Below are 56064 nucleotides of genomic sequence, written 5' to 3' on the forward strand. Positions count from 1 at the left end.
CTGTGGGTACGCGAGCCACCCTGTGCGGTGGAGCAGCCGGCGGTGGAGCCCGACCTGCTGCCGACCGGTGAGCCGGGCACCGACCCGAATCCGCAGGAGTCGGAGGAGCCGGCGGCCGAGGGCTGCACCGGTTCGGTGGTGACGGTCAAGGTACGTAACGCGATCGCCGACGAGCGCACCGGACCGCAGCCGAGCACCGATCCGTCGCTCACCGGCGAGGACCCGGACCCGATCTTCACCGACGATCCACTTCTGGACCTGACACCCTCCCCGTCGTGAGGCCGGGAGCCGTCACGGACGGTAGGGTCTGCACGTTGGCGCAGAGAGGGCGTCGGCGCACCGGACCCTCCGTCCGGTAGCGACACCCCCGACAGTGGACGGCACGGCGCGCCGACGATCACGCTTCGGTTGAGGAGGACACGCGTGGACGGTGGACAGATCGCGGCTTTGATCGCGGCCGGGGCGTTTCTGATGCTCGTACTGGTGCTCGCGGTGCCGATCCTTCGGCTGCGGCACACGGTCGACGCGGCCACCCGGACGATCAACGATCTCAACGAGCGCACCGCGCCGCTGCTGGGCAACGTCAACAGCACGGTGGAGAACGTCAACGTCGCGCTGACGCAGGTGCACACCTCGCTGGACGGGGTGAACATCCAGCTCGCCAAGATCGACACGATGACCGGGCACGCCCAGAACGTCACCGCGAACGTCGCCAACCTGGCCACCGTGGTCTCGGCCGCGGCGGCCAACCCGCTGGTCAAGGTCGCCGCGTTCGGATACGGGGTACGCAAGGCGGCCTCCGCCCGGCGGCAGGCCGACGAGGATCGCGAGGTCCGCGCCACCCTGAAGCAGCAGCGGCGGGCCGCCAAGCGCGGCAACCGCTGATCCCGCCGCACCCCACGGCTCGGCACGAGGAAGGAAGAGGCAATGAAACGGTTGCTGTGGTTGGGCGTCGGGCTCGCCGTGGGGGCGGTGGTGGTCCACAAGCTGACCCGCAAGGCACACTCCTACACCCCCGGCGGCATCGCCGAGTCGCTGTCGGAATCCGCTGGCGGTCTCGTCGCGTCGCTGCGTAGCTTCGTGGACGACGTACGCGAGGGCATGGCCGAGCGTGAGCTGGAGATCCACCAGGCGTTCGCCGACGGCGTGCTCTACGAGGACGAGTTCGCCGACCTGCGCGACGACGAGCGGATCGGCGACCGGCACATATTCCCGGAGGAAGGCAAGCGATGAAGACGGCGGAGATCAAGCGGCGGTTCCTCGCGCATTTCGAGGCGAACGGGCATGCCGTGGTGCCGTCGGCTCCGTTGCCGGCGATCGATGATCCGAACCTGTTGTTCATCAACGCCGGGATGGTGCAGTTCGTACCGTTCTTCCTCGGGCAGCGGTCGGCGCCGTACACGCGGGCCGCGAGCGTGCAGAAGTGCATCCGTACGCCCGACATCGACGAGGTCGGCAAGACCAGCCGGCACGGGACGTTCTTCCAGATGAACGGGAACTTCTCGTTCGGTGACTATTTCAAGGACGGCGCGATCCCGCTCGCCTGGGAGCTGTCCACGAAGCCGGTGGAGCAGGGCGGGTTCGGGCTGGACCCGGAACGGATCTGGGCGACGGTCTACCTCGACGACGACGAGGCGTACGAGATCTGGCGCCGGACCGGCGTGCCGACCGAGCGGATCGTGCGGCGCGGCAAGAAGGACAACTTCTGGTCGATGGGCATTCCCGGCCCGTGCGGCCCGTGTTCGGAGCTGTACTACGACCGGGGTCCCGCGTACGGGCCCGACGGCGGTCCGGAGGTCGACGAGGACCGGTTCCTGGAGTTCTGGAACCTGGTGTTCATGCAGTTCGAGCGGGGTCCGGGCACCGACAAGGAGAACTACCCGATCCTGGGCGACCTGCCGGCGAAGAACATCGACACCGGCATGGGCCTGGAGCGGATGGCGTCGATCCTGCAGGGGGTCGACAACCTGTACGAGATCGACGAGGTCCGGCCGATCCTGTCGCGGGCGGCGGAGCTGACCGGCACCGTCTACGGGGCGAGGTCCGGCACGGTGGCCAGCGAGTCGCATCCGGACGACGTACGGCTGCGGGTGATCGCCGACCACGTCCGGACGTCGCTGATGCTCATCTCCGACGGGGTGACCCCGTCGAACGAGGGCCGCGGCTACGTGCTGCGGCGGATCATGCGGCGGGCGATCCGGGCGATGCGGCTGCTCGGCTGGCAGGAGCGGGCGCTGCCCGAGCTGCTGCCGGTGGCGCGGGACTGCATGGCGCCGTCCTATCCGGAGGTCGCCGAGGAGTTCGACCGGATCTCGCAGTACGCGTACGCGGAGGAGGACGCCTTCCTGACCACGCTGCGGTCGGGGACGACGATCCTGGACACGGCGGTCACGGCGACGAAGGCGGCCGGCGGCGACACGTTGTCGGGCGAGAAGGCGTTCCAGCTCCACGACACGTACGGGTTCCCGATCGACCTGACCCTGGAGATCGCGGCGGAGCAGGGCCTGCGGGTCGACGCGGACGGCTTCCGGCGGCTGATGGCCGACCAGCGGGCCCGGGCGAAGGCCGACGCGCAGGCGCGCAAGACGGGGCACGTCGACCTGTCCGCCTACCGCACCGTCCTCGAGGACGGCGGGCCGGTGGAGTTCACCGGCTACAGCGAGGTCACCCGCGAGTCGCGGGTGCGCGCGCTGCTCGGTGGCGGCGGCCGGCGCGACGTGGCCGGCGAGGGCGAGACGGTCGAGCTGGTGCTGGACACCACCCCGTTCTACGCCGAGGGCGGTGGTCAGCAGCCCGACCTCGGCCTGATCACGGTCGGCGGCGGCCAGGTCGAGGTGCTCGACGTCCAGTCGCCGGTGCCCGGCCTGATCGTGCACAAGGTACGGGTGGTCCGCGGCGAGGTACGCGCCGGCGAGGCCGGCTACGCCGAGATCGACATCACCCGGCGCCGGGCGATCTCGCGGTCGCACACCGCGACCCACCTGGTGCACCAGACGATGCGCAACTTCCTCGGCGAGTCGGCGACCCAGGCGGGTTCGCTGAACGCGCCGGGCCGGCTGCGGTTCGACTTCAACACCCCGGGCGCGGTGTCGGCGAGCGTGCTGCACGATGTCGAGCAGCAGGTCAACGAGGTGCTGCTGCGTGACCTGGAGGTCAACGCGTTCATCACCTCTCAGGAGGAGGCGCGCCGGCTCGGTGCGATGGCGCTCTTCGGCGAGAAGTACGGCGACGAGGTGCGGGTCGTCGAGGTTGGCGACTACGCCCGCGAGCTGTGCGGTGGCACGCACGTGTCCCGGTCCGGGCAGCTCGGCCTGGTCAAGATCCTGTCCGAGTCGTCGATCGGTTCCGGCGTACGCCGGGTCGAGGCGCTCGTCGGTATCGACGCGTTCAGCTTCCTCGCCCGGGAACACCTGCTGGTGGCCCGGCTCGCCGAACTCTTCCGGGTGCCGGGCGACCAGGTCGCCGACCGGGTGCAGCAGACGGTGACGCAGTTGCGCGACGCCGAGCGGGAGCTGGAGAAGTTGCGCGCCCAGCTGGTGCTCGGCGGGGCGGCGGCGCTGGCGGGGCAGGCCAAGGACGTCCGGGGCATCGCCTACGTCGGCACCGAGGCGCCCGAGGGTGCGGCCGGCAACGACGTACGGACCCTGGCGCAGGAGATCCGTGGCAAGGTCGATCCGGCCCGGCCGGCGGTGGTCGCGGTCGCGGCCCGGTCCGGGGGCAAGGCGTCGCTGGTGGTGGCGGTCAACGCCGCCGCCAAGGGGCGGGGCGTGGCAGCGGTCGACCTGGTCAAGGGCGCGCTGTCCGGCCGGGGCGGCGGCAACGCCGACCTGGCGCAGGGTGGCGGTGTGCCGGCGGCCGAGGCGGCCAACCTGCTCGCCGCGGTCGAGCGGGCGGTGGCGGAGGTAGGCTGATCCGGTTTCCGACGTGCGGCCCCGGCGGCCGTACGGGTTTGTCTTGAGCAGTGTCGATCAAGGGCTCGCCTGCCCGATCCGGGACCCCCGGAGCGGACGGCGAGCCCTTGATCGCGTGAAAGGGTCTTGATGAGCGGCTTCCAGCGCGGGGTACGCCTCGGCGTCGATGTCGGGCAGGTGCGGGTCGGTGTCGCCATCTGCGACCCCGACGGCATCCTGGCCACGCCACTGGTCACTTTGCCCCGTGATGTCACCACAATTGATGGCATTCCAACCGATATTTCGGAACTTGCGCGACTGGTAGCGCTACACGAAACGCCCGAAGTGGTGGTCGGGCTGCCGGTGACACTCTCGGGTGGAAACGGACCGGCGGCAATCTCCGTCCGTGCCTACGCCGACAAACTGGCCGAAGTCATCGCGCCGGTGCCGGTACGCCTGGTGGACGAGAGGATGTCTACGGTCGTCGCAACCCGTAGGCTGTCCGAGCGTGGCGTCCGGGGGAGGCGGCAACGGGCGGTCGTCGACCAGGCGGCCGCGGTGGAGATCCTGCAGAGCTGGCTAGATGCGCAGCGGAGGCGGATGTGATGATCGACGAGTTGGATTCCGCGTTTGACGAACGCGACGAGGGCAGGGGGCGTCGCCGGCGCGGAACGCGGCGCCGCAAGAGCGGTCGGGGCAAGACCGCCGCGGCCTTCCTGGTCGTCGTCGTGCTTCTCGGCGGACTCGCGGGCGGTGCCTGGTACGGCTTCGACCGCATCTCCGGCTACCTCTCCACCCCGGACTACCCCGGCGGCGGCAGCGGCGAGATCGTCGTCGAGGTCATGTCCGGCCAGACGATCGCCGAGATCGGCAACACCCTGGTCACCGCCGGTGTGGTGAAGAGTTCGAAGGCGTTCGTCGAGGCGGCCGAGGCCAACTCGCGCAGCCAGAACATCCAGCCGGGGCACTACAAGGTGCGCAAGGAGATGAACGCGGCCTCCGCACTCAGCCTCCTGCTCGACCTGACCAACAAGATCTCCAACAAGGTCACCATCCCCGAGGGGCGGACCGCCAAGCAGATCTACAAGCTGCTGGCAGAGGCCACCGACATCCCGGCGGAGGAGTTCGAAGAGGCGGCCAAGGACCCGCTCAAGCTCAAGGTGCCCGACTGGTGGTTCACCCGCAACGACGGCAAAGAGGTCACCATGTCGTCGGAGGGCTTCCTGTTCCCCGACACCTACGACCTCGATCCCGACGTGACCGCGCCGGAGATCCTCCAGATGATGGTCAACCGGTTCCTCAGCGTCACCGGCGAGATGGACTTCGCCGACAAGGTCCAGGCCGAGCGGGGCGGCATCAGCCCTTACGAGGCACTGATCGTGGCATCGCTGGCCCAGGCCGAGGCCGGCAACGCCCAGGACCTCGGCAAGGTCGCCCGGGTCGCCTACAACCGGGTCTACAGCGGCACCTTCCCGTGCAGCTGCCTCCAGTTCGACGTCAGCGTCAACTACTACTGGGAGCTGACCGGCAAGCCGACAAAGGCGTCGAAGGACATGACGACGGCCGAGCTCCAGGACCCGAAGAACCCGTACAACGTGCACACCAAGGCCGGCCTGCCGCCCACCCCGATCAACAACCCGGGCAAGCTCGCCCTCGAGGGCGCGCTCAACCCGCCGGCCGGCAAGTGGCTGTTCTTCGTGGCGGTCGACAAGCAGGGCAACTCGGAGTTCGCCGAGACGAACGCCGAGCACGAGCGCAACATCCAGAAGGCCCGGGAGAACGGCGTACTGTGACGGTCTCCTCACGTCGCGCGGCGGTGCTGGGCAAGCCCATCGCCCACTCCCTCTCGCCGGTGATCCACAACGCCGGCTACGCGGCGGCCGGGCTGACCGACTGGTCCTACATCGCGATCGAGTGCGCCGAGGCCGAACTGCCCGACCGGCTGGCCGCCTGCGGCCCGGAGTGGGCCGGGTTCTCGGTGACCATGCCGTTGAAGGAGGCGGCGCTCGCCGTGGCCGGCGCCGCCTCCAAGGTCGCCGTCGCGGTCGGCGCCGCCAACACCCTCGTCCGCCGGCCCGACGGCTGGTACGCCGACAACACCGACGTGCCCGGCATGGTCGAGGTGCTGCGCGGCGCCCGGGTGGCGCCCGCGCCGGCCGTGACGGTGCTCGGCGCCGGCGGCACGGCCCGGGCGGCGCTGGCCGCCGCGGCCGAACTCGGCGCCCCGACGGTCACCGTCGTCGCCCGCCGGGCGGCGGCGGTCGACGAACTGCGGCCGGTCGCCGAGGCGCTCGGCATCGGACTGGCCACCGGCGCCTGGCCCGACGCGGCCGCCCACCTCGAATCCGACGTGGTCATCTCCACCGTGCCGAAGGGCGTCGCCGACCCGCTGGCGGCCCACGCGTCGTGGCGACCGGCGACCGTCCTGTTCGACGCGATCTACGACCCGTGGCCGACCCCGCTGGCAGAGTCGGCGGCCGCGGCCGGCTGCCCCGTGCTGTCCGGCCTCGACCTCCTGCTGGCCCAGGCGGTCGGCCAGTTCGAGCAGTTCACCGGGGTCACCGCACCGGTCGACGCGATGCGGGCGGCCCTGCGGGCCGCCCGCTGACCGTCCGGCGCGACGCTCCGTCTTCCGCGCACCGGTGGGTGCCCGGGGACGCCATCCCGGTCGGGGCCGGCGTCCCCGGGGAACCAGGGCGGCGCAACGGCCTCAGCAGCGCATCGTGCTGGTGCTGGAGGTCACGCTGACGTAGGACTCGTGCACCCAGCCCTGCTGGGAAGTGCCGACCCGCTGTACGTGCCACCACTGCGAGCTGCCGTTGACGAAGTCACCCGTCGCCCAGCAGTGGTGGGTGATGGAGACGTTCGACCACTGCCCGTACGCCGTGCAGCTCGTGTGCGGGCCGGTGCGGTAGTTGACGTTGGTTCCGGAGATCGTTCCGGTGAACCAACTCTTGTCGCTCCAGGACTGGGGACAACTCAGTAGCACGTCGGCCGACGCGGTTCCGGCCGTGACGCCGGACGTCCCCGCCACGAGCGCCAGCAGCACGAAGATGCGGGCCGCGGTGCGTGCGAGTCGCCGGGGGTGCTCTCGCTGTCGCTTCAAGGCGCCTCCAGACATCGAGATTCATGGATGTCAGTATCTTACGGGCTCGAGGGTGGTCCCGCCGCCCCGGCCGGAGACGGCGGGACCACGTCGCGACCTGCGATGCGGTCATCTGCGAGCCCTGACGCGGGGAGCCGTTGGTTGCGTGACAAACTGACCACCGTGTTGCGTTGGCTGACAGCAGGTGAATCGCACGGTCCCGCCCTCGTGGCGGTCCTCGAAGGGGTACCCGCCGGGATCGAGGTGACGACCGCCGACATCGGGCACGAACTGGCCCGCCGCCGGCTCGGCTACGGCCGCGGCGCGCGGATGTCGTTCGAGCGCGACGAGATCGAGATCATCGGCGGCGTACGGCACGGGGTGACCCTCGGCAGTCCGGTCGCGATCAGGGTCGGCAACTCCGAGTGGCCCAAGTGGCAGACCGTGATGGCCGCCGACCCGGTCGACCCCGACGAGTTGGCCGGACAGGCCCGCAACGCCCCGCTGACCCGGCCGCGGCCCGGCCACGCCGACCTGGCCGGCATGCAGAAGTACGGGCACACCGACGCCCGGCCGATCCTCGAGCGGGCGAGCGCCCGGGAGACCGCGGCCCGGGTCGCCGTCGGCACGGTCGCCAAGGCACTGGTCCGCCAGGCTCTCGGCATCGAGATCGTCTCGCACGTGGTCGAGCTGGGATCGGTGGCCGCCAAGACCGGCCTGGTGCCCCGTTCCGAGGACGCCGAACGCGTCGACGCCGACCCGCTGCGCTGCCTCGACCCGGAGGCGAGCGCCCGGATGGTCGCCGAGGTCGACGCCGCCAAGAAGGACGCCGACACGCTCGGCGGGATCGTCGAGGTGCTGGCGTACGGGCTGCCACCGGGACTGGGCAGCCACGTCCAGTGGGACCGCAAGCTCGACGCCCGCCTGGCCACCGCGCTGATGTCGATCCAGGCGATCAAGGGCGTCGAGATCGGTGACGCGTGGACCCAGGCCCGCTCGCGCGGCTCGGTCGCCCACGACGAGATCATCCCGACGGCGAACGGCGTCCGGCGGGTCACCGACCGCGCCGGTGGCCTCGAAGGTGGGATCACCACCGGCGAGCCGTTGCGGGTCCGGGCCGCGATGAAGCCGATCTCCTCGCTCAACCGGGCACTGTCGACCATCGACGTGAGCACGGGCGAGCCGGCGACCGCCATCAACCAGCGCTCCGACGTGTGCGCGGTGCCGGCGGCGGCGGTCGTCGCCGAGGCGATGGTCGCCCTCGTGCTCGCCGAGGCGGCGACGGAGAAGTTCGGCGGCGACTCGGTCACCGAGATCCGCCGCAACCTCGCCGGCTACCTGGACCACCTGGTGATCCGCTAGTGGCGCCGGTCTGCGTGCTCGTCGGTGCGATGGGCGCCGGCAAGTCCACCGTCGGGGAGGCGCTCGCCGACGCGCTCGGGGTCGGATTCCGCGACACCGACGCCGACGTCGAGGCGACCGCCGGCAAGCCGATCCCGGAGATCTTCTTCGACGACGGCGAGGAGCACTTCCGGGCCCTCGAACACGCCGCGGTGATCGCGGCACTGGAGTCGTTCGACGGCGTACTGGCGCTCGGCGGCGGGGCGATCCTGGCCGAGAAGACCCGGGCGGCGCTGGCCGGCCACACCGTGGTCTTCCTGTCGGTGGGGCTGTCCGAGGCGGTGAAGCGGGTCGGGTTCGGTGCCGGCCGGCCGCTGCTCGCCGTCAACCCCCGGGCCACGCTGCGGCACCTGCTCGAGCAGCGGCTGCCGCTCTACACCGAGGTCGCCACCCTGACCGTTCCGACCGACGACCGGACGCCGGAGGACGTCGTCACCGAGATCCGCACCCACCTCCGCCGCTGACTGTCGCCTGTCCGACCCGACGTATCTTGGCCGGCCGCCGCCCGTCTGCCTTACGCACCCCCGATGCGTGAGGAGAAAAGCGATGCAGCCGAAGCAGCCCGCCCTGGACAAGCGGATCGTCACCGACGACGACGAGATGTTCAAAGGCCTGACCGACAGCGTCCTGCTCGCCGAGCAGACGAAGATGAAGACGCCGAAGGTCCTGAAGGCCCGCCTGGCCGACGACCACAAGAGGTTCGGGCTGCGCGACGTCCGGGTCAACGGCGAAGGCCGGAAGTTCGACGACTGGGCCCGCGTCGAGGTGCTCGACGCCGTCATCACCGCCAAGACCCTCACAGTGCGGTTCGAGGTGTGGTGCAACCCGAAGCACATGTGCGCGCCGCACGACCTGGTACCGGTCTACCTGGAGAGCGCGACCAACCAGTACGTGTTCATGATCGCGCTGCTGGAGCCGACCGTGGACGAGAACGTCTACACCGTCGAGTTCACGTACCCGGTCACGGACCTCGCCCGCGCGCTCGGCGTCGAGGTCGGACCGAAGACGCTGGAATCGCTCAAGCGGGACTACCCGGAACTCGGGATCACCGCCCACTGGCTCGCCGACACCAAGGGCCAGGGCAACGACCCCAACCACGCCAGCGGCGGCGTGCTCGAGAAGGGTGGTTCCGGCAAGATCATCCTGCGCGAGCGGACCACGGACGACCTCGAGACGTCCGAGTCCGTACGCAACAGCGAGTGGAACATGGCCGAGCGGCTCTCCAAGGGCCGGCGCCGGCCGGTCTACGACGCCTTCGCCGGCATCCTGGCCGACGGCAAGGAGATGGCGACCACGCTGGAGGCCGAGTCGGAATACCAGGTCGACGACAAGGAGACGATCACCGCGATCGTCGAGGGCCTCGACGGGCTGGCGGACCGGGTCAAGACCGCCGGGGAGCTGATCGAGGAGTCCAGGACGGCACCGAAGAAGGACGTCGAGGTCCCGAAGCGGCCCTACCAGCTCGTCTCGGTGGAGAAGAGCGTCAAGACCTACACCGACCACTACTTCGACCTGGTCGGCGGGGACACCGCGTACCCGCTGCTGGCCAACAACATCGTGCTGCGCCGCCGGATGGTCGGCACCGACCCGGTCGGCACCTACCTGGTCGCGGTCAAGGGCCGTACGGTCGACAAGGGCGGCGAACGCATCCGGCTCGCCGCGCAGATCAACCTGATCGAGTCGGCCATGGAGACGGAGGAGGGCATGGTGGCCCTCGGCCGGCTGCTGTGCGACGGGGAGAACATCGACAACGCGTTCGCCCGGGTCCTGCACGACGTACTGGCCGCCCGTGGACTCACCGCCCTGCTGAAGCAGGACTGGAAGGTGCGGCACGTCCTCACCGTCGTCTCGCAGCGGTGGAAGTACGGGATGAAGTTCGACGACGCCACCGTGATCGACTTCAGCGCCGACGTCGCCACCGGCACGCTTCCCGGTGCGGAGGCCGAGGCGGTCGTGTACAGCTTCGAGTTCGGCGTGGGGCACCCCGGCCTGACCGCCGGTGGTACGCCGACCGCCCTGTCGATGGCGAAGCGGATCGGCCATTGGGACGCGCGGGACGGCATCGCACCGACCCCGGAGGGCGCCAAGAAGTTCACGGCGTCGGCGCGGCCGATCACGCGCCCGTACCACGTACCCGCCGACCTGGACTCGCCCCGGCTGTTCCAGAAGGCGGACTTCACCAAGTACAAGACGCTGCGGGACGCGCTGATCGCGGAGGTGTTCAAGCTGGACCAGGGCAAGCTCGCCGTCGGCGGCAACAAGGCGTCCGTCCTGGCCCGCGAGCTCAAGCTGACCTGAGCGTCGACCCGGTGGCCGGCATCCGCGACCCGCGGGGTGCCGGCCCCCGGTCGCCGGGATCGTGGGGGCGGCTAGGGTCGGGGGCGATGGACGAGATGACGCGGATCACCGTCGGGGGCGAGCGGCCGTACGACGTACTCGTCGGGCGGGACCTGCTCGACGAGTTGCCGCCGCTGCTGGCCGGCGCCGACCAGGTCGCGATCCTGTACGCCCCGCCGCTGAAGGCGCACGCGGACGCGGTCGGGCGGCGGCTGGCCGCCGCCGGCCGGCGCCCCCTGCCGATCGAGGTGCCCGACGCCGAGGCGGGTAAGGACATCGGGGTCGCCGACCGGTGCTGGGAGGCGCTGGGCGCGGCCGGCTTCACCCGTACCGACGCGGTCGTCGGGATCGGCGGTGGCGCCGTCACCGACCTGGCCGGCTTCGTCGCCGCCTGCTGGCTGCGCGGGGTGCGCTGGATACCGGTCTCCACCAGCCTGCTCGGCATGGTTGACGCCGCCGTCGGCGGCAAGACCGGGATCAACACCGGGGCCGGCAAGAACCTGGTCGGCGCGTTCCACCCGCCGGCCGGGGTGCTGTGCGACCTCTCGCTGCTGTCCACCCTGCCCGCCGTCGACCTGGTCGCCGGGCTGGCCGAGGTGGTCAAGTGCGGATTCATCGCCGACCCGGCGATCCTCGACCTGGTCGAGGCCGACCCGGCCCGGGCCGCCGACCCGGACGGGCCGGTGGTGCGGGAGCTAATCGAGCGGGCGGTCCGGGTCAAGGCCGACGTGGTCGCCGGTGACCTGCGCGAGGCCGGCCGCCGGGAGATCCTCAACTACGGGCACACCCTCGCCCACGCGATCGAGAAGGTCGAGGGCTACCGGTGGCGGCACGGCCACGCCGTCGCGGTCGGCCTGGTCTACGCCGCCGAGCTGGGCCGCCTTGCCGGCCGGCTGGACGCGGCGACCGCCGACCGGCACCGGGCCACGCTGACCGCGCTCGGCCTGCCGACCGGCTATCCGGCCGACGCCTGGCCGGGGCTGCTGGCCGCGATGCGGGTCGACAAGAAGGCGCGCGGGTCGCGGCTGCGCTTCGTCGTACTCGACGGGCCGGCCCGGCCGTCCATCCTGGACGGTCCGGACGACGACCTGCTGCGGGCGGCCTACGCGGCGGTGGCGCGGTGAAGACGTACGTCCTCAACGGCCCCAACCTGGGCCGGCTCGGCACCCGCCAGGTCGACGTGTACGGCGTGACCAGCTACGCCGACCTGGTCGCGCTGTGCCGGGAGACCGGCCGCGAGGTGGGCGTCGACGTCGAGGTGCGGCAGACCGACGCCGAGCACGAGATGCTGGGCTGGCTGCACGCCGCCGCCGACGAGCAGGCCGCCGTGGTGCTCAACCCGGGCGCCTGGTCGCACTACTCGTACGCGGTCCGGGACGCCTGCGCGATGCTGCGCGGGCCCCTGATCGAGGTGCACATCTCCAACATCCACGCCCGGGAGCAGTTCCGGCACCACTCGGTGGTCTCGGCGGTGGCGACCGGGGTGATCTGCGGGCTCGGGGTCGACGGATACCGGCTGGCGCTGGCCCACGTCGCCCGGCTGGCCGCCGCCTCGGGGTGACCGGCCGGCCGGATCGCGCCGGTGCCGCGTAGCCGGTGCCCGCTACGACCGCGCGACCAGTAGACTTGTCAGGTCCTTCCGCAAGTCGAATCCTTCCGCAAGTCGAAGCACCCCGGCAGCACCGAATCGCCAGTACCAGAATCGCCAGCACCAAAATCATCAGCACCGAATCGTCAGCACTGAATCGTCGACACAGAATCAAGGCAGGCAATGGCTTCCACGAACGACCTCAAGAACGGCCTGGTCCTCAACCTCGATGGCGAGTTGTGGTCCGTCGTTGAGTTCCAGCACGTCAAGCCCGGCAAGGGTGGAGCGTTCGTGCGCACCACGCTGAAGAACGTGCTCTCCGGCAAGGTCGTCGACAAGACCTTCAACGCGGGCACCAAGGTCGAGACCGCCACGGTCGACAAGCGCACCATGCAATACCTCTACGCCGACGGCGACGACTACGTCTTCATGGACCTGGAGACCTACGACCAGATCCCGGTGCCCGGCGGCACGGTCGGCGAGGCGTCCAACTACCTGCTGCCCGAGGCGGAGGTCGTGGTCGCCACCCACGAGGGGGTGCCGCTCTACATCGAGCTGCCGACCAGCGTGGTTCTCGAGGTGACGTACACCGAGCCGGGCCTGCAGGGCGACCGGTCGACCGGCGGCAACAAGCCGGCGACGGTCGAGACCGGTGCGACGGTGCAGGTGCCGCTGTTCATCACCACCGGCGAGAAGATCAAGGTCGACACCCGCGACGGTCGTTACCTCGGCCGGGCCTGATGGCCGAGGGCCCCAAGACCCAGATGCCCGCGCGCCGCAAGGCGCGCAAGCGGGCCCTGGACGTGCTCTACGAGGCCGATCTGCGTGACCTGCCACCGGCACAGGTGCTGACGACCTACCTGGCCCGGCTGGACCGGCCGCTGCCGGAGCACATCGGCTACACCACCAGCCTGGTCGAGGGGGTGGCCGCCAACCTCGACCGGATCGACGAGTTGATCGCGAGCTACGCCGAGGGCTGGACCATCGACCGGATGCCGACCGTCGACCGCAACCTGGCCCGGATCGCGGTCCAGGAGATGCTCTACGTCGACGAGATCGACGACGCGGTGGCGATCACCGAGGCGGTCGAGTTGGCCAAGCAGATGTCGACCGACGACTCGCCGAGGTTCCTCAACGGCGTCCTCGGCCGGATCGCCGAATACGCGACCCGCTGACCCGGCCGCGCCGGGCGGCGGCGGCGCGCGAAGCAGATGCGAACGGCGACGGCTCCCGACCGGGAGCCGTCGCCGTTTCCGTTGCCCGAATGCGTCGAGGGGTCCCCGGCGGCGGCCGGGAACCCCTCGACGGGTGGTTCAGGAGGCGAAGAACGCCCGCGGGTCGGCGACGAGCACGCCGTGCTCGTTGAGCCGCTCGATCAGACCCGACGGCGACGAGTCGTAGACGATCGCGAGCGAACGCAGGTCGTCGGCGCGGATCGACAGCACCCGGCCGTTGTAGTCGCCCCGCTGCTGCTGGATGGCGCGGGCGTAGCGGGCGACGTAGGCGAGTTCCTCGGATGCCTCGTCGTAGAGCCGCTCGAGGTCGAGAACGATCTTGTTGGTGGGCTCGTGCCGGACCCCGCTGCCGTCCGGCAGCAGCTCCGACACGGGTACCCGGTAGAAGTCGGCGAGTTCGGCGAGCCGCGAGACGGTGACGGCGCGGTCGCCGCGCTCGTACGAACCGACGACGACGGCCTTCCAGCGCCCGTTCGACTTCTCCTCCACCCCCTGCAGGGACAGGCCCTGCTGCTGACGGATGGAGCGCAGGCGGGCTCCCAACGACTTGGCGTATTCAGAGGGCATACGGACACTCCCAGTGCTGGCCCGGGGTTTTCCCCAGCGATCGCTACGGAGCGTGACGGTACGGGGATTGCGACTAGTGGTCAAGTGGCGATTACCGAAAGCCTTCGCCGCGACGTACCCGAATCCGGCGGCGGAGCCGCCCGTCAGGGTGCCCCCGCCCAGGTGGGCGGCCTGGTCGCTGGTAACGTAGCGTCAGCCCTGCGCCGATCGGGATCCGTTCCGGCCGGAGCAGGTTCCGACATCCTTTAACGACCCGTCCCGTGAGGCGGGGAAGGAGGTCCGACGTGGCCTACCCGCAGGCTGCCCAGCCACCGGTGGCGTCGCCACCGTCCGTGAAGGTCATCCTGAACAGCGCCGACCTGCACCGCGTGGTCGACCGGATCGCCCACCAGATCCTGGAAAAGACCCAGGGGGCCGCCGGCACCGTCCTGCTCGGCATCCCGACCCGGGGTGTGCCGCTGGCCCACCGGCTGGCCGCCCGGATCCGCACCTTCGAGGGGCTCGACGTACCCGTCGGTGTGTTGGACATCACCCTCTACCGCGATGATCTTCGTCTCAAGGCGACCCGGGCCATCGGCCCGACCGAGGTGCCGCCGGGCGGCATCGACGGTCGCCGGGTCATCCTCGTCGACGACGTGCTCTTCTCCGGCCGCACCGTCCGGGCCGCGCTCGACGCGCTGGCCGACATCGGCCGGCCGCGCAGCGTGCAGCTGGCCGTCCTGGTCGACCGGGGGCACCGCGAGCTGCCGATCCGCGCCGACTACGTCGGCAAGAACATCCCGACCGCGCTCAGCGAGAGCGTCAAGGTCACCCTCGCCGAGTGCGACGGGGAGGACGAGGTAAGGCTCTTCGGGGGGAGTAGCCAGTGAGCGCGAGGAGTGCAGCGGAGCGCAGCCCCGCAGTCGCGAACGAAAGGCCGGCACAGCGATGATCAAGCACCTGCTGTCCGGTGCGGATCCGGACGCGACCACCGCGACCCTGATCCTGGACACCGCCGCCGAGATGGCCGCCCTGGCCGGCCGCGAGGTCAAGAAACTGCCGACGCTGCGTGGCCGGACCGTCGTCAACCTCTTCTACGAGGACTCCACCCGGACCCGGATCTCGTTCGAGGCGGCGGCCAAGCGCCTCTCCGCCGATGTGATCAACTTCTCGGCCAAGGGATCGAGCGTGTCGAAGGGCGAGAGCCTGAAGGACACCGCGCTCACCCTCCAGGCGATGGGCGCCGACGCGGTCGTGATCCGGCACCCCGCCTCCGGCGCGCCGCACCGGCTGGCCAACTGGATCGACGGCTCGGTCGTCAACGCCGGCGACGGCACCCACGAGCACCCGACCCAGGCGCTGCTCGACGCGTACACGATGCGGGCCCGGCTGGGCCGGCTCGCCGGCCTGCACGTCGCCGTCGTCGGCGACGTGCTGCACAGCCGGGTGGCCCGCTCCAACGTGCTGCTGCTGTCGACGCTGGGCGCCAAGGTCACCCTGGTCGGCCCGCCGACCCTGATCCCGGTGCACATCGGCACCGCGCTCGCCCCGGGCGTGGAGGTCTCGTACGACCTCGACGCCGTGCTGCCCACCGCCGACGTGGTGATGATGCTGCGGGTGCAGCGCGAGCGGATGGCCGACTCCTACTTCCCGTCGGCCCGCGAGTATGCCCGCCGCTACGGGCTGGACGGGCCGCGGATGTGCCGGCTGCCCGGGCACGCGATCGTCATGCACCCCGGACCGATGAACCGGGGCATGGAGATCGCGCCCGAGGTGGCCGACTCGCCGCGTTCCACGATCGTCGAACAGGTCGCCAACGGCGTGTCCGTACGGATGGCGGTCCTCTACCTACTGCTTGGGGGCAAGTGATGTCGTCGTACCTGATCCGGGGGGTCCGGGTGGTCGGTGCCGAGCCGACCGACCTGCTGGTGCGCGACGGCCTGGTGGTCGAGGCCGGCCGGGGGCTGGCCGCGACCGGCGCCGAGGTGCTCGAGGCGGACGGCCTGGTGGCCCTGCCGGGCCTGGTCGACCTGCACACCCACCTGCGTGAGCCGGGCCGCGAGGACGCCGAGACGGTCGAGACCGGTTCGCGGGCGGCGGCGCTCGGCGGCTACACCGCGGTCTGCGCGATGGCGAACACCTCGCCGGTCGCCGACACCGCCGGGGTGGTCGAGCAGGTGTGGCGGCTGGGCCGGGAGGCCGGGCTGGTCGACGTGCAGCCGATCGGCGCGGTCACGGTCGGGCTGGCCGGCGAGCGGCTGGCCGAACTCGGCGCGATGGCGACCAGCGCCGCGAACGTGCGGATCTTCTCCGACGACGGGCACTGCGTCGCCGACCCGCGCCTGATGCGCCGGGCGCTGGAGTACGTGAAGGCGTTCGACGGTGTCATCGCCCAGCACGCCGAGGAGCCCCGGCTGACCCAGGGCGCGCAGATGCACGAGGGCGAGGTCTCGACCCGGCTGGGCCTGACCGGCTGGCCGGCGGTGGCCGAGGAGGCGATCATCGCCCGGGACGTGCTGCTGGCCGAGCACGTCGGCAGCCGCCTGCACATCTGCCACGTCTCCACCGCCGGCAGCGTCGAGGTGCTGCGGCACGCCAAGGAGCGCGGGGTCCGGGTCACCGCCGAGGTCACCCCGCACCACCTGCTGCTGACCGACGAGCGGGCGGCGACGTACGACCCGGTCTTCAAGGTCAACCCCCCGTTGCGTACGGCGGACGACGTGGCGGCGCTGCGCGCCGCGCTCGCCGACGGGATCATCGACATCGTCGCCACCGACCACGCGCCGCACGCGGTGGAGGACAAGGAGTGCGAGTGGGGCTACGCCCGGCCCGGCATGGTCGGGCTGGAGACCGCGCTGTCGGTGGTGCTCGACGTGCTCGGTGAGCGCTGGGACCTGATCGCCGACCGGATGTCGCGCACGCCGGCCCGGATCGCCGGGCTGACCGAGCACGGGCACGACCCGGTGCCCGGTGCCCCGGCGACCTTCACCCTGGTCGACCCGAAGGCGCGGCGGACGGTCGACCCGATGGACTCGGCCAGCCGCAGCCGCAACAACCCGTACGCCGGCCTGGTGCTGCCCGGGCGGATCGTCGCGACGTTCCTGCGCGGCGTGCCGACGGTGCTGGACGGCAAGGCGGTCCGGTGAGCGTGCGTGACGACGAGAGGCAGATCCGAATGACCAGGCACAAGCCGGCGATCCTCGTGCTCGAGGACGGCCGGACCTTTCGCGGCGAGGCGTACGGCGCGGTGGGGGAGACGTTCGGCGAGGCGGTCTTCACCACCGGCATGACCGGCTACCAGGAGACGCTGACCGACCCGTCCTACCACCGGCAGGTGGTGGTGCAGACCGCCCCGCACATCGGCAACACCGGCGTCAACGACGAGGACGACGAGTCGGACCGGATCTGGGTGGCCGGCTACGTGGTGCGTGACCCGGCCCGGGTCGGCTCCAACTGGCGGTCGCGCGGCGAACTCGGCGACCGGCTGGCCGCCGAGGGCATCGTCGGGATCAGCGGGGTCGACACCCGGGCGCTGACCCGGCACCTGCGCGAGCGCGGCGCCATGCGGGTCGGCGTGTCCAGTGTGGACGACGATCCGGCGGCGGTGCTGGAGCGGGTCCGCCAGGCCCCGTCGATGGTCGGCGCCGACCTGTCCGCGCAGGTCACCACGCCGCGGGCGTACACGGTGGCCGCCCAGGGCGAGCACCGGTTCACCGTCGCCGCCCTCGACCTCGGCATCAAGCGCAACGTGCCGCGCCGGCTCGCCGAGCGCGGCGTCACCACCCACGTCCTGCCGGCCACCTCGACGATCGACGAGCTGCTGGCCACCGGCGCCGACGCGGTGTTCTTCTCGCCCGGCCCCGGCGACCCGGCGACCGCCGACCACGCGGTCGGTCTGGCCCGCGAGGTGCTGGGCCGGAAGGTGCCGCTGTTCGGCATCTGCTTCGGCAGCCAGATCCTCGGCCGGGCGCTCGGCTTCGGCACCTACAAGCTCGGGTACGGCCACCGCGGCATCAACCAGCCGGTGATGGACCGGGTCACCGGCAAGGTGGAGGTGACCAGCCACAACCACGGCTTCGCCGTCGACGCCCCGCTGGACGGTGTCGTGGAGACCGAGTTCGGCGGGGTCGAAGTCAGTCACGTGTGCCTCAACGACAACGTGGTCGAAGGGCTGCGGGCCAGGGACGTGCCCGCGTTCACCGTCCAATACCACCCGGAGGCGGCGGCCGGCCCGCACGACGCGGACCACCTGTTCGACCGCTTCGCGGAACTCATCGGAGACGGGAAGGCCGCCTGATGCCGAAACGGACCGACCTGCGCCACGTCATGGTGATCGGCTCCGGCCCGATCGTCATCGGGCAGGCCTGCGAATTCGACTACTCCGGCACCCAGGCGTGCCGGGTACTGCGCGCCGAGGGGCTGCGGGTCAGCCTGGTCAACTCCAACCCGGCGACGATCATGACCGACCCGGAGTTCGCCGACGCGACGTACGTCGAGCCGATCACGCCGGAGTTCGTCGAGCTGGTCATCGCCAAGGAGCGCCCGGACGCGCTGCTGCCGACCCTGGGCGGCCAGACCGCGCTGAACACCGCGGTCGCGCTGCACGAGGCCGGCGTCCTGGAGAAGTACGGCGTCGAGCTGATCGGCGCCGACATCGAGGCGATCCGGCGCGGCGAGGACCGCCAGCTGTTCAAGGAGATCGTCGCCAAGGCCGGCGGCGAGACCCCGCGCAGCCGGGTCTGCCACTCGATGGACGAGGTACGCGCCACCGTCGCCGACCTCGGCCTGCCGGTGGTCATCCGGCCCAGCTTCACCATGGGCGGCCTCGGCTCCGGCATGGCGCACACCGACGAGGACCTGGAGCGGATCGCCGGCGCCGGCCTGGCCGCCAGCCCGGTGCACGAGGTCCTCATCGAGGAGAGCGTGCTCGGCTGGAAGGAGTACGAGCTGGAGCTGATGCGCGACCGGCACGACAACGTGGTGGTCGTCTGCTCCATCGAGAACGTCGACCCGATGGGTGTGCACACCGGCGACAGCGTCACCGTCGCCCCGGCGATGACGCTGACCGACCGGGAATACCAGCGGCTGCGCGACGTCGGCATCGCGGTGCTGCGCGAGGTCGGTGTCGACACCGGCGGCTGCAACATCCAGTTCGCGATCAACCCGGTCGACGGCCGGCTGGTCGTCATCGAGATGAACCCGCGGGTGTCCCGCTCGTCGGCGCTGGCGTCGAAGGCGACCGGCTTCCCGATCGCCAAGATCGCGGCGAAGCTGGCGATCGGCTACACCCTCGACGAGATCCCGAACGACATCACCCTGAAGACCCCGGCCGCGTTCGAGCCGGCCCTCGACTACGTGGTCGTGAAGATCCCGCGGTTCGCGTTCGAGAAGTTCCCCGGCGCCGACCCCGAGCTGACCACCACGATGAAGTCGGTCGGCGAGGCGATGAGCCTGGGCCGCAACTTCGGCGAGGCGCTCAACAAGGCGATGCGGTCGATGGAGACCAAGGCGGCCGGCTTCTGGACCCAGCCCGACCCGGACGGCGCCACCCTCGAATCGACCCTCGCCGCGCTGGGCACCCCGCACGACGGGCGGCTCTACACCGTCGAGCGCGCGCTGCGGCTCGGCGGCACGATCGAGCAGGTCGCGCAGGCGTCCGGCGGCATCGACCCGTGGTTCCTCGACCAGATCGCCGCGCTCATCGAGCTGCGGGCCGAGATCGTCGAGGCCGCCGAACTCGACGGGTTCCTGCTGCGCCGGGCCAAGCGGGCCGGTCTGTCCGACCGTCAGGTCGCCGCGCTGCGCCCCGAGGTCGGCGGCGAGGACGCCGTCCGCGCGCTGCGGCACCGGCTCGGTGTACGGCCGGTCTACAAGACCGTCGACACCTGCGCCGCCGAGTTCGAGGCGACCACGCCCTACCACTACTCGACGTACGAGGGGTGGGGCGACGACGCGGAGACCGAGGTCGCCCCGTCGGCCCGGCCCAAGGTGCTGATCCTCGGCTCCGGCCCGAACCGGATCGGTCAGGGCATCGAGTTCGACTACTCCTGCGTGCACGCGGTCATGGCGCTGCGGTCGGCGCCGGCCGGTGGGTCCGACGGTGCCGGCGGCTTCGAGACCGTCATGGTCAACTGCAATCCGGAGACCGTGTCGACCGACTACGACACCGCCGACCGGCTCTACTTCGAGCCGCTGACCTTCGAGGACGTGCTCGAGGCGTGGCACGCCGAGGACGCCTCCGGCAGGGCGGCCGGCGGCCCCGGCGTCGTCGGGGTGATCGTGCAGCTCGGCGGCCAGACCCCGCTCGGCCTCGCCCAGCGGCTCAAGGACGCCGGGGTGCCGATCGTCGGCACCAGCCCGGAGTCGATCCACCTGGCCGAGGACCGGGGCGCGTTCGGCGACGTACTGGCCCGGGCCGGGCTGCGCGCCCCCGCGCACGGCACCGCCACCTCGTACGACGAGGCCAAGGCGATCGCCGACGAGATCGGCTACCCGGTCCTGGTCCGCCCGTCGTACGTGCTCGGCGGGCGCGGCATGGAGATCGTGTACGACGACGCGACGCTGCGGGACTACATCGGCCGGGCCACCGACATCTCGCCCGACCACCCGGTCCTCGTCGACCGGTTCCTCGACGACGCCATCGAGATCGACGTCGACGCGCTCTGCGACGCCACCGGCGAGGTGTTCCTCGGTGGGGTGATGGAGCACATCGAGGAGGCCGGCATCCACTCCGGCGACTCGGCGTGCGCCCTGCCGCCGATCACGCTCGCCGGCCCGCACCTGACCGCCGTGCGCCGCTACACCGAGGCGATCGCCCGCGGGGTCGGCGTACGCGGCCTGCTCAACGTCCAGTACGCGCTGAAGGACGACACCCTCTACGTACTGGAGGCGAACCCGCGCGCGTCGCGGACCGTGCCGTTCGTGTCGAAGGCGACCGCGGTCCCGCTGGCCAAGGCGGCGGCCCGGATCATGCTCGGCGCGACCATCGCCGAGTTGCGGGCCGAGAAGCTGCTGCCGCCGGACGGTGACGGCGGCAGCCCGCCGGCCGGCGCCCCGATCGCGGTCAAGGAGGCGGTGCTGCCGTTCAAGCGGTTCCGTACCCCGGCCGGCCGGGGTGTCGACTCGCTGCTCGGGCCGGAGATGAAGTCGACCGGTGAGGTGATGGGCGTCGACGTGTCGTTCGGGCACGCGTTCGCCAAGTCGCAGGCGGCCGCGTACGGCTCGCTGCCGACCCAGGGAACGATCTTCGTCTCGGTCGCCAACCGCGACAAGCGGGGCATGATCTTCCCGGTGAAGCGGCTGGCCGACCTCGGCTTCCGGATCGTGGCGACCAGCGGCACCGGCGAGGTGCTGCGCCGCTACGGCATCGACTGCGAGGTGATCCGCAAGCACTGGGAGGACGACGGGGCCGGCCCGGACGCGGTGTCGCTGATCGCCGCCGGCGAGGTCGACCTGGTGATCAACACCCCGCAGGGGGCGGGGGCCAGTGCCCGCACCGACGGCTACGGCATCCGCAGCGCCGCCGTCGCCTCCGACATTCCGTGCGTCACCACGGTGCCCGGCGCCGCCGCCGCCGTCATGGGCATCGAGGCGCTGATCCGCGGCGACATGGCGGTCCGCCCGCTCCAGCAACTGCACGCCACACTCCGGGCCGGCGAGTGATCTTCGAGCGGCTGGTCCGGCCGGCACTGTTCCGGCTCGGGGGCGGGGACGCGGAAACCGCCCACGAGTGGACCCTGCACCGGCTCGCCGGCCTGTCCCGCAACCGGGTGGCGCTGGCCGCGCTGCGCGCCCGGTACGCGGTGGCCGCGCCGCGCACCGTCTTCGGCGTACGGTTCCCGAACCCGGTCGGGCTGGCCGCCGGCATGGACAAGGACGGGGCGGCGCTGCCCGCCTGGCCGGCGCTCGGCTTCGGCTTCGTCGAGGTCGGCACGGTCACCGCGCACGCCCAGCCGGGCAACCCCCGGCCACGGCTGTTCCGGCTGCCGGACAGCGGCGCGGTGATCAACCGGATGGGCTTCAACAACGCCGGCGCGGCGGCGCTGGCCGCGCGGCTCGACGCGCTGCCCCGGCCGTTGGGCGTACCGCTGGGGATCTCGCTCGGCAAGTCCAAGGTCACCGAACTGGACGCGGCGGTCGACGACTACCTGACCTCGTACAAGGCGCTGCGCGAGCACGGCGACTACTTCGCGGTCAACGTCTCCTCGCCCAACACCCCCGGGCTGCGGGCGTTGCAGGACCGCGAACACCTCGACGCGCTGCTCGGGGCGCTGGCCGGCGACAAGCCGGTGCTGGTGAAGATCGCACCCGACCTGACCGAGCCGGCGGTCGCCGAGGTGATCCAGGTCTGCCTCGAGCGGGGCGCCGCCGGGATCATCGCCACGAACACGACGCTGCGCCGCGACGGGCTGGCGGCCGCCGACGCCGACCGCGCCGCCGAGACGGGCGGGCTGTCCGGGCGGCCGCTGACCGGCCGGGCCCGCGACGTGGTCGCCTTCGTGCACCGGGAGACCGGCGGAAAGCTGCCGGTGATCGGGGTCGGCGGCATCGTCGACCCGGACGCCGCGGCCCGGATGTTCGACGCCGGGGCGAGCCTCGTGCAGCTCTACACCGGCTTCATCTACGGCGGCCCGGGGCTGGTCCGCGCGGTGGCCCGCCGCAGTCGTGCGTCCCGGGCAGATCATGCGTCTCGGGCACCTCGTGCGGCTCGTGCGTCGATCAAGGAGAAGTCGCCCCTGGAAGGGGACATCTCATCCACGATTTCCCCTCGATCAGCGCAACCGGGCGGCGCGGGTGGGAGCGGGGCGTGACACCCGAGGAGGTCGTCGCGATCGACCGCCGGCACGTCTGGCACCCGTACGCCCCGATGCCCGCGACCGGCGACGCCCTCGTCGTCGCCGGCGCCGAGGGCGTACGGTTGCGGCTGGCCGACGGCCGTGAACTGGTCGACGGCATGTCGTCGTGGTGGTCGGCCATCCACGGCTACCGCCATCCGGTGCTCGACGCGGCCGTCCAAGACCAGCTCGGCCGGATGAGTCACGTCATGTTCGGCGGGCTCACCCACGAGCCCGCCGTACGGCTCGCGGCGACCCTGGTCGAGATCACCCCGCCCGGCCTCGAACACGTCTTCCTGTGCGACTCCGGGTCGGTCAGCGTCGAAGTCTCGGTCAAGATGGCATTGCAATACCAGCTGGGTCGGGGCCGCCCCGGGCGGCACCGGCTGGCGACCTGGCGCGGCGGCTACCACGGCGACACGTTCCACCCGATGAGCGTGTGCGACCCCGAGGGCGGCATGCACCACCTGTGGCGCGACGTACTGCCCCGACAGGTCTTCGCCGACAACCCGCCGGACGGCTTCGACACCCCGGTCGACGACGCCTACGTCGCCGCGCTCACCGACGCGGTCGCCCGGCACGCCGACGAACTGGCCGCCGTGATCGTCGAACCGGTGGTGCAGGGCGCCGGCGGCATGCGCTTCCACAACCCCGGCTACCTGCGGGCGCTGCGTGAGGTGACCCGCGCGCACGACATCGTGCTCGTCTTCGACGAGATCGCCACCGGGTTCGGCCGCACCGGCGCGCTCTTCGCCGCCGAGCACGCCGGGGTGAGCCCGGACGTGCTGTGCCTGGGCAAGGCGCTCACCGGTGGCTACCTGACGCTGGCCGCCACCCTGTGCACCCCGGAGGTGGCCGCCGGGATCTCGGCGGGCGGGGTGCTCGCCCACGGCCCGACGTTCATGGGCAACCCGCTCGCCTGTGCCGTCGCAAACGCCTCCATCGGCCTGCTGCGGGGCCGAGACTGGCAATCCGACGTACGGCGCCTGGAACGGGGACTACGGGCCGGCCTGGAGCCGCTGGACGGCGTTGCCGGGGTGACCGACGTACGGGTCCTCGGCGCGATCGGCGTCGTGCAGCTCGACCGTCCGGTGGACGTGGCCGCGGCGACGGCCGCGGCGGTCGACCACGGCGTGTGGTTGCGACCGTTCCGCGACCTGATCTACACGATGCCGCCCTATCCGACATCCGACGAAGACCTGACCCGCATCACCACCGCCATCACCGCCGCCGCCAAGGCGGCCTAGCCCGGCCCGGTGCACACCGCCCGCCCCACCCGCCCGGTCCGTCCCACGCCGCCCGCCCCCGTTCCGTACGCCCCGGCTCCCGGCCGGGTTTGCGGGCGCCGACGGAGCCGGCCGGGAGCCGGGGCGCGACATGCCGCGCGCCCCGCCCGCGCGACCCGCCGCGTTGATCAAGGAGAAGTTACGCGACAAAGAGCGTGAAACGGGCACGGTTTCCCCTCGATCGGCGCGGCGCGGCGCGGCGCGGCGTGGGGCGGTGCGGCGCGGGGCGAGGCGAGGCGCAGTGCGCGGCGCGGGGCGAGGCGGTGCAGGGCGAGGCGGGGCCGGTGCGGCAGGCGCGTGTGGCGGGGGTGGGGTGAGGTGCGGCACGGCGGAGGCGGTCGGGCGGACTGTCCCACGTGGGCGGCTGGAGTGGTCCCGCGCGCGGGTGGGCGGAACGAGGGGTGGAGGCGAAGTGAGGTGGTCCGAGAAGTGACGACGAGAGGATCTTCCATGGAGAGTTTCGGGACCCGGCTGCGGCGGGCGACCAGCGAGCGTGGTCCGGTCTGCGTGGGCATCGACCCGCACGCCGCGCTGCTCGCCCGCTGGGGGCTGCCGGACGATGTCGACGGTCTTGCCAGCTTTGGTCAGACGGTTGTCGACGCGCTCGCGGACCGGGTTGCCATCTTCAAGCCACAATCCGCATTTTTCGAACGTTTCGGATCCCAGGGACTCGCCGTACTTGAGTCAATTATCCGACAGTTGCGGAATGCCGGGGCGCTCGTTCTCCTGGACGCGAAGCGTGGGGACGTCGGTTCCACGATGACCGCGTACGCGTCGGCCTACCTGGAGCCATCCAGTCCGATGTATGTCGACGCGATCACCGCGAGCCCTTTTCTCGGGGTCGGCGCGCTCGGTCCGATGTTCGACGCCGCGCGTCGCAACGGCGGCGGTGTGTTCGTGTTGGCGTTGACCTCGAATCCCGAGGGGCGGGCCGTCCAGCATGCCCGTGCGGCCGACGGGCGCACGGTCGCGCAGACGGTGATCGACGAGATTTCCCAGCTCAACATGGGTGTGGAGCCGCTCGGCAGCTTCGGGTTGGTGGTCGGGGCGACGATCGGCGAGACCGGACATGATCTGTCGCGGGTCAATGGCCCGCTGCTCGCGCCGGGGCTCGGCGCCCAGGGTGCGACCGCGGAGGACCTCCGCGCGGTCTTCGGGAAAGGGCTTTCCCTGGTCCTCCCGTCGTACTCCCGCGACGTCCTGGCGCAAGGTCCCTCGGTGTCCGGTTTGCGGGACGCGGTGGCCCGGGTGCAGGTCGAATGCCGTGATGCGCTCGGTGTCGGCTTTGAGTGATTGAGCGACGCCTGTGCGTGATCATGGCGCGGCGACGTTGCTGAAAACGTCATTCGCCGCTAGTTTTCCCGGCGCTGGGAACCACATGCCCCTTTGGTTCCCGGTCACACCACGTTTCACAGATGCGGTGGTGCGTCCCGCCCACCGCGATAGGGACCCGAGGAGAACTGGTGCCGCTCCCGTCACTGAGCCCCGAACAGCGTGCTGCCGCGCTGGTGAAGGCCGCGGAGATCCGCAAAGCCCGTGCTGAGCTGAAGGAGCAGCTCAAGCAGGGCAAGACCACCCTCGCCGCCGTGCTCGACCGCGCGGAAGGCGACGACGTCGTCGGAAAGTTGAAGGTTTCGGCCGTCCTCCAGGCGCTGCCTGGCATCGGCAAGATCCGAGCCACCCAGATCATGGAGAAGCTCAAGATTGCCGACAGCCGCCGCCTCCGCGGTCTCGGTGAGCAGCAGCGAAAGGCGCTGCTCGGGGAGTTCGCTGCGAACTAGTTCGCGGCACCGTGTAGAAACAAGCAGTGAGCATGGATGACGACGCGCGCCCGGCAGCTCGGCTCACCGTCCTGTCCGGCCCCTCCGGGGTCGGCAAGGACAGCGTGATCGAGTCCGTCCGGGCGCGCTCGCACTGGGTATGGCTGTCGGTGTCGGTGACGACCCGGAAGATGCGCGACAACGAGGTCGACGGGGTGCACTACTACTTCGTCGACCGGGTCGAGTTCGAGCGACTCAGAGCCAGCGGGCAACTGCTGGAGTGGGCCGAGTTCGCCGGCAACCTCTACGGCACGCCCCGCGCTGCGGTCGAGGCGCGGCTGCGCGAGGGCGTGCCGGTGCTGCTGAAGATCGACCTTCAGGGCGCCCGCCAGGTGCGGGCCGCGATGCCCGAGGCGCAGTTGGTGTTCCTGGCGCCGCCGAGCATCGAGGAGCTGAAACGCCGGCTGGTCGGGCGTGGCACCGAGGACGAGGAGACGATCCGGCGCCGGCTGGCGCACGCCGACGAGGAATTGGCGGCGGAGGCCGAGTTCGACCGGACGATCGTCAATGACGTCGTCGAGCGCGCCGCGGATGAGCTGGTAGGATTGCTCGGTTCGTCGTTTCTGACCCCGACTCAACTTGGTTCCACCCGTTTCGAAGCCACCGGCTTCGGGGCTGCCCGCTCTGAAGCCACCAACTTCGGAGCCACCCGCTCTGAGACCGCCAGCCTCGGAGCCGCCCACTTCGAGCCCACCCGGTTCGGAGCAGGTGGATTCGGGGCGAGCGAATTCGAGTCGGGCGAGTTCGAGGCGACGAACCCCGACCCGGGTCACCTGAACTCGCTTCATCGGTAGCCCGGGCACAATCCAGACCGGCCAGACCGGCCCCAGAACCAACCGCCGGCAGGTGGTTGAGAACTCAGAGGTTTGTTTCCGTGGGATCCATCGCGAATCCGGAAGGCATCACCAACCCCCCGATCGACGAGCTGCTCGACAAGACCACGTCGAAGTACGCCCTGGTCATCTTCGCCGCCAAGCGGGCCCGCCAGGTCAACGCCTACTACAGCCAGCTCGGCGAGGGCCTGCTGGAGTACGTCGGGCCGCTGGTGGAGACCACGCCGCAGGAGAAGCCGCTCTCCATCGCGATGCGCGAGATCAACGCGGGGCTGCTCACCGCAGAGCCGACCGACCAGCCGTAACCCGGCGACGTCCCGATGCCCCCACGGGTCGTACTCGGTGTAGGCGGCGGCATCGCCGCCTACAAGGCTTGCGAGCTGCTCCGGCTGTTCACCGAGTCGGGGCATGACGTCCGGGTGGTGCCGAGCGCGTCGGCACTGCGCTTCGTCGGGGCGCCGACCTGGGCGGCCCTGTCCGGCAATCCGGTCGCCGACGACGTGTGGTCGGACGTGCACGAGGTGCCGCACGTCCGGCTCGGCCAGTCCGCCGACCTCGTGGTGGTCGCCCCGGCGACCGCCGACCTGTTGGCGAAGGCCGCCCACGGGCTGGCCGACGACCTGCTCACCAACACCCTGCTGACCGCGCGGTGCCCGGTCGTGCTCGCCCCGGCGATGCACACCGAGATGTGGGAGCACCCGGCCACCGTCGACAACGTGGCCACCCTGCGCCGCCGGGGCGTACTCGTGATCGAGCCGGCCAGCGGCCGGCTGACCGGTGCCGACACCGGCAAGGGCCGATTGCCGGATCCGGCGGCCATCTTCGCGTACGCCCGGCGGGTCCTGCGCCACGGCGGCCCGGGCGCACGCGACCTGACCGGCCGGCACGTGGTCGTCACGGCTGGCGGCACCCGCGAACCACTCGATCCGGTGCGTTTCCTCGGCAACCGCTCGTCGGGCAAGCAGGGATACGCGTTCGCCGTCACGGCCGCGGCCCGGGGTGCCCGGGTGACGCTGGTCGCCGCGAACGTCACGCTGCCCGATCCGGCCGGGGTCGATGTCGTGCGGGTCGGCACGACCGAGGAGCTGCGGCGGGCGACGCTCGCCGCCGCCGAGGACGCCGACGTCGTGGTGATGGCGGCGGCACCCGCGGACTTCCGGCCCGCCACCTACGCCGACCAGAAGATCAAGAAGGCGGCGGACGGGGTGGCGCCCACGATCGAACTGGTCACCAACCCGGACATCGCCGCCGAGCTGGGCGAGCGTAAGCCGCCCGGCCAGATCCTGGTGGCCTTCGCCGCCGAGACCGGTGACGCGGTGGTCAACGCCCGGGCCAAACTGGTGCGCAAGAGGGCGGACCTGATCGTGGTCAACGAGGTCGGACCGGACAAGGTGTTCGGGGCGGAGACGAACGCGGCCACCGTGCTCGGAGCTGACGGATCAACGACAGAACTCCCGCAACAGGCCAAGGATGATCTGGCCGACGCGGTGTGGGAGCTGGTGGTCAGCCGGTTCACCGGCTCGTGACCTTCGCGTCGGTGCGAGGGCCTAGGCTCGGTCTTTGGGGCGGTAGGTCTCTACACTGCCGCGAGGACTTTCGATTGCGAAAGAGTTTCCTGACGTGAGGAGCACCGTGGCACGACGCCTGTTTACTTCCGAGTCCGTCACGGAAGGTCACCCCGACAAGATCGCCGACCAGATCAGCGACGGCATCCTGGACGCGCTCCTGTCACAGGACCCGCGCAGCCGGGTCGCGGTCGAAACCCTGATCACGACCGGCCAGGTCCACGTCGCCGGCGAGGTGACCACCCAGGCATACGCCGACATCCCGACGATCGTCCGCGAGACGATCCTGGGCATCGGCTACGACTCGTCGAAGAAGGGCTTCGACGGCGCGTCGTGCGGCGTCAGCGTCTCCATCGGCTCCCAGTCGCCCGACATCGCCCAGGGCGTCGACACCGCGATCGAGCTGCGGGCCGGCGAGGGCGGCAGCGACCTGCTCGACCAGCAGGGCGCCGGCGACCAGGGCATGATGTTCGGCTTCGCCTGCTCCGAGACGCCGGAGCTGATGCCGCTGCCGATCGCGCTGGCCCACCGGCTGGCCCGCCGGCTCTCCGCGGCCCGCAAGGACGGCACCATCCCCTACCTGCGGCCCGACGGCAAGACCCAGGTCACCATCGAATACGACGGGCTGCGCCCGGTGCGGCTCGACACCGTCGTCGTCTCCAGCCAGCACGCCGCCGACATCTCGCTCGAGTCGCTGCTGACCCCCGACGTCCGCGAGCACGTCATCGCCCCCGAGCTCGAGGGCCTGGGCCTGGACACCGAGGGCTACCGGCTGCTGGTCAACCCGACCGGCCGCTTCGAGATCGGCGGCCCGATGGGCGACGCAGGCCTCACCGGCCGCAAGATCATCGTCGACACCTACGGCGGCTACGCCCGGCACGGCGGCGGCGCCTTCTCCGGCAAGGACCCGTCGAAGGTCGACCGCTCCGCGGCGTACGCGACCCGCTGGGTCGCCAAGAACGTCGTCGCCGCCGGGCTCGCCGAGCGCTGCGAGGTGCAGGTCGCGTACGCGATCGGCAAGGCCCACCCGGTCAGCCTCTTCGTCGAGACGTTCGGCACCGAGACCGTCCCGGTCGACCGGATCGAGGCGGCGATCAAGGAGATCTTCGACCTGCGGCCCGCCGCGATCATCCGCGACCTCGACCTGCTGCGCCCGATCTACCGGCAGACCGCCGCCTACGGCCACTTCGGCCGTGAGCTGCCGGACCTGAGCTGGGAGAGCACCGAGCGGGCCGGCGACCTGAAGTCCGCCGTCGGCGCCTGAGCCGGCCGCGCCACGCCGCGGTTCCCGGCGGTCGGCAGCCGACCGCCGGACCCAGGCAGGATGGCGCGGTGACCACGACACGTAGCCGGAGCGACCGGCAGCCCGCCCAGCGGCTGCCGGTCGCCCGCGTCTGTGTCGACGTGCCGCTGGCCCACCTCGACCGGCCGTTCGACTACCTGGTCCCCGCCGACGTCGAGGAGACGGCACTGCCCGGCACCCGGGTCCGGGTGCGGTTCGCCGGGCAGCTCGTCGACGGCTGGCTGCTGGACCGGGTCGACTCGTCCGGCCACGACGGCAAGCTCGCCTTCCTCGAACGGCTGGTGTCACCCGAACGGGTACTGACCCCGGAGGTCGCCCGGCTCGCCCGGGCGGTCGCCGACCGCTACGCGGGCAATCTCGCCGACGTACTGCGACTGGCCGTCCCACCCCGCCACGCCCGCGCCGAACAGGCCACCCCGCCCCGCGATCTTGCGGATGTCGCCGCCCAGAACGGGACAGAAGGGGGAGACAACCGCAAGATCGCGGAGAGTTCGGCGGAGCGGGGGACGGAAAGGGCAGCGGAGCGGGGGACGGGGGACGGGGACGGCGGGTGGGGGGACTACCCGGCGGGGCCGGGGTTCCTGCGGGCGCTCGCCGAAGAGCGTCGGCCCCGGGCCGTCTGGTCGGCACTGCCCGGCACCGACTGGGCCGCCGCGTACGCGCACGCCATCGCCGCCACCGTCGGCACCGGCCGGGGCGCGGTCGCCGTCGTCGCCGACGCCCGCGACCTCGACCGGCTCGACACCGCGCTTTCCACCGTCCTCGGCCCGGGCCGGCACGTCGCACTGTCCGCCGCCCTCGGCCCGGCCAAGCGCTACCGGGCCTTCCTCGCCGCCAGCCGCGGGCAGGTACCCGTCGTGGTCGGCACCCGGGCCGCCATGTTCGCCCCGGTCGAGCGCCTCGGCCTGGTCGCCATCTGGGACGACGGCGACGACCTGCACGCCGAACCCCGGGCGCCGTACCCGCACGCCCGCGAGGTGCTGCTGACCCGTGCCCAGCTCGCCGACGCCGCCGTGCTGGTCGGCGGGTACGCCCGCACCGGGGAGGCGCAGCAGCTCGTCGAGACCGGCTGGGCCCGCGAGATCGTGGCGAGCCGGGCCACGCTGCGGGCGCGTACCCCGGCGGTGCGGCCGACCGGCGACGACCCGCAGCTGGCCCGCGACCCGGCCGCCGCGACCGCCCGGCTGCCCAGCCTCGCCTGGGACGCCGCCCGGGCCGCGTTGAAGGCCGACGCCCCGGTGCTGGTGCAGGTGCCCCGGCGCGGCTACCTGCCGGCCGTCGCCTGCGTCGACTGCCGTACCCCGGCCCGGTGCGCGCACTGTGCCGGCCCGCTCGCCCTGCGCTCGGCGAACGCCCCGCCCGCCTGCCGGTGGTGCGGCCGCGTCACCGCCGCGTACACCTGCCCGACCTGCGGCGGCCGGCGGCTGCGGGCCGCCGTCGTCGGCGCCCGCCGCACCGCCGAGGAACTCGGCCGGGCCTTCCCCGGCGCCCCGGTACGCACCTCCGGACGCGACGAGGTGCTGGCCGCCGTACCCGGCGGCGCCGCCCTCGTGGTCGCCACGCCCGGCGCCGAACCGGTCGCCGACGGCGGCTACGGCGCGGTGCTGCTGCTCGACACCTGGGCCATGCTGACCCGGGCCGACCTGCGGGCCGGCGAGGAGGCGCTGCGCCGCTGGATGGCGGCGGCGGCGCTGGCCCGCCCGGCGGCGGCCGGCGGCCGGGTCGTGGTCGTCGCCGACGGCGGGCTCACCCCGGTTCAGGCCCTGCTGCGCTGGGATCCCGGCTGGTTCGCCGGCCGGGAACTCGCCGAGCGCCGGGAACTCGGCTTCCCGCCGGCCGTACGGATGGCCAGCGTCACCGGCGTACCCGAGGCGGTCGCCGACCTGCTGGCCGCGGCCCGGCTGCCCGACGGCGCGGTCGTGTTGGGGCCGGTCCCGGCCGGCGACGGCCAGGAACGGATGCTCGTCCGGGTGGCCCGCTCCGGGGCGGCCGCGCTGGCCCGCGCCCTGCACGAGGCGGCCGGGATCCGGTCGGCCCGCAAGGCCGCCCGGCCGGTCCGCGTCCAGGTCGACCCGCACGACCTCTTCTGAGTACCCGGTGGTTGGCCTCCGCAGACGCGGGTAGACCACCGTGTCGCAGACGAGGGAGGACGTGATGTCGGGTAAACGGCCAGGCAGCAAGGGGTACGACATCAAGCGTGCCCGGCTGCGTAACGAGATCGAGAACACCGGGGTGGCCCCGGACGGCCGCGCCGACGAGCTGGCCAACCGGGTCCTGCGCGAGGACGAGCGGCGCACCGGAGTGCTGCGCGGCACACGCGGCCTGGGTCCCAAGGGCGAACGGGGACCGGGCGAGCCCAAGTGACCGGCCGGCGTCCGCCCGGCATGCCTGCGGCCCCCGCCGACGGCATGCCGGGCCCGACGCGGCCTGGGGACGGAGGGAAAGGATGAGCGCGGATCGGGTACGGGTCCGGGCACTGCTGGACCGGCACGGCCGCCTCTACGCCGAGGAGGCCGGCATCCGGCTCGCCGACGCGCCGGGCCCGCTGTACCAGCTACTGGTGCTCGCCACGTTGCTGAGCACCCGCATCCGGGCGGGGGTGGCGACCGCCGCCGCCCGGGAACTGTTCGCCGCCGGCCTGCGTACCCCGAAGGACATGGCCGCCGCCCGCCGCCCGGACCTGATCGCGGCGCTCGGCCGGGGCCACTACCGCCGGTACGACGAGCGGACCGCGACGATGCTCGCCGAAGAGGCGCGGTTGTGCCTGGACCGGTGGCGCGGCGACCTGCGGCGGCTGCACGCCGAGGCGGCCGGCGACCTGTCCCGGACCCGCAAGCTGCTGACCGAGTTTCCGGGCATCGGACCCACCGGCGCCGACATCTACCTGCGTGAGGCGCAGGCGGTGTGGGACGACGTCCGGCCGTACGCCGACCGGCGGGTCGCCGCCGGCGCCGACCGGGTGGGCCTGCCGTCCGCGCCGGACGCGCTGGCCGGGCTGGTGCCGGAGCGGGACTTCGCCCGGTTGACGGCGGCGCTGGTCCGGGTGGCGCTGGACCCGGATTCGGCCGGCGACGTGGTCGCCGCACGCTAGCCCCGGACGGCGGGAGTCATTTCTTGTCGCTGGCCGGCGGCTTGGTCACCGACCACACGATGAACGCGGCGATGGCGGCGAGCACGAAGATGGCGCCTGACGGCCGGCCCTCCTCGCTGCCACCGATGCCGAAGACCAGAACGGCGATCCCCGCCCCGAAGGACGCGATCGTCCGGAACCGACGGTTGTCCACGACTCGAAACCTAGAGTGATCGGTCAGTTGCTCCGCGTGCTTCGGGGCTCGGATGCCGGTCCTGCCGGGAGCGCCGCCGCTTCGGCCCGCGGCTCCCGTGTTTCGGCTTGTGTCGGTCCGTCCGATCCGCCCGGCCGCTTCGTCCGGGCTGCCCGGTCTGCCCGCCCGCCGGGCAGTCCACACCTCGCTGATCAAGGAGTAAACGTGGCTCTTTGGTCCGAATTGCCGCGCAACGAGTCCTTGATCAACGCGGTCACCGTTCGCGGCCATCGGGACGCCACCGACGCATCGGCATCGACGCGTTTGCCGGGGGTGGGGGCGGGAACGCTGGTCGATGAGCGGTGCGGATTCGCGAGCCGTGCCGCGGAAGGAGGCCGCATCATGACAGCCCAGCAGAACCCGCTGACGGGCCGATGGGTGGCGTTCCTGGCCGCCGATGGGGTCGAGGAGGTCGAGTACACCGAGCCGCGCAAGGCCGCCGAGGAGGCCGGCGCACAGGTCGAGCTGGTGTCGATCCGGCCGGGCCGGATCCAGGCGATGGAGAAGGACCTGAAGAAGGCCGGCAGCTACGAGGTCAGCCGGACCGTCGACGAGGCCAGCGCCGACGACTACGACGCGCTGGTGCTGCCCGGCGGCGCGGTCAACCCGGACCGCCTGCGGATGAACGAGGCCGCGATGCGTTTCGTCCGGTCGTTCTTCGAGCAGCACAAGCCGGTCGCCGCGATCTGCCACGGCCCGTGGAGCCTGGTCGAGGCCGACGTGGTCGGGGGGAGGACGGTGACGTCGTTCCCGAGCCTGCGCACCGACATCATGAACGCCGGCGGCATCTGGGTGGACAAGGAGGTCCAGGTGGATGCGGGGCTGGTCACCAGCCGACGGCCCGACGACATCCCGGCGTTCTGCGCGGCGATGGTCGAGGAGATAGCCACCGGGCGGCAGGCCGGCCAGATGGCGACGGTCTGATCCCTGAGCACCGGACCCGCGGCAGGCGGGTGTCCGGTGGACGGGGCCGTGGCCCGCGTCGGGAGGACCCACCCCCTCGGCGTGTGGGCCACGGCCCCCCGCCGTGCCGGGGCCGGGCGGCCCCCGGCCACGGCCGTAGACTGGACCGTCAGCACCGCCGCCGTACGTGAAGGAGCCATCCCGCGTGACCGTCCAGCCCATCCGCCTGTTCGGAGATCCGGTGCTGCGCACGCCGGCCGAGCCGGTGGTCGACTTCGACGCCGAGCTGCGCAAGCTCGTCGCCGACCTCACCGACACCATGCTGGACAGCAGCGGTGCCGGCCTCGCCGCCCCGCAGCTCGGTGTGGGCCTGCGGGTCTTCGCCTTCGACGTCGACGACGTCGTCGGTCACCTGATCAACCCGGTGCTCGACTTCCCCGACGAGGAGGAGCAGGACGGCCCCGAGGGGTGCCTGTCGATCCCGGGGCTCTACTTCGACACCAAACGGCGGATGAACGTGGTGGCCAAGGGCTTCAACTCGTACGGCGACCCGGTGCAGGTGGTCGGCACCGGCCTGATGGCCCGCTGCGTGCAGCACGAGACCGACCACCTCGACGGGGTGCTCTTCCTCGACCGGCTCGACGCGCAGGGCCGCAAGGAGGCGATGAAGGCGATCCGGCAGGCGGACTGGTACGACCGCGCCGCCCCGCCGGTGGTCAAGGTCAGCCCGCACGACGCGGGCAACCCGTTCGGGCTGGGCCGGTGACCCGCTTGCGCCTGGTATTCGCCGGTACGCCGGCCGTCGCCGTACCCGCCCTCGACGCGATCGCCGCCGCCGGCCACGAGCTGCTGGCCGTGGTGACCCGGCCCGACGCCCCGGCCGGCCGGGGCCGCCGGCTGGTCCGTTCACCCGTCGGTGCCTGGGCCGACGAGCGTGGCATCGAGGTACTCACCCCGGAGAAGCCGCGCGAGCCCGAGTTCCTGGACCGGCTGCGGAGTCTCGCGCCCGACGTGGTGCCGGTCGTCGCGTACGGCGCCCTGGTGCCGCAGGTGGCGCTGGACATTCCGGCGAAGGGCTGGATCAACCTGCACTTCTCGCTGCTGCCGGCCTGGCGCGGTGCGGCGCCGGTGCAGCACGCGGTGCTGCACGGCGACGAGCTGGCCGGCGCCAGCGTCTTCCAGCTGGAGGCCGGCCTGGACACCGGCCCGGTCTTCGGCACGCTCACCGACGAGATCCGGCCCGGCGACACCTCCGGCGACCTGCTGGAGCGGCTCGCCGTCTCCGGCGCCGGGCTGCTGGTCGCGGTGCTCGACGCGATCGCCTCCGGTGCGGCGCGGGCCGAGCCGCAGCCCGCCGACGGGGTCAGCCTGGCTCCGAAGCTGACCGCCGAGGACGCCCAGGTCCGCTGGACGGACCCGGCGTTCGCGGTCGACCGGCGTATCCGGGCCTGCACCCCGGCCCCCGGGGCCTGGACCACGTTCCGGTCCGACCGGGTCAAGCTCGGCCCGGTGCGCCCGGTCGCCAACGGTCCCGACCTCGCACCCGGCGAACTGCTTGTCGAGCGGAGCCAGGTGCTGGCCGGTACGGCCACCACACCCGTCGCGCTCGGCGAGGTCCGCGCCGCGGGCAAGAAGGCGATGCCGGCCACCGACTGGGCACGTGGCGTGCGCGTCACGGCGGGGGAGTGTTTCGAGTGACCGACACCAACCCGCACGAGGGCGGCCACCCGGCCACCCGCCCGGCACACCCGGCCCGCGACAGCCGGGGCCGCGACCCACGTGGTCAGGACCGCGACTTCCGGAGCCGGGACGCCCGGCCGGGGCGCGACGGCCGCCCGGCGCGGTCCGCCCGGTCCGTCGTGGACCGCGCACGGCAGGCGGCGTACGAGGCGATCGCCGCGGTCTACCGTGACGACGCGTACGCGAACCTGGTGCTGCCGGCGATCCTGCGCGACATGGGTCTGTACGGCCGGGACGCGGCGTTCGCCACCGAGCTGACGTACGGCACCCTGCGGGCGCAGGGCACCCTCGACCTGATCATCGCCGCGGCCGCCGAGCGGGACGTCGACCGGATCGACCCGCCGGCCCGTGACGCGCTGCGGTTGGGCGCCTACCAGATCCTGCACACCAGGGTGCCGGCACACGCCGCGGTGTCGTCGACGGTCGACCTGGTCCGCGCCGTCGCGCCCGGAGCGACCGGGTTCGTCAACGCCGTACTGCGCGGGATCACGGTGAAGGACGCCGACGGCTGGGTCGAGCAGCTCGCCCCGGCGTACGAGGCGGACCCGCTCGGGCACCTCGCCATCGCCCACCACCATCCACGGTGGATAGTGCGGGCGTTCTCCGAGGCGCTCGGCGGCGACCTCGGCGAGACGACCCGGCTGCTCATCGAGGACAACGAGCCCCCGCCGGTGCACCTGTGCGTACGCCCCGGCCGCGCCGACGCCGTCAAGATCGCCGACCAGGTCGGCGGGGCGCCGGGCGCCTTCTCCCCGTACGCCGTCTATCTGCCCGGCGGCGCGCCGGGCGACCTGAACGCGGTGCGCGACGGTCGGGCGCACGTGCAGGACGAGGGTTCCCAACTGGTCGCGCTCGCCCTCGCCGAAGCCCCGGTCGACGGCGACGACCGGCGCTGGCTCGACCTGTGCGCCGGGCCGGGCGGCAAGGCGGGCCTGCTCGGCGCGCTGGCCGCCCAGCGCGACGCCCACCTGACCGCGGTCGAGGTCGCCGAACACCGGGCCGCGCTGGTCGCCCAGGCGGTACGCGGCATGCCGGTCACCGTGCTGGCCACCGACGGGCGCACCGTCGGCCGCGACGAGCAACTCCCCGCCGGCGGCTTCGACCGGGTGCTGGTCGACGCCCCCTGCACCGGCCTCGGCTCGCTGCGCCGGCGCCCGGAGTCGCGGTGGCGCCGCCAGCCGTCCGACCTGCCGCCGCTGACCCGGCTGCAACGCGAGCTGCTGGGCGCCGCCCTGAACGCGGTCCGGCCGGGCGGTGTCGTCGCCTACGTCACCTGCTCGCCGCACACCGTCGAGACGCACGTGACGGTCACCGAGGCGGCCCGCCGGTCCGGGGTGTCGGTCGACTTCGTCGACGCCCGCCCGCTGCTGCCGGCCGGGATGCCGGGGCTGGGCGAGGGGCCGACGGTGCAGCTGTGGCCGCACCGGCACGGCACCGACGCGATGTTCCTGGCGGTGCTGCGCCGCACCGACTGACCGGGGTACGGGCGGGCGCGGGAACCGACCCCGCCCGCCCGTACCGTGTCACCGCCAGAGGCGGAGCCTCACCCCCAGAGGCGGAGCACGCCGGTTCCGGCGTCGCGCATCGACCGGTTGACCGGGAAGTCGTCGCCGAAGAAGAGCAGGCATTTGACGCCCCGGTCACCGGCACGCCACTCGGGCTCCTCAGGCGGCAGCACGATCGCGCGGACGCGGCGACGGACGTCGCCGACCGGCACGTCGGTGTACTTCGCGATCACCCGATAGCAGCCGTCCCGCATCCGGTCGTCACCGAATGCCTCTTCCCGGCTCTGGTCGGCCACCATGTGCACCCCGGCGAACTCGCTGTGGTGTGTCTCCTGGCAGGCGACCGGCTCCAGCTTGTCGGTCCACCGGCCCGGGCGCAGCCGGTGCCGGAAACAACCGAGCCGCAGTTCGGAATCGGTTTTCAGCGCACCCTGGAGGGAGCCCTCCCGGTTGACCGGCCGGGGATCGTCGAGGGCGATGCGTTCCACCACGTCACACCGGAACCAGCGGGCGCCGCCCTGCCAGGCCGGTGGGGTGGGCACGATCGCGCGCAGGTCGAGGCGGGCGGTGCGCCAGTCGGCGCCCAGCCACTCGCGGGCCTTTCCGTCGCACGTGGCGAACGCGGCCACCATGGCGGGGTCGCCGAGTTGCGGCGTCGCGGTGACCCCGGCGTCGAACTGTCCGACGTGGAGGGTTTCAGCCTGGTGCCGTGTCCCGCAGTCCACCGGGCGGTAGTCGGCGGCCGGCGCGTCCTGGCGCATCGCGTACGGATGGCACTCGCCGACCGCCGGCACGACGACGGCCGGTTCGGGCAGGGCCGCCCAGTCGTCGGTGAGCAGGCCGTCCACCCCGGCCGGGTTGCCGCAGCCGGTGACCGCCAGGGCCAGGCCGGCGGCCAGCGCCGCGAGCAGCCGGCGTGCGCGTTGGTGCCGCGTCGTCGTCCTCATTGGACCGGGAGGGCGTTGTCGCCGCCCCCGCGTACGGATCGGGTCAGCTGGTCCGGCATCCAGAGCAGGCATCGCACGCCGCGGTCGCCGGCCGTCCAGGCCGCCTCGTCCGGCTCGTAGAAGAGCGTGCCGGCACGGTACTCCAGGTCGCCGTCGACGGGCACCTTCGCGTAGGCGGCGACCAGCCGCAGGCAGGCCGTGTGGGTGGCCGCCTCGTCGTCCAGGAACGCCTCGTAGGTCACATGTTTCGTGGTGTGGATCCCGACGAACTCGCTCTCGTGCGGTCTGTCGCACGTCGTCCCCGGGATGGACGCGACGGTGTCGTCCGGCGCCAGGATGACCTTGAAGCACCCGTAGAGAAGCTCCGGTTGCGTCCTCAACGCGTCCTTCAGCGAGCCCTTACGCCCCACCCCGAGGGTGGCGTCCAGGGCCCGGACCTCGCTGAGATCACACCGGAACCACCGGGCACCGCCGCTCCAGGCCGTCTCGGTGGGCGTACGGACCGCCAGTTTCAGCCGCGCCGTCCGCCAGTCCCCGCCGACCCAGTCGCGGGCCTTCCGGTCGCACTCGGCGAACGCGGCCCGGATCGTCGGGCTGCCGTCCGGCGGGGCGGAGTCGGCGTCCTCGAACGTCCCGACGTGCACCGTCTCGGCGCGCTGGGTGATGTCGCAGTCGACGGGGCGGTGGTCGGCCATCGAGATCCTGGTGCTGCCCGAGACGGATTCGTGGCACAGGCCGACGACCGGTACGACCGCGACCGGCTCGGGCAGGGCCGCCCAGTCATCGGTGAGCAGGCCGTCGACGTCGGCCGGGTTGCCGCAGCTGGCCACCGCCAGGATCAGGCCGGCGGCCAGCGTCGCGAGCAGGGTACGGAGCGGTCGCCGCTCACGCATGTGGGTCCTCACCCGATCGGGAGGGCGCTGTTGCCGCCATTGCGTACGGACCGGCTGATGCCGCCCGACAACCAGGCCAGGCAGCGGATGCTACGGCTGCCCATCGTCCACTCGTCGAGGGTCGGGTAGTAGTAGATGCTGCCGGTGCGGTACTTGACGTTGCCGTCGTCGGGCACCTTCGCGAACTTCGCGATGACCTTCCGGCAGTTGCGGTGGATGTCCTCGTGGCTGCCTTCAGCGGTCAGCTTCTCCCAGCTCAGGTTCGTCTCGAAGCTGCCGGCGAACTCGGCCGTGTGCCGCCGGTTGCACGGGGCGGGAGTCGCCTTGTTCTCGTCCTCGTCGAAGTCGTAGCAGCCGTAGCGCGGCTCCGACCCGTTGGTCATCGCGTCCTTGAGCGACGCCGTGCCGGAACGGGGCCCGTCGTCCTCGATGGAGTTGCGCCGGCCGAGGTCGCAGCGGAACCAGCGGGCGCCGCCACGCCAGGCGTTCTGGCTGGGCGGTACGACGTTCAGCGTCAGCGCGGCCTCCCGCCAGTCGCCACCGAGCCAACCCCGGGACGCCTTGTCGCATTCGGCGTACGCGTCATGCAGCGGCTTGGTGCCGCCGTCGGGATACTCGGTCACCGCCGCCGGGAAGGTGCCGACCTGGATGGTCTCGGCCAGGTGCTTCTCGGTGCAGGCGACGGGACGGTAGTCGGTGGCCTTGCGGCGTACCCAGCCGGCGTACTCGTGGCAGACGTTCGCCTCCGGCACGAAGCCGACCGCCGCCGGCAACTCCGGCCAGTCGTCGGTCAGCATGCCGTCGACTCCGGCCGGGTTGCCGCAGCCGGTCGCCACGGCCAGCGTCACGGTCGCGGCCAGGGCCGCCATCCACCGTCGCATTGATCGTTCCATGCCTTTCGGGCTCATTGGATGGGCAGTGCTCTGGTGCCGCCGCCGCGTACGGAGCGGCTCAGGCCGTCCTCCAGCCACAGCAGGCACTGGACACCCCGGTCGCCGGCTGCCCACTCGTACTCGTCGGGCGGGTAGGCGATGGTCCCGGCGCGGTGTTCGAGGTTTCCGTCGACCGGAACCTTCGCGTACGCGGCGACCAGGCGCAGACAGGCACGGTGGGTTCCGTCGAGGTCCGCGGTGAGGGCGGCGTGGCTGCCGTGGGTGGCGGTGTGGACGCCGACGAACTCCCCCTGGTGCCGCTCGGTGCACGGCACCGGTTTCGTCGAATCGACGAATCCGTCGGAGGTGACGATCTCGAAGCATCGGTGCAGCAGGTCGGAGTCACCCGTCAGGGAGCCTTCGAGGGAACTGCGGCGGTCGAGCTTCACGTTGGAACCCAGATCGTCGGTTTGGCTGAGGTCGCAACGGAACCAGCGGGCCCCGCCCCGCCACGCGTTCTCGGTCGGCACCCGGACGTTGAGATCGAGGGCGGCGGCGCGCCAGTCGGCCCCGAGCCAGGACCGGGACTGTTCGTCGCACTCGTCGAACGCGGCGTGCATCGCCGGGCCGTCGGTCGCCGGCCGGGTGCCGGTGTTGGGAAACGTGCCGACGTACGAGGTCTCGTCCTGGTGGGTCATCGTGCACTCGATCGGCCGGAAGTCGTCACGGTGGACCTCGATGCTCGCGACCGACCGGTGGCACTGCCCGGCGCGGGGTGTGACGCGGGTGGGCGCGGCGAGTGCCGGCCAGTCGTCGGTCAGGTCCCGGTCCAGGTCGTCGGGGATGCCACAGCCGGATATCAGCAGTACGACACACGCGGCCAGTGCCGCCGGGTGCCGTCGCATCGATGACCCTCCGTGCATCGGGATGGAGCCGACCGTTTCCGAAGCCGGGTGCGGCTGGCCGACGGGCGTGGAGCCTACGGCACCCGGTGTGCGCGTGGGTCGGCCGTACGGCTGGAATTGATCACCCCACCGCCGCGCTGGAAAGCGGCCAACTCGCGGGGCCGACGTACGATGACGCCGATCCGTCCGCTTCGCCGCTGGAGTGCCGATATGAACCTCGCGGACACCGACACACTGATCACGTTCATCGCCGGGGTGGCGATCGTCGTCGGCATCCTCGGGGTGATCGTCCCGGTGCTGCCGGGACTGCCGCTGTGCTGGGGTGGCGTGCTGCTGTGGGCGATCTTCGCCGACGGCGGCTGGGTGAAGTGGGTGATCCTGGCCGTCGCCACCCTGATCGCGGTCGTCGGCGCCGTCGTCCAGTACGCCTGGCCGGGCCGCAACCTGAAACGTTCCGGCGTGCCCAACCGGACGCTGCTGCTCGGCGGCCTGCTCGGCCTCGTCGGGTTCTTCGTGGTGCCGGTGGTGGGCCTGATCCTCGGCTTCGTGCTCGGGGTGTGGCTGGCCGAGCGGATGCGGCTGGGCGACAACCAGGCCGCGTGGCCGTCGACGAAGAACGCGTTGAAGGCCGCCGGCCTGTCGATGCTGATCGAGCTCGGCGCCGCGCTGGGAATCGCCTTCGTCTGGGTCGTCGGCCTGATCGTCGTCTGACGGCAGGCCGGGACGGTCCGCCCGGTGGTCACCTCGCCGCCGGCGAACAGGCCGCCCGGCCGGGGCACCCCGGCCGGGCGGTCCGGGTGCCGGTCAGCGCAGCGTGGCGGCCTGGGCCGCGCCGACGATGCCGGCGGTGTTGCGCAGTTCGGCCGGCACCACCGGGGTGCGGATGTCGATCAGCGGCAGGAACTCGGCCGCCTTCTTGCTCACCCCGCCGCCGATGATCATCAGATCGGGGCGGAGCAGCATCTCCACCATCTCCAGGTATTCCTGGACCCGGCCGGCCCAGGTCGGCCAGTCCAGCCCGTCGAGCTGGCGGGCCCGGTCGGAGGCGTAGTCCTCGGCGTCGCCGCCGCGCAGCTCCAGGTGACCGAACTCGGTGTTCGGCACCAGCCTCCCGTCGAGGAACAGGGCGCTGCCGATGCCGGTGCCGAAGGTGAGCATCAGGGTCACGCCGGGCCGCCCGCGTCCGGCCCCGTACGTCATCTCGGCCACGCCCGCCGCGTCGGCGTCGTTGAGCACCACGACCGGCATCCCGATCCGGGCGGCGAACAGTTCGGCGGCCGGGGCGTCCAGCCAGGAGGCGTCCATGTTGGCCGCGGTGCGTACGACACCGTCGACGACGACGCCGGGGAAGGTGATCCCGACCCGGTCGGTCGCGTCGAAGCGGGACACCACCTCGGCGACGGTCTCCACCACGCTGGTCACGTCGGCCGGTGCCGGGGTCTCGATCCGCTGCCGGGGCTGGGCGAGTTCACCTGTCGCGAGGTCGACCGGTGCCCCCTTGATGCCCGAACCGCCGATGTCGACGCCCAACACGCTCATTGACCACTCACCGTCCGTTCCGCACCCGGGGATGCCACCCGCACCCGCCGGCTGCCGTGTCCACTGGAACAACGAACCTACGTGACCTTCGGCGGTGGCGCGTGTCCGGTGCCGGTCGATGATTCGTACACTGGCGCGGTGAACGCCCCAGCTCCGATCGTCGCGCCCAGCATCCTCGCCGCCGATTTCGCCAACCTGGCCGACGAGGCCCGGGCGGTGGAGGGGGCCGCGGACTGGCTGCACGTCGACGTGATGGACAACCACTTCGTGCCCAACCTGACGATCGGCCTGCCGGTCGTGCAGAGCCTGATCGCGGCCACGTCGCTGCCGTTCGACGTACACCTGATGATCGAGGATCCGCGGCGCTGGGCGCCCGGCTACGCCGACGCCGGTGCCTACAACGTCACCTTTCACGCCGAGGCGTCGGACAATCCGGTGGCGCTGGCCCGCGACCTGCGGGCGGCCGGTGCCAAGGCGGGTCTGGCGATCGACCGGGACACCCCGATCGAGCCCTACCTGGAACTGCTGCCCAGCTTCGACACCCTGCTGATCATGACGATCAAGGCCGGGTTCGGCGGGCAGCGGTTCATCCCCGAGCTGCTCGACAAGGTCCGCGCCGCCCGGCGGCACGTCGACGCCGGCCACCTGGAGCTGCGGATCGAGGTCGACGGCGGGATCGCCGCCGACACCATCGAGCAGGCCGCCGACGCCGGCGCCGACGCGTTCGTCGCCGGAACCGCTGTCTACGGGGCCGACGATCCGGCCGAGGCCGTACGGAAGCTGCGGCGGCTCGCCGAGCGCGCCGCGGCGCGGGCGTGAACGGGGCGGGCGGGATGCGCGGGAGCGCGGCGGTGGGCGGGCCGGTCCGGCCCCGCCGGTCCCGCCCCGCCGTCGCGGCGGACGGCAGGGGCCGGCGGTGAGCGTCGAGCCGGCCGATGCCCGTCCCGACCTGATCCTGGTCGTGGACGACGACGACGACATCGCCCGGTTCGTCGAGTTCAACCTTCGCCTGCACGGCTTCGAGGTGATCCGCGCCCGCGACGGCCTGGAGGCGCTGGCGATGGTCGAGCGGCACCGCCCCGACCTGGCCGTGGTCGACCTGATGATGCCGCAGATCGACGGCCTGGAGCTGACCCGCCGGCTGCGGGCCAACCCGCTGTCGGCCGCCCTGGCGATCATCATGCTGACCGCCAAGGGGCTCACGGTCGACAAGGTGGTCGGGCTCACCGCCGGCGCCGACGACTACCTGGTCAAGCCGTTCGACACCTCCGAGCTGGTGGCCCGGGTCGTCTCGACACTGCGCCGCAACCGGGAATACCGCGAGCTGTCGCCGCTGACCGGGCTGCCGGGCAACACCCGGATCCAGCGGGAGATCACCGACCGGGTACGCGGCGGCTTCGACTACGCCGTCTGCTACATCGACATCGACCGGTTCAAGAGCGTCAACGACTGCTACGGCTTCGGCCGCGGCGACGAGTTCATCAGCGCCCTGGCCCGCAGCCTGCACCGGGCGGTTCTCGGCGCGGGTCTGCCGCCGGCCTTCCTCGGCCATGTCGGCGGCGACGACTTCGTGATCGTCTGCGCCCCCGACCAGGTCCGGCCGCTGACCGAGCGGGCCGTCGTCGACTTCGAGAGCGCCGCCGACGAACTGTACGACCCGCGCGACGCCAAACGTGGCTTCGTCGAGGTCAAGGACCGGCGCGGCAACGTGCACAAGGCCCACCTGGTGACCCTGTCGGTCGGGGTGGCCCTGTCGACCCCGACGCGGCGGTTCACCGACCCGCGCGAGATCATCGCGGTCGCCAACGAGATGAAGTCGGTGGCGAAGAGTCAGCCCGGCTCGTTCATCGCCGCCGACCGCCGGCTCAACAGTCACTGACCTGGGCCGACGCCTGCGAAGAGGCGGCCAGGGAGCGGGCCGGCGAGTGTGACGTAGGTCGCCCCTGGCGCGCCTTGTGCGCGCGGACGTGTAAGACTCTGGGCAGTACCCACCACGCGCTGGCGGGACTCGGTGTAATTCCGAACCGGCGGTGATCCGGGGTTTCCGCCCCGGTCAGCCCGCGACCCGGTCGTAACCAACGGCCGGTTGACCTGGTGACGATTCCAGGGCCGACGGTTGGGGGCAGGTCGCCCGGCGGCCCGCGCCCAGACAGTCCGGATGGGAGACAGCGCGCGGGACGGACGGGTCCGTCGACGGCACCTTTCGTGTGCCGTTCCTCGGGCTTTTCCGGGGTCGGCTCCGCCGTCCCCGGGTTCGCCGCCGCTCATCCCCCTGCCCGCGCGCCGACCGGCACGCGAGGAAAGCAGGGGCAGCACCATGGCGAACGTCTCCACCGACGAGGCGATGCGCCGCGCGATCGCGCTGGCCGCCCGGGGGCTCGGTACCACCAGCCCCAACCCGGTGGTCGGCTGCGTGTTGCTCGACCCGTCCGGCGAGGTCGTCGGCGAGGGCTTCCACGCCTACACCGGCGGTCCGCACGCCGAGATCGTGGCGCTGGCGCAGGCCGGTGAGCGGGCCAAGGGCGGCACCGCCGTCATCACCCTGGAACCGTGCAACCACACTGGCCGCACCGGCCCGTGCGCGCAGGCGCTGATCCAGGCCGGCATCTCCCGGGTCGTGGTCGCGGTCAGCGACCCCAACCCGGTCGCCTCCGGGGGCGCGCACACGCTGCGCGAGGCCGGGATCGAGGTGGTCACCGGGGTTCGCGCCGCCGAGGCGGAGGCCGGCAACATCGCCTGGCTGACCTCGGTACGCCGCGGCTGGCCGTACGTGACCTGGAAATACGCCGCCACCCTCGACGGCCGGTCCGCCGCCGCCGACAACACCAGCATGTGGATCACCTCCGAGGCGGCCCGGATGGACGTGCACGCCCTGCGCGGCACCGTCGACGCCGTCCTGGTCGGCGTCGGCACCGTGCTCGCCGACGACCCCCGGCTCACCGCCCGCAACCTGCGTGACGGCAGCCTCGCCATCCGGCAGCCGCTGCGGGTCGTGGTCGACTCCTCGGGGCGTACCCCGGAACAGGCCCGGGTCCGCGACGGCGCCGCCCGGACCTGGGTCGCGACCGCCGACGAGGTCGGCACCGTCGACGGCGGGCGGGTCGACCTGCCGGCGCTGCTCGCGGCCCTGGACCGGCGCGGTGTCCGGTCGGTGCTGCTGGAGGGCGGGCCGACGCTCGCCGGGGCGTTCCTGGCCGCCGGCCTCGTCGACCGGGTGATCGGGTACGTCGCGCCGAAGCTGCTCGGCGCCGGCCCGGCCGCGCTCTCCGGGGCCGGCGTGACCACGATCGCCGAGATCATCGAGCTGGACTTCGTCGACATCACCCAGGTCGGCCCCGACCTGCGGTTCACCGCGGTTCCCCGCAAGAGGGAGGGCTAGGGCATGTTCACCGGCATCGTCGAGGAACTCGGCGAGATCATCCGGGTCACCGACACCGGCACCGACTCGGTGCTCGTCGCCGTACGCGGCCCGGTGGTCGCCCCGGACGCCCGGCACGGCGACTCGATCTCGGTCAACGGCGTCTGCCTGACCGTCGTCGACGTCGACGGTGACGTGTTCACCGCCGACGTGATGGGCGAGACGCTGCGCCGTTCGTCGCTCGGCGCGCTGGCCGAGGGCGACCGGGTGAACCTGGAGCGGGCGGCCACGCTCGCCACCCGGCTTGGCGGTCACCTGGTGCAGGGGCACGTCGACGGGGTGGCCACGATCACCGCCCGGGAACCCGCCGAGAAGTGGGAGACGGTGCGGTTCTCGCTCCCCGCCGACCTCGCCCGTTACGTGGTCGAGAAGGGCTCGATCACCGTCGACGGGGTGTCGCTGACCGTCGTCGACGTGGACGACGACTCGTTCTCGGTCGGTCTGATCCCGACCACCCTCACCCTGACCACCTTCGGCCGCAAGGGCGTCGGTGACCCGGTCAACCTGGAGGTCGACGTGATCGCCAAGTACGTGGAGAAGCTGCTGGGCGGGACCGGCGCCGCGTCGGCCGCGCCGCTTTCGGGGCGGTCGTGATGGGCACCTTCGGCACCATCGAGCAGGCCGTCGCCGACATCGCGGCCGGCCGCCCGGTCGTCGTCGTGGACGACGAGGACCGCGAGAACGAGGGCGACCTGATCTTCGCCGCCGAGCTGGCCACCCCGGAACTGCTGGCGTTCATGGTCCGCCACACCTCGGGCTACATCTGCGCGCCGCTGACCGAGGCCGACGCCGACCGGCTCGAACTGCCGCCGATGTACCACACCAACCAGGACCGGCGCGGCACCGCGTACACGGTCACCGTCGACGCCCGCGAGGGGGTCAGCACCGGCATCTCGGCCGCCGACCGGGCGCACACCATCCGGCTGCTCGCCGACGCGGCGACGTCGCCGGCCGACCTGGCCCGGCCCGGCCACGTGGTGCCGCTGCGGGCCAAGGCCGGCGGGGTGCTGCGCCGGCCCGGGCACACCGAGGCCGCCGTCGACCTGGCCGTGCTGGCCGGCCTGCGACCGGCGGCGGTGCTGTGCGAGCTGGTCAACGACGACGGCACCATGCAGCGGCTGCCGGACCTCGCGCGGTTCAGCGCCGAGCACGGACTGACGCTGATCACCATCGCCGACCTGATCGCCTACCGGCGGCGTACGGAGAAGCAGGTCGAGCGGGTCGCGGAGGCCCGCATCCCGACCGCGCACGGGGTGTTCCGGGCGGTCGGCTACCGCGCCGAGTACGACACCAACGAGCACATCGCCCTGGTCGCCGGCGACCTCGGCGACGGTGAGGACGTGCTGGTCCGGGTGCACTCGGAGTGCCTGACCGGGGACGTGTTCGGTTCGCTGCGCTGCGACTGCGGCCCGCAGCTCGACGCGGCGCTGGCCCGGGTGGCGCAGGAGGGGCGCGGCGTCGTGCTGTACGTGCGCGGCCACGAGGGGCGCGGCATCGGGCTGCTGCACAAGTTGCAGGCCTACCAGTTGCAGGACCTGGGGCGCGACACCGTCGACGCCAACCTGGAACTGGGCCTGCCGGCCGACGCCCGCGACTACGGCACCGGCGCCCAGATCCTCTACGACCTCGGCGTCCGGTCGATGCGGCTGATCACCAACAACCCGGCGAAGCGCGCCGGGCTGGAGGGCTACGGCCTCAAGATCGTCGGCGGGGTGCGGCTGCCGGTGCGCTCGCATCCGGAGAACGTGCGCTACCTGCGCACCAAGCGTGACCGGATGGGACACCTGCTCGACGAGCTGGACAACGAGACGGGCCGGCTCGACGCCGTCGCCGACGGTACGGCGTAGCGGTCCACCGGCCTTTCCACGGAACGGAGTCTGACGATGGCGGGATTCGGTGCCCCCGGGGTGTCCACGGTGGACGCGGGCGGGTTGACGCTCGGCGTGGTCGCCGCGCGCTGGCACGGGCAACTGGTCGACCACATGCTCGACCGGGCGGTCGCGGCCGGCAAGGCGTGCGGCGTACGCGAGGTGGTGGTCGCCCGGGTCGCCGGGTCGGTGGAGCTGCCGGTGGTGGCGCAGGCGCTGGCCCGCCGCTGCGACGCGGTGGTGGCGCTCGGCGTCGTCGTACGCGGCGCGACCGCGCACTTCGACTATGTCTGCCAGTCGGTGACCGAGGGGCTGACCCGGGTCGCGCTCGACGAGTCGACCCCGGTCGGCCACGGGGTGCTGACGGTCAACACGATCGAGCAGGCCCGCGACCGGGCCGGCCTGCCCGACTCGGCCGAGGACAAGGGCTGGGACAGCGCCGTCGCGGTGCTCGACGCCGCCCTGGCCATCCGCGCCCTCTGACCCCCGCGCCTCCCATCCCCGCGATCTTGCGGTTGTCTCCTCCCTTTGTCGGGTTTGCCCGGCGACAAGTGCAAGATCGCGGGGGTGTCAGAGGCGGCCGGCCTCGATGATGCGGCGCAGGAACTGCCTCGTACGCGGCTCGGTGGGGTCACCGAACACCCGCTCGGGCGGGCCCTGCTCGATCACCCGGCCGCCGTCGAGGAAGCAGACCCGGTCGGCGACCTGCCGGGCGAAGCTCATCTCGTGGGTGGCCAGCACCATCGTCATCCCGTCCGCCTTCAGGTCGCGGATCATGGTCAGCACCTCGCCGACCAGTTCCGGGTCCAGGGCCGAGGTGACCTCGTCGAGCAGCATCAGCCGCGGCGAGTTGACCAGTGCCCGGACGATCGCCACCCGCTGCTGCTGACCGCCGGAGAGCCGGTCGGGATAGGCGCCGGCCTTCTCCGCCAGCCCCACCCGGGCCAGCAGGTCGCGGGCCTGCGCCTCGGCGTCGGCCCGGTCCCGCCGGTGCACCCGGCGCGGGGCGAGGGTGATGTTGTCCAGCACCGTCAGGTGCGGGAACAGGTTGTACGCCTGGAACACGATCCCGATCCGCTGGCGTACCCGGTCGGCGTCGGTGCCGGGGGCGGTGATGTGGTCGCCGTCGAGGTGGATCGTGCCGTCGTCGATCTCCTCCAGCAGGTTGACGCAGCGCAGGAGCGTCGACTTGCCCGAGCCGGACGCCCCGATCAGCGCCACCACCTCGTGCTCGGCGACGTCGAGGTCCAGCCCGTCGAGTACGACGTTGCCGGCGAACACCTTGCGCAGGCCCCGGCAGGACAGCACCGCCATCTCATCCTCCTGCCTGGCGGCGGGCCGCCCGCAGCGTCACCCAGTCGGTGACCGCGATCAGCGGGATCGCCAGCAGCACGAAAAGCATCCCGGCCACGATGTACGGGGTGTAGTTGAACGTCTCGGCGGTCGCGATCTGCGCGGCGCGTACCGCGTCGATCGGACCGGCCAGCGACACCAGCCCGACGTCCTTCTGGAGCGCGACGGTGTCGTTGAGCAGCGGCGGCGCCACCCGGCGCACCGCCTGCGGCAGCACCACGTGCCGCATCGTCTGCCGGTACGTCAGCCCGAGCGAGCGGGCCGCCGCGAGCTGGCTCGGGTGCACCGACTCGATGCCGGCCCGGAACACCTCGGCCAGGTAGCCGCCGTACGTCAGTACCAGGGCGGCGCCGCCGAGCACCAGCACGCTCGGCATGCCCTGCAGCCGCAGCCCGGGCACGCCGAGGGTGAGCACGTACAGCACGATGATCAGCGGCAGGCCGCGGAACGTGTACGTGTAGCCGGTCGCCAGCGCCCGGACCGGGAAGAAGACCGCGCCGCGCAGGGTGCGCAGCAACGCGATCAGCAGGCCGAGGGCGAGTGCGCCGAGCGCGCAGAAGACCAGCAGCCGTACGTTGAGCCACAGTCCGGTGAGGACGGCCGGGAACGCGTCGCGGGCGATGTCGAGGTCGAGGAACGACGCGCGGACCCGCTCCCAGCCGGGCGCACCGGTGACCGCGACGACGAGCAGGGTGCCGAGCACCCCGGTCGACAGCGCGGCGACCAGCACCGAGCGGACCGTCTGCCGCCTGCGGTAGGCGGCCCGCTCGATCTGGTGTTTCGACGGGGTGTGCGGTGTCACGTGAGTTCGGGGGCGCCCGCCACCTGGGCGAGCCACTTCTTTTCCAGCTCGGCGAGCGTGCCGGCCCGGCTCAGGTCGTCGACGGCGGTGCTGACGCAGCCGGTCAGCGCCGACCCCTTGTCCAGGACCAGGCCGAACAGCTCCGGTACGCCGACCTGCGGCACCTGGCCGACGATCTTCGCGTCGGTGATCTCCGCGGCGGTGATGTAGAAGGCGGTCGGCAGGTCGACCACGAGACCGTCGATCTGGCCGTTCTGGAGGGCCTTCTTCGCGTCGTCGTTGCTGTTGTAGACCTGCGGCTGGCTGTTGGGCTGGACCAGTTCGGTGATCGCCGAGTAGCTGGTGGTGCCGACCTGGGCGCCGAGCTTGGCGTCCTTGAGGTCGGCGAGCGAGGTGGCGCCGGCGATCTTCGACGACTTCAGCGCGATGATCGTCTGCCGCACCTTGTAGTAGGGGGAGGAGAAGTCGACGGCCTGCTTGCGGGCGTCGGTGATGGAAAACTGGTTGATGTCGAAGTCGAACTCCTTCGGCCCCGGGGCGATCGCGTTGTCGAACCGGACCCGGGTCCAGACCACGTCCTCTTTGGCGTAGCCGAGCTTCTCGGCGATCGCGTACGCGACCGCGGATTCGAAGCCCTGCCCGTTGGCCGGGTCGTTGCCGCTGAACCACGGCTCGTACGCCGGGTCGTCGGTGCCGATGGTGAGCTTGCCCGCGGTCCTGGTCGGCAGCGACTCCTTCGTGCAGGCCGAACCGGCGGCGGGGGTGCCGGAGGTGGTGGGGGTGGGTTCCTCGGGGGCGCAGCCGGCGAGGGCGACCAGTAGGGCGCCGGTCGCGGCGAGGCGCGTGACGGTGGTGGATGGGCGTGCCATGGCTGGTGAGCATAGGGCGCGTGGCGGCAGGGATCGTCAGCCGTCACAGCATCGCGACTTCCCCGTGACCTGCCCCACGTACCGGCGCGGCCGGTCACCCCCGTCCCGGCTCCCGCGATCTTGCGATTATCTCCCCCTTTCGGGGCTTTTGTCGGGCGACAAGTGCAAGATCGACGGGGGTTGGCGTGGCGGCGGCGGGCCAGGGGATGGGAACGGGGAGGGGCCGGCGGCGGGGCCGGACCGGGGCGGCTGCGAGAATCCGTACCCGTGAAGACGTTCGAGGAGCTGTTCGCCGAACTCCAGGCCAAGGCCGCCGCCGGCACCCCGGGATCGGGGACGGTGGCCGCGCTGGAGCGCGGCGTGCACGCGATCGGCAAGAAGGTCGTCGAGGAGGCGGCCGAGGCGTGGATGGCGGCCGAGCACGAGGGCCCCGAACGCGCCGCGGAGGAGATCTCCCAACTGCTCTACCAGGCCCAGGTGCTGATGCTCGCCACCGGACTGGAGCTCAAGGACGTCTACCGACATCTGTGACGTGCCCGTCGCCCGACCGGAAACGTCACAAGGAGCACCAGATGCTGCGGATCGCCGTACCCAACAAAGGCACCCTCTCCCGTCCGGCCGCCGACATGCTGCGCGAGGCCGGCTACCGTCAACGCACCTCCGACCGTGACCTCGTCTGCCAGGACGAGGGCAACGACGTCGAGTTCTTCTACCTGCGCCCCCGCGACATCGCCACCTACGTCGGCTCCGGCGACCTGGACCTCGGCATCACCGGCCGCGACCTGCTCGTCGACTCCGACAGCCCGGCCACCGAGATCCTCGACCTGAACTTCGCCGCCGCCTCGTTCCGGTTCGCCGCCCGGCCGGGCACCCTCGGCCCCGACGGCGACGTCAGTGGCCGGCGGATCGCCACCTCGTTCCCCGGTGTCGTCGCCCGCCACCTCGCCGAGCACGGCCGCGAGGCCGAGGTCATCCGGCTCGACGGCGCGGTCGAGAACGCCATCCGGCTCGGTGTCGCCGACGTCGTCGCCGACGTGGTCGAGACCGGCGCCACGCTGCGCCAGGCCGGCCTGGTCGTCGTCGGCGAGCCGATCCTGCACTCCACGGCGGTGCTGATCGGCCGCTCCGACGCGCCGTCCGCCCCGGCGGCCGGCGTCGACGCGGCCGGCGGTGGCAGCGGCCCGGCCGCGCCGCTCAGCGGACAGGCGGGCCAGCTCATCCGCCGGCTCCAGGGCGTCCTGGTCGCCCGCCGCTACGTGATGCTCGCCTACGACGTACGCGCCGACCTGCTTGACCAGGCGTCCGCGCTGACGCCCGGCATCGAGTCGCCGACCATCTCGCCGCTGCACCGCGAGGGCTGGGTCGCCGTCCAGGCGATGGTGCGGCGCGACGCCGTACACCGGATCATGGACGAGCTGTACGACCTGGGCGCCCGGGCGATCCTGGTCACCGTCATCCACGCCTGCCGGCTGTGAGGCCGACCGGGGCCGGCCCGGGCGACCGGGCCGGCCGGGTGGCCGGTGCGGGGCCGGGGGGCCGGTCGTGAAGACGTTGCCCGGCTGGGTGGCCCTCGGCCTGGCCACCGTCGGCGGGGTCGCCTCGGCGGCGCAAAGTGCCACCAACGCCGAACTCGGCGCCCGGATGGGCAACGCCGCCCTCGGCGCCGTGGTCAACAACGCCGTCGGTACGACCGTCGTGCTCGTCGGGCTGCTGGTCATGCCGTCGATGCGCACCGGACTGCGGGCCCTGTGGCGGTCCGGGCTGCCGTGGTGGGCCTACCTCGGTGGGCTCGGCGGCGCGTTCTTCGTCACCGCCGCCACCTACGCCGTACCGGTGCTCGGCGTCGCCCTGTTCACCATCGCCCAGGTGACCGGCAACAGCTTCGGCGGGCTGGCGGTCGACCGCGGCGGCCTGGCACCCGGTGGACGCCTGGCGCTGACCTGGCCACGGGTGGCCGGCGCCCTGCTCGGGATCGGCGCGGTCGCGCTGGCCCAGGTCGGCCGCCCGTACGGCGACCTGGCTCTGGCCGGGGTCGCGCTCGCGGTCGCCGGCGGCCTCGCCGTGGCGTTGCAGTCCGCGCTCAACGCGCGGCTCTCGGCGGCCAGCAGCAACGCCGCCGGCACCGCCGTCAACTTCGCCGTCAGCACCCCGGCCGTCGTCGCCGCCGCGGTGGCGCTCGGCGTGCTGCCGCACCTGAGCGGGCCGTGGCCGACCGACTGGTACCTCTACGTCGGCGGCGTACTCGCCGTGACCATCGTGGTGATCCTGCTGCTCAGCGTCCGGTCCGTCGGCGTACTGCGGACCGGGCTGGCCATCGTCGGCGGCCAGCTCGGCGGCGCGCTGCTGCTCGACCTGATCGTGCCCGGCGGCCCGGGTGCGAGCCTCGCGGTGCTGGCCGGCGCGCTGCTGACGGCGGTGGCGGTGGTCGTGTCCGGCCGGGTTGTCCGCCCCGCCCCGGCCGGTTCCTGACCCCCGTGCCCGTCCGGCCCCGCCTATCGTGGCGGCATGTTGGACGAGATCAATACCCGTCACCAGGTCGCCTACGACGAGATCGCGGAGCGGTTCGCCGAGATCAATGCCGAGATGCCAGCCGGCTACCTCGTACCGGCGCAGGAGTTCGGGAAACTCGCCGAGGCCGGCCCGATCCTGGACCTCGGCTGCGGTGCCGGTCGGGACATGGCGTACTGGGCGGACCGCGGCCGCCGGGTGGTCGGGCTGGATCTGTCACTCGGCATGCTCCGGCAGGCCGCGGCCCGTTGCGGGCAACCCCTGGCCCAGGGCGACATGTGCGGTCTGCCGTTCCGGGCCGGGGTCTTCACGGGAGTCTGGTGCTCGGCGTCGCTGCTGCACCTGCCGAAGGCGCTGGCCCCGGTGGTACTCGCCGAGATCGCCCGGGTGCTGCGGCCCGGTGGCGTGCTGATGGTCGCGCTCAAGGAGGGCGGCGGGGAGGGCTGGGAGGACGAGTCCTTCTGGAACACTCCCGGCGGCGTCACCCGCTTCTTCGCCCGGTACGCCTCGGCGGAGGTCGACGCGCTGCTCGCCGCCGCCTTCGACACCCGGGTGCAGCGCCGGTACACCTCCGAGATCGGCACCGCCTGGCTGACCCACCTGGCCGTCCGGCGGCCCTGATCGAACACCGGCGCGACCGGCCGGTCAGGGGATCGGGCCGCTGCGTAGCGTCAGTCGTACGGTGCTGCCGGACGGGGCACTGCTGCCGCCCGCCGGCGACTGGGCGGAGACCCAGGTGCCGAGCCCGGTCAGCGTCGGCCGGAAGCCGGCCGCGATGACCTGTTGCCGGGCCGGCACCATGGGCAGGCCCACGACGTGCGGCACCGGGCGTAGCGGCACCTGGAAGTCGAGGGTGTACGCACAGTTCGCCCCCGTCATCGCCGGCATCCCGATCAGGTGGCTGCCGGCGTAGAACTCCTGTTCCGGGGTCAGGTTCAGCGGTGGCGGCACGAGGTTGTCCGGTACCCGGCCGGGCAGGTGCGGCGAGTGCTCGGGCCAGAGGTACTTGGCGAAGAACATGGTCACCAGGTCGGCGGCGGCCAGGGCCAGCGGCGGGCACGGGCCGCGTTCCGGGTCGCACGGCGTCTGGCCGGCGGGCAGGTAGTCGAAGTGGCGGCCGTTGGCGAACGTCGCCCGGTGCCGGGGGATCGGCAGCGCCGACCACTGGGCGGCGTTGAGTTCGGTGAAGGAGTCCTCGGCCGGATGTCCCGCGACGATCAGCTTCGGCCGGTTCAGGGCGACGATCGGCAGCGTGACGTTGAGTTCCTGCCAGGTGCCGCTCAGCCCGGCGTACGCGGCGACGTTCGGGGTGACCGTCGCGAACCAGGCGGCGAGGAGCGCCCCGTACGAGTGTCCGGCGACGCCGGTCCTCTCCGCCGGCATCAGGACGTCGCTGTGTTCCCAGTTCTGCCGCATCCAGTTCAGCAGCGCCCCGAGCACCGGTACGGACGGGTGGCTCGCGTTCTGCGGAAGGATGGATATGTGGGTCAGTTCCGGGACCGCCACGACGTAGCCGCTGCGGGCGAGTTGGGCCGGCAGTTGGATCCACTTGCGGAAATGGTTCGGATCATTGGCGCAGTGACCGTGCGCGAAAATGATCAGTGGATAGCGTCCGCAACCGTCGAGGATCGGAGCCGTGGCCACCGCGCCGTCGAGGCTGGGAAAGAAGACCCGGACCCGGGTCGGTGCGCCCTCCGCGGGGGAGTATTCCCGCATCCCGTGGAAGACCGGGGTCAGTGCGCTCGGCTGCCAACCGATCGGGCAGCTCGCGGGCGGTGGTGTCGGTCCCGTCATGAGGCAATCATTCGGCGGTTCCGGGTGCCAATCGAGAAGACTATCGCGTAACCGTCAGTGCCATTTTCCGGTGATATTGGAAAGTGCGATCACCGATGCCCGCGGGATTGGGGAAATGGTGTTCGCCGATCATTCGCCGGGGCGGCGGGTCGTTCTCGGGGCGCCGGGAACGGGGCCGTTCCGTGGCCGGGTGCGACATCGTGGCCGATCGATGCGGCACACTGGAGTGGTGAGTGACTCCGCTGTCGTGCGGCTGCGGCCGCGGCGAATCCGCAAGACCTGCTGGGCCCTGGCGGCGGCGGTGGTCGTCCTGTTCACCGTGGTCGGGACCGCGCTGCGCGGCCCGACCGGTGACGGAATGGGTACGTTCCAGCGCGGTGACCAGTTCGCGATGATCGGTCTGGGCGTGCTGATCGCCGCCGGCATCCTGATGTTCACCCGTCCCTGGGTCGAGGCCGACGCCAAGGGGGTGCGGATCCGCAACGTGCTCGGTTCCTGGGACCTGCCGTGGGATGTCGTCCGGTCGGTCCGGTTCGACCGCGGCTCGGCGTGGGCCAGCGTGGAACTGCACGACGACGAGCTGATCCCGGTGCTGGCGTTGCAGGTGGTCGACAAGGAGCACGCCGTCGAAGGCGTACGGGCCCTGCGTGCCCTGCACGCCGACGCCGGGGTGTCGACCCCCACGCCCGGCTGACGCCGTCGTCGGTCGGTGCCGAAGCGGCGCGGGCCGGCGCGGCCGGGGTCGTGCGTGTAAATGTGAGCAGCCTGGTAGACTTTTCAGCGTCGACCAGGCTGCCCGCATGGCAGCCACGAAGCGGAGCGCCTGCTCCCACCCGGATCGCCGCGACAGGTGATCGGGTCCGGTCAACCCGGGAGGGCCCGTCCCTACCTGGGCGTCACGTCCGCGTGCGCGGGTCGTGGCCGACCGGTCGAGCAGGCCCTGGCATGCGCCGGGGCCTTCTGCTTTCCGGGTCGGTGTCCCGTCCGGGACACCGCTGGGAGTCGGCGCCAAGGTGATAACAGACTGAGGAGGCCACATCAGCGTCGAGCCACGGGTGAACGAGCAGATCCGGGCACGTGAGGTCCGACTCGTCGGCCCTGA

57 protein-coding genes and 2 pseudogenes (2 of these 59 cut by a window edge) are annotated in these 56064 nt (G+C 72.2%); 47 read left to right on the forward strand and 12 right to left on the reverse strand.

The features are described from left to right. From AB0I42_RS23480 to AB0I42_RS23510, 7 genes are all read left to right on the forward strand, one after another. A protein-coding gene (locus AB0I42_RS23480; protein WP_357540142.1) for a hypothetical protein crosses the window boundary here: on the forward strand, positions 1-279 show its end. Its footprint begins 411 nt before the window's first position; 279 of the gene's 690 nt are visible here — the last part of the coding sequence; its start codon lies off the left edge, out of view; the stop codon is at positions 277-279. A gap of 144 nt (positions 280-423) precedes the next feature. Further along, a complete protein-coding gene (locus AB0I42_RS23485; protein ID WP_357540006.1) occupies positions 424-885 on the forward strand; it encodes a DUF948 domain-containing protein in 462 nt (153 codons plus the stop codon). A gap of 42 nt (positions 886-927) precedes the next feature. Next, complete coding sequence (locus AB0I42_RS23490; RefSeq protein ID WP_357540008.1) at positions 928-1233, forward strand: hypothetical protein; 306 nt, start codon at positions 928-930, stop codon at positions 1231-1233. Continuing rightward, positions 1230-3911 (forward strand): alanine--tRNA ligase, encoded by a 2682-nt coding sequence (alaS, locus tag AB0I42_RS23495; protein ID WP_357540010.1) that lies wholly within the window; start codon positions 1230-1232, stop codon positions 3909-3911. The genes AB0I42_RS23490 and alaS overlap by 4 nt, the downstream gene beginning before the upstream one ends. Positions 3912-4040: 129 nt before the next feature. After that, positions 4041-4496: a Holliday junction resolvase RuvX gene (gene ruvX / locus AB0I42_RS23500; RefSeq protein WP_357540012.1), complete on the forward strand. Its 456-nt coding sequence runs from the start codon at positions 4041-4043 to the stop codon at positions 4494-4496. Next, positions 4496-5683: an endolytic transglycosylase MltG gene (mltG, locus tag AB0I42_RS23505; RefSeq protein WP_357540014.1), complete on the forward strand. Its 1188-nt coding sequence runs from the start codon at positions 4496-4498 to the stop codon at positions 5681-5683. The genes ruvX and mltG overlap by 1 nt, the downstream gene beginning before the upstream one ends. Beyond that, positions 5680-6498: a shikimate dehydrogenase gene (locus AB0I42_RS23510; protein ID WP_357540016.1), complete on the forward strand. Its 819-nt coding sequence runs from the start codon at positions 5680-5682 to the stop codon at positions 6496-6498. Before mltG ends, AB0I42_RS23510 begins: the two co-directional genes overlap by 4 nt. Positions 6499-6600: 102 nt before the next feature. On the opposite strand, the gene AB0I42_RS23515 is transcribed toward AB0I42_RS23510, so the two are convergent. Next, entirely contained in the window at positions 6601-6996 is a 396-nt protein-coding gene (locus AB0I42_RS23515; RefSeq protein WP_357540018.1) for a hypothetical protein, read from the reverse strand. A gap of 162 nt (positions 6997-7158) precedes the next feature. Here AB0I42_RS23515 and aroC point away from each other — a divergent pair, with 162 nt between their 5' ends. From aroC to nusB, 7 genes are all read left to right on the forward strand, one after another. Beyond that, positions 7159-8337, forward strand: coding sequence for a chorismate synthase (gene aroC, locus AB0I42_RS23520; protein ID WP_357540144.1), 1179 nt, complete (start codon positions 7159-7161; stop codon positions 8335-8337). Beyond that, a complete protein-coding gene (locus tag AB0I42_RS23525) occupies positions 8337-8840 on the forward strand; it encodes a shikimate kinase (RefSeq protein WP_357540020.1) in 504 nt (167 codons plus the stop codon). Before aroC ends, AB0I42_RS23525 begins: the two co-directional genes overlap by 1 nt. Before the next feature lie 82 nt (positions 8841-8922). Further along, entirely contained in the window at positions 8923-10674 is a 1752-nt protein-coding gene (locus AB0I42_RS23530; protein WP_357540022.1) for a hypothetical protein, read from the forward strand. 86 nt (positions 10675-10760) lie between these two features. Continuing rightward, positions 10761-11837, forward strand: coding sequence for a 3-dehydroquinate synthase (aroB, locus tag AB0I42_RS23535; protein ID WP_357540024.1), 1077 nt, complete (start codon positions 10761-10763; stop codon positions 11835-11837). Beyond that, a complete protein-coding gene (gene aroQ / locus AB0I42_RS23540; protein WP_357540027.1) occupies positions 11834-12274 on the forward strand; it encodes a type II 3-dehydroquinate dehydratase in 441 nt (146 codons plus the stop codon). The genes aroB and aroQ overlap by 4 nt, the downstream gene beginning before the upstream one ends. A 210-nt stretch (positions 12275-12484) precedes the next feature. Next, positions 12485-13042 carry an elongation factor P gene (gene efp, locus AB0I42_RS23545; RefSeq protein WP_357540029.1) on the forward strand — a complete coding sequence of 186 codons (558 nt, stop codon included), beginning with the start codon at positions 12485-12487 and terminating at the stop codon, positions 13040-13042. Between the two features lie 23 nt (positions 13043-13065). Continuing rightward, on the forward strand, positions 13066-13476 hold the full coding sequence (nusB, locus tag AB0I42_RS23550) for a transcription antitermination factor NusB (RefSeq protein ID WP_357540146.1): 411 nt from the start codon (positions 13066-13068) through the stop codon (positions 13474-13476). Between the two features lie 138 nt (positions 13477-13614). Here the strand turns inward: nusB and AB0I42_RS23555 are convergent, their stop codons facing one another. Beyond that, positions 13615-14103 carry a transcriptional regulator gene (locus AB0I42_RS23555; protein ID WP_212817128.1) on the reverse strand — a complete coding sequence of 163 codons (489 nt, stop codon included), beginning with the start codon at positions 14101-14103 and terminating at the stop codon, positions 13615-13617. A 284-nt stretch (positions 14104-14387) separates the two neighbouring features. On the opposite strand from AB0I42_RS23555, the gene pyrR reads away from it, so the two are divergent. From pyrR to AB0I42_RS23635, 16 genes and pseudogenes are all read left to right on the forward strand, one after another. Continuing rightward, positions 14388-14972, forward strand: a complete 585-nt coding sequence (gene pyrR / locus AB0I42_RS23560) for a bifunctional pyr operon transcriptional regulator/uracil phosphoribosyltransferase PyrR (RefSeq protein WP_357540031.1) — start codon at positions 14388-14390, stop codon at positions 14970-14972. Between the two features lie 58 nt (positions 14973-15030). Next, entirely contained in the window at positions 15031-15951 is a 921-nt protein-coding gene (locus tag AB0I42_RS23565) for an aspartate carbamoyltransferase catalytic subunit (RefSeq protein WP_357540033.1), read from the forward strand. Continuing rightward, on the forward strand, positions 15951-17228 hold the full coding sequence (locus AB0I42_RS23570; RefSeq protein ID WP_357540035.1) for a dihydroorotase: 1278 nt from the start codon (positions 15951-15953) through the stop codon (positions 17226-17228). The genes AB0I42_RS23565 and AB0I42_RS23570 overlap by 1 nt, the downstream gene beginning before the upstream one ends. A gap of 29 nt (positions 17229-17257) precedes the next feature. Beyond that, positions 17258-18379 (forward strand): glutamine-hydrolyzing carbamoyl-phosphate synthase small subunit, encoded by a 1122-nt coding sequence (gene carA / locus AB0I42_RS23575; RefSeq protein ID WP_357540037.1) that lies wholly within the window; start codon positions 17258-17260, stop codon positions 18377-18379. Further along, positions 18379-21744 (forward strand): carbamoyl-phosphate synthase large subunit, encoded by a 3366-nt coding sequence (carB, locus tag AB0I42_RS23580; protein WP_357540039.1) that lies wholly within the window; start codon positions 18379-18381, stop codon positions 21742-21744. Before carA ends, carB begins: the two co-directional genes overlap by 1 nt. Continuing rightward, a pseudogene (locus tag AB0I42_RS23585) lies at positions 21741-22748 on the forward strand (quinone-dependent dihydroorotate dehydrogenase); the annotation flags it as partial. The gene carB and the pseudogene AB0I42_RS23585, both read left to right, overlap by 4 nt. Before the next feature lie 140 nt (positions 22749-22888). After that, positions 22889-24163 (forward strand): adenosylmethionine--8-amino-7-oxononanoate transaminase, encoded by a 1275-nt coding sequence (locus AB0I42_RS23590; protein ID WP_357540041.1) that lies wholly within the window; start codon positions 22889-22891, stop codon positions 24161-24163. A 489-nt stretch (positions 24164-24652) separates the two neighbouring features. Further along, positions 24653-25495 (forward strand): orotidine-5'-phosphate decarboxylase, encoded by an 843-nt coding sequence (gene pyrF / locus AB0I42_RS23595; RefSeq protein WP_357540043.1) that lies wholly within the window; start codon positions 24653-24655, stop codon positions 25493-25495. 170 nt (positions 25496-25665) lie between these two features. After that, positions 25666-25983 carry an integration host factor, actinobacterial type gene (gene mihF, locus AB0I42_RS23600; protein WP_357540045.1) on the forward strand — a complete coding sequence of 106 codons (318 nt, stop codon included), beginning with the start codon at positions 25666-25668 and terminating at the stop codon, positions 25981-25983. 32 nt (positions 25984-26015) lie between these two features. Continuing rightward, positions 26016-26588 (forward strand): annotated as a pseudogene (gene gmk, locus AB0I42_RS23605) (guanylate kinase); the annotation flags it as partial. Positions 26589-26896: 308 nt separating this feature from the next. After that, complete coding sequence (rpoZ, locus tag AB0I42_RS23610) at positions 26897-27160, forward strand: DNA-directed RNA polymerase subunit omega (RefSeq protein ID WP_067373935.1); 264 nt, start codon at positions 26897-26899, stop codon at positions 27158-27160. 15 nt (positions 27161-27175) lie between these two features. Then, positions 27176-28381 (forward strand): bifunctional phosphopantothenoylcysteine decarboxylase/phosphopantothenate--cysteine ligase CoaBC, encoded by a 1206-nt coding sequence (coaBC, locus tag AB0I42_RS23615; protein ID WP_357540047.1) that lies wholly within the window; start codon positions 27176-27178, stop codon positions 28379-28381. A gap of 106 nt (positions 28382-28487) precedes the next feature. Next, the gene (metK, locus tag AB0I42_RS23620; protein WP_357540049.1) at positions 28488-29684 is read left to right on the forward strand and encodes a methionine adenosyltransferase; all 1197 of its coding nucleotides are present in this window, start codon (positions 28488-28490) and stop codon (positions 29682-29684) included. A gap of 113 nt (positions 29685-29797) precedes the next feature. Continuing rightward, on the forward strand, positions 29798-31813 hold the full coding sequence (locus tag AB0I42_RS23625; protein WP_357540148.1) for a primosomal protein N': 2016 nt from the start codon (positions 29798-29800) through the stop codon (positions 31811-31813). Positions 31814-31877: 64 nt separating this feature from the next. Continuing rightward, positions 31878-32087, forward strand: coding sequence for a phosphatidylethanolamine-binding protein (locus AB0I42_RS23630; protein WP_357540051.1), 210 nt, complete (start codon positions 31878-31880; stop codon positions 32085-32087). Positions 32088-32169: 82 nt separating this feature from the next. Further along, complete coding sequence (locus tag AB0I42_RS23635) at positions 32170-32814, forward strand: hypothetical protein (RefSeq protein ID WP_357540053.1); 645 nt, start codon at positions 32170-32172, stop codon at positions 32812-32814. 16 nt (positions 32815-32830) lie between these two features. On the opposite strand, the gene AB0I42_RS23640 is transcribed toward AB0I42_RS23635, so the two are convergent. Beyond that, positions 32831-33007, reverse strand: coding sequence for a hypothetical protein (locus tag AB0I42_RS23640; protein ID WP_357540055.1), 177 nt, complete (start codon positions 33005-33007; stop codon positions 32831-32833). A gap of 381 nt (positions 33008-33388) precedes the next feature. On the opposite strand from AB0I42_RS23640, the gene AB0I42_RS23645 reads away from it, so the two are divergent. From AB0I42_RS23645 to AB0I42_RS23660, 4 genes are all read left to right on the forward strand, one after another. Continuing rightward, positions 33389-33970 (forward strand): type 1 glutamine amidotransferase domain-containing protein, encoded by a 582-nt coding sequence (locus tag AB0I42_RS23645; protein ID WP_357540057.1) that lies wholly within the window; start codon positions 33389-33391, stop codon positions 33968-33970. Positions 33971-34154: 184 nt separating this feature from the next. Next, positions 34155-34715 (forward strand): peptide deformylase, encoded by a 561-nt coding sequence (def, locus tag AB0I42_RS23650; protein ID WP_357540059.1) that lies wholly within the window; start codon positions 34155-34157, stop codon positions 34713-34715. 5 nt (positions 34716-34720) lie between these two features. Then, on the forward strand, positions 34721-35647 hold the full coding sequence (gene fmt / locus AB0I42_RS23655; protein ID WP_357540150.1) for a methionyl-tRNA formyltransferase: 927 nt from the start codon (positions 34721-34723) through the stop codon (positions 35645-35647). Further along, a complete protein-coding gene (locus AB0I42_RS23660) occupies positions 35644-37164 on the forward strand; it encodes a transcription antitermination factor NusB (protein ID WP_357540061.1) in 1521 nt (506 codons plus the stop codon). Before fmt ends, AB0I42_RS23660 begins: the two co-directional genes overlap by 4 nt. A 68-nt stretch (positions 37165-37232) precedes the next feature. On the opposite strand, the gene AB0I42_RS23665 is transcribed toward AB0I42_RS23660, so the two are convergent. The 4 genes from AB0I42_RS23665 to AB0I42_RS23680 are packed head-to-tail and all read right to left on the reverse strand — an operon-like array spanning position 37233 to position 40811. After that, positions 37233-38141 carry a septum formation family protein gene (locus AB0I42_RS23665; RefSeq protein WP_357540063.1) on the reverse strand — a complete coding sequence of 303 codons (909 nt, stop codon included), beginning with the start codon at positions 38139-38141 and terminating at the stop codon, positions 37233-37235. Continuing rightward, positions 38138-39034: a septum formation family protein gene (locus AB0I42_RS23670; protein WP_357540065.1), complete on the reverse strand. Its 897-nt coding sequence runs from the start codon at positions 39032-39034 to the stop codon at positions 38138-38140. Before AB0I42_RS23670 ends, AB0I42_RS23665 begins: the two co-directional genes overlap by 4 nt. Before the next feature lie 8 nt (positions 39035-39042). Continuing rightward, complete coding sequence (locus AB0I42_RS23675) at positions 39043-39915, reverse strand: septum formation family protein (protein ID WP_357540067.1); 873 nt, start codon at positions 39913-39915, stop codon at positions 39043-39045. A 23-nt stretch (positions 39916-39938) separates the two neighbouring features. Next, the gene (locus AB0I42_RS23680) at positions 39939-40811 is read right to left on the reverse strand and encodes a septum formation family protein (protein ID WP_357540069.1); all 873 of its coding nucleotides are present in this window, start codon (positions 40809-40811) and stop codon (positions 39939-39941) included. A 210-nt stretch (positions 40812-41021) separates the two neighbouring features. Between AB0I42_RS23680 and AB0I42_RS23685 the strand changes: the two genes are divergently transcribed. Then, positions 41022-41522 (forward strand): DUF456 domain-containing protein, encoded by a 501-nt coding sequence (locus tag AB0I42_RS23685; protein WP_357540071.1) that lies wholly within the window; start codon positions 41022-41024, stop codon positions 41520-41522. A 93-nt stretch (positions 41523-41615) separates the two neighbouring features. On the opposite strand, the gene ppgK is transcribed toward AB0I42_RS23685, so the two are convergent. Continuing rightward, positions 41616-42350 carry a polyphosphate--glucose phosphotransferase gene (gene ppgK, locus AB0I42_RS23690; protein WP_357540073.1) on the reverse strand — a complete coding sequence of 245 codons (735 nt, stop codon included), beginning with the start codon at positions 42348-42350 and terminating at the stop codon, positions 41616-41618. 138 nt (positions 42351-42488) lie between these two features. On the opposite strand from ppgK, the gene rpe reads away from it, so the two are divergent. The 6 genes from rpe (at position 42489) to ribH (ending at position 48119) form a co-directional block, all read left to right on the forward strand. Next, positions 42489-43169: a ribulose-phosphate 3-epimerase gene (gene rpe / locus AB0I42_RS23695; RefSeq protein WP_357540075.1), complete on the forward strand. Its 681-nt coding sequence runs from the start codon at positions 42489-42491 to the stop codon at positions 43167-43169. A gap of 97 nt (positions 43170-43266) precedes the next feature. Next, positions 43267-44229 (forward strand): response regulator, encoded by a 963-nt coding sequence (locus AB0I42_RS23700; RefSeq protein ID WP_357540077.1) that lies wholly within the window; start codon positions 43267-43269, stop codon positions 44227-44229. A 438-nt stretch (positions 44230-44667) separates the two neighbouring features. Then, positions 44668-45729 (forward strand): bifunctional diaminohydroxyphosphoribosylaminopyrimidine deaminase/5-amino-6-(5-phosphoribosylamino)uracil reductase RibD, encoded by a 1062-nt coding sequence (ribD, locus tag AB0I42_RS23705; RefSeq protein ID WP_357540079.1) that lies wholly within the window; start codon positions 44668-44670, stop codon positions 45727-45729. Between the two features lie 3 nt (positions 45730-45732). Next, positions 45733-46362 (forward strand): riboflavin synthase, encoded by a 630-nt coding sequence (locus tag AB0I42_RS23710; protein ID WP_357540081.1) that lies wholly within the window; start codon positions 45733-45735, stop codon positions 46360-46362. Further along, positions 46362-47615, forward strand: coding sequence for a bifunctional 3,4-dihydroxy-2-butanone-4-phosphate synthase/GTP cyclohydrolase II (locus AB0I42_RS23715; RefSeq protein ID WP_357540083.1), 1254 nt, complete (start codon positions 46362-46364; stop codon positions 47613-47615). Before AB0I42_RS23710 ends, AB0I42_RS23715 begins: the two co-directional genes overlap by 1 nt. Before the next feature lie 36 nt (positions 47616-47651). Next, positions 47652-48119: a 6,7-dimethyl-8-ribityllumazine synthase gene (gene ribH / locus AB0I42_RS23720; RefSeq protein ID WP_357540085.1), complete on the forward strand. Its 468-nt coding sequence runs from the start codon at positions 47652-47654 to the stop codon at positions 48117-48119. Positions 48120-48206: 87 nt separating this feature from the next. Here the strand turns inward: ribH and AB0I42_RS23725 are convergent, their stop codons facing one another. The 3 genes from AB0I42_RS23725 to AB0I42_RS23735 are packed head-to-tail and all read right to left on the reverse strand — an operon-like array spanning position 48207 to position 50660. After that, on the reverse strand, positions 48207-48950 hold the full coding sequence (locus AB0I42_RS23725) for an amino acid ABC transporter ATP-binding protein (RefSeq protein WP_357540087.1): 744 nt from the start codon (positions 48948-48950) through the stop codon (positions 48207-48209). 1 nt (position 48951) lies between these two features. Beyond that, on the reverse strand, positions 48952-49791 hold the full coding sequence (locus tag AB0I42_RS23730) for an amino acid ABC transporter permease (protein WP_357540089.1): 840 nt from the start codon (positions 49789-49791) through the stop codon (positions 48952-48954). Continuing rightward, entirely contained in the window at positions 49788-50660 is an 873-nt protein-coding gene (locus tag AB0I42_RS23735; RefSeq protein ID WP_357540091.1) for an ABC transporter substrate-binding protein, read from the reverse strand. The genes AB0I42_RS23730 and AB0I42_RS23735 overlap by 4 nt, the downstream gene beginning before the upstream one ends. 249 nt (positions 50661-50909) lie before the next feature. Between AB0I42_RS23735 and AB0I42_RS23740 the strand changes: the two genes are divergently transcribed. The 4 genes from AB0I42_RS23740 to AB0I42_RS23755 all read left to right on the forward strand — a co-directional run bounded on the left by AB0I42_RS23740 (position 50910) and on the right by AB0I42_RS23755 (position 53789). Beyond that, a complete protein-coding gene (locus AB0I42_RS23740; RefSeq protein WP_357540152.1) occupies positions 50910-51191 on the forward strand; it encodes a phosphoribosyl-ATP diphosphatase in 282 nt (93 codons plus the stop codon). A 41-nt stretch (positions 51192-51232) separates the two neighbouring features. Continuing rightward, the gene (gene hisG / locus AB0I42_RS23745) at positions 51233-52135 is read left to right on the forward strand and encodes an ATP phosphoribosyltransferase (RefSeq protein WP_357540093.1); all 903 of its coding nucleotides are present in this window, start codon (positions 51233-51235) and stop codon (positions 52133-52135) included. A gap of 67 nt (positions 52136-52202) precedes the next feature. Further along, on the forward strand, positions 52203-53129 hold the full coding sequence (locus AB0I42_RS23750; protein ID WP_357540095.1) for a DMT family transporter: 927 nt from the start codon (positions 52203-52205) through the stop codon (positions 53127-53129). Between the two features lie 36 nt (positions 53130-53165). Then, positions 53166-53789: a class I SAM-dependent methyltransferase gene (locus tag AB0I42_RS23755; protein ID WP_357540097.1), complete on the forward strand. Its 624-nt coding sequence runs from the start codon at positions 53166-53168 to the stop codon at positions 53787-53789. A gap of 24 nt (positions 53790-53813) precedes the next feature. Here AB0I42_RS23755 and AB0I42_RS23760 read toward each other — a convergent pair whose 3' ends face one another. After that, on the reverse strand, positions 53814-54962 hold the full coding sequence (locus AB0I42_RS23760) for a PASTA domain-containing protein (RefSeq protein ID WP_357540099.1): 1149 nt from the start codon (positions 54960-54962) through the stop codon (positions 53814-53816). 229 nt (positions 54963-55191) lie between these two features. On the opposite strand from AB0I42_RS23760, the gene AB0I42_RS23765 reads away from it, so the two are divergent. Further along, entirely contained in the window at positions 55192-55656 is a 465-nt protein-coding gene (locus tag AB0I42_RS23765) for a PH domain-containing protein (RefSeq protein ID WP_357540101.1), read from the forward strand. 361 nt (positions 55657-56017) lie between these two features. Further along, positions 56018-56064: the start of a translation initiation factor IF-3 gene (infC, locus tag AB0I42_RS23770; RefSeq protein WP_357540103.1), read on the forward strand. Its footprint extends 589 nt past the window's final position; only the first 47 of its 636 coding nucleotides appear in the window; the start codon lies at positions 56018-56020; its stop codon lies off the right edge, out of view.

This window comes from Polymorphospora sp. NPDC050346 (assembly GCF_040655695.1).
Classification (GTDB): Bacteria; Actinomycetota; Actinomycetes; order Mycobacteriales; family Micromonosporaceae; genus Polymorphospora; species Polymorphospora lycopeni.

Excerpts from the sequence above, each read along its gene's own strand:
- ribH (WP_357540085.1), top strand. The coding sequence starts at position 47,652 with ATGGCGGGATTCGGTGCCCCCGGGGTGTCCACGGTGGACGCGGGCGGG.
- AB0I42_RS23685 (WP_357540071.1), top strand. The coding sequence starts at position 41,022 with ATGAACCTCGCGGACACCGACACACTGATCACGTTCATCGCCGGGGTG.
- ppgK (WP_357540073.1), bottom strand. The coding sequence starts at position 42,350 with ATGAGCGTGTTGGGCGTCGACATCGGCGGTTCGGGCATCAAGGGGGCA.
- AB0I42_RS23760 (WP_357540099.1), bottom strand. The coding sequence starts at position 54,962 with ATGACGGGACCGACACCACCGCCCGCGAGCTGCCCGATCGGTTGGCAG.
- ruvX (WP_357540012.1), top strand. The coding sequence starts at position 4,041 with ATGAGCGGCTTCCAGCGCGGGGTACGCCTCGGCGTCGATGTCGGGCAG.
- aroB (WP_357540024.1), top strand. The coding sequence starts at position 10,761 with ATGGACGAGATGACGCGGATCACCGTCGGGGGCGAGCGGCCGTACGAC.
- alaS (WP_357540010.1), top strand. The coding sequence starts at position 1,230 with ATGAAGACGGCGGAGATCAAGCGGCGGTTCCTCGCGCATTTCGAGGCG.
- AB0I42_RS23645 (WP_357540057.1), top strand. The coding sequence starts at position 33,389 with ATGACAGCCCAGCAGAACCCGCTGACGGGCCGATGGGTGGCGTTCCTG.
- AB0I42_RS23715 (WP_357540083.1), top strand. The coding sequence starts at position 46,362 with ATGGGCACCTTCGGCACCATCGAGCAGGCCGTCGCCGACATCGCGGCC.
- AB0I42_RS23735 (WP_357540091.1), bottom strand. The coding sequence starts at position 50,660 with ATGGCACGCCCATCCACCACCGTCACGCGCCTCGCCGCGACCGGCGCC.
- AB0I42_RS23490 (WP_357540008.1), top strand. The coding sequence starts at position 928 with ATGAAACGGTTGCTGTGGTTGGGCGTCGGGCTCGCCGTGGGGGCGGTG.
- AB0I42_RS23675 (WP_357540067.1), bottom strand. The coding sequence starts at position 39,915 with ATGCGACGGTGGATGGCGGCCCTGGCCGCGACCGTGACGCTGGCCGTG.
- AB0I42_RS23530 (WP_357540022.1), top strand. The coding sequence starts at position 8,923 with ATGCAGCCGAAGCAGCCCGCCCTGGACAAGCGGATCGTCACCGACGAC.
- AB0I42_RS23635 (WP_357540053.1), top strand. The coding sequence starts at position 32,170 with ATGAGCGCGGATCGGGTACGGGTCCGGGCACTGCTGGACCGGCACGGC.
- AB0I42_RS23630 (WP_357540051.1), top strand. The coding sequence starts at position 31,878 with ATGTCGGGTAAACGGCCAGGCAGCAAGGGGTACGACATCAAGCGTGCC.
- AB0I42_RS23755 (WP_357540097.1), top strand. The coding sequence starts at position 53,166 with ATGTTGGACGAGATCAATACCCGTCACCAGGTCGCCTACGACGAGATC.
- carA (WP_357540037.1), top strand. The coding sequence starts at position 17,258 with ATGACCAGGCACAAGCCGGCGATCCTCGTGCTCGAGGACGGCCGGACC.
- AB0I42_RS23565 (WP_357540033.1), top strand. The coding sequence starts at position 15,031 with ATGATCAAGCACCTGCTGTCCGGTGCGGATCCGGACGCGACCACCGCG.
- AB0I42_RS23570 (WP_357540035.1), top strand. The coding sequence starts at position 15,951 with ATGTCGTCGTACCTGATCCGGGGGGTCCGGGTGGTCGGTGCCGAGCCG.
- pyrF (WP_357540043.1), top strand. The coding sequence starts at position 24,653 with ATGGAGAGTTTCGGGACCCGGCTGCGGCGGGCGACCAGCGAGCGTGGT.
- AB0I42_RS23665 (WP_357540063.1), bottom strand. The coding sequence starts at position 38,141 with ATGAGGACGACGACGCGGCACCAACGCGCACGCCGGCTGCTCGCGGCG.
- carB (WP_357540039.1), top strand. The coding sequence starts at position 18,379 with ATGCCGAAACGGACCGACCTGCGCCACGTCATGGTGATCGGCTCCGGC.
- ribD (WP_357540079.1), top strand. The coding sequence starts at position 44,668 with ATGGCGAACGTCTCCACCGACGAGGCGATGCGCCGCGCGATCGCGCTG.
- coaBC (WP_357540047.1), top strand. The coding sequence starts at position 27,176 with ATGCCCCCACGGGTCGTACTCGGTGTAGGCGGCGGCATCGCCGCCTAC.
- AB0I42_RS23710 (WP_357540081.1), top strand. The coding sequence starts at position 45,733 with ATGTTCACCGGCATCGTCGAGGAACTCGGCGAGATCATCCGGGTCACC.
- mltG (WP_357540014.1), top strand. The coding sequence starts at position 4,496 with ATGATCGACGAGTTGGATTCCGCGTTTGACGAACGCGACGAGGGCAGG.
- hisG (WP_357540093.1), top strand. The coding sequence starts at position 51,233 with ATGCTGCGGATCGCCGTACCCAACAAAGGCACCCTCTCCCGTCCGGCC.
- nusB (WP_357540146.1), top strand. The coding sequence starts at position 13,066 with ATGCCCGCGCGCCGCAAGGCGCGCAAGCGGGCCCTGGACGTGCTCTAC.
- AB0I42_RS23670 (WP_357540065.1), bottom strand. The coding sequence starts at position 39,034 with ATGCGTGAGCGGCGACCGCTCCGTACCCTGCTCGCGACGCTGGCCGCC.
- AB0I42_RS23680 (WP_357540069.1), bottom strand. The coding sequence starts at position 40,811 with ATGCGACGGCACCCGGCGGCACTGGCCGCGTGTGTCGTACTGCTGATA.
- AB0I42_RS23555 (WP_212817128.1), bottom strand. The coding sequence starts at position 14,103 with ATGCCCTCTGAATACGCCAAGTCGTTGGGAGCCCGCCTGCGCTCCATC.
- AB0I42_RS23725 (WP_357540087.1), bottom strand. The coding sequence starts at position 48,950 with ATGGCGGTGCTGTCCTGCCGGGGCCTGCGCAAGGTGTTCGCCGGCAAC.
- efp (WP_357540029.1), top strand. The coding sequence starts at position 12,485 with ATGGCTTCCACGAACGACCTCAAGAACGGCCTGGTCCTCAACCTCGAT.